Raw genomic sequence first — 57,671 nt, forward strand, 5'->3', positions numbered from 1 at the left:
GAAGCTGATGGCGGCGCTGGCGCTCGTCGTGGGCGCGCTGCGAAACCTCGAGGCGGTCCTGCGAAACCTCGAGGCGGTCACGCCGACGCTGAAGACACTCGCCGTCAAGCACACGCGTTACGGTGTCCGCGACGAACACTATGCCACCGTGGGCGTCGCTCTTCTCGAAACCCTGTCGCTGTTCTTCGGCGAGCGTTTCACGCCCGCATTGCGAAGCGCCTGGACAGGCGCCTACGCCACGGTCAGCGCAGTGATGATCGAGGCTGCCAATAAACAGCAGGAACTCAGCCCTTTGCCGACTGCGCCCTGACGAAATTGCTCAGCCTCCGCTGACATTCCCAGATCTACAAGCGGGCGCCGATAGGCGCGCCTGCCTTATCCGACACCACACCTGTGCGCCGGGAATCCGAGCCACCCATCAAGGAACCAACCAATGACGAACGTCTATACCGGCACCTCCTTAAACGACGTTTACGTCGGCAAAGAAAACGAACAAAACCAAATACATGGACTAGGCGGTAACGATTACCTGTACGGCGGCGATTTGTCTGACTCGATCAACGGCGGCGACGGCAATGATACGCTTGCAGGCAACGGTGGTGACGACGATATATCTGGCGGCGCGGGAGCCGACGTCCTGGACGGCGGCGCCGGAGCGGACATCCTTTACAGCGGATCGGGAAACGACGGTGTCTATGGTGGGGCGGGCGACGATATGATTTATCTCCACCAAGGGGTCGATGGTGACGTGAAAACGGCTAAAGGCGGGACTGGCGAGGATGGGTTCGTTCCCGGTGCTGGCACCGACGCCATTGATGGAGGATCGGGCCAGGACGTTGTCTACTATCAACAGATCGCCACATCCGAAATGACCATTAACCTGCAGAGCGGCCACGGGTTCGGTGGCATGGCGGAGGGCGATACCTACCGTTCGATCGAGGACGTATGGGGCGGCAAATTCAACGACACTTTGATCGGCAACGGCAACTACAACGAGCTCTTTGGCTGGGATGGGAACGACACGATTAGTGGTGGCGCGGGTGGTGATTATCTGGATGGAATGGACGGTATCGATACGCTCGACTATGGCACATCGGACGCTGGCGTAAAGGTCAATCTCGCCACCGGCAGCACCTTCGGTGGCGATGCGCAAGGTGACCAGTTCCTCAATTTCGAGAACCTCAAGGGCAGTGTTTATGCTGATACCCTGACTGGCGACAGCGGCAATAACACACTGTGGAGTAGTTCGGGTAACGATCTGATGCAGGGCGGTGCGGGTGCTGACGTTCTTGACGGCGGAGATGGCTCGGACACGGCCAGCTACAGCGCATCGGCTTCAGGTGTGCAGGTCGCTCTGGCATTAAATGTGGCCGGCACCGGAACCGGAGGTGACGCGGCGGGGGATATGCTCTACTCCGTCGAGAACCTGACCGGCTCCGCCTTTGGAGACAAGCTGACCGGCCATGCCGGTGCCAACGTACTTTCGGGCGGCGCGGGCAACGATATGCTCTCCGGCGGGGCGGGTGCCGACAAGCTTGATGGTGGGACGGGAGCCGATACCGCCTCCTATGCCGGTGCGACAGCGGGCGTGATCGCCAACCTTGCCAGTACATCCGCCAACACGGGTGATGCCAAAGGCGACGTCTATGTCTCGATCGAGAAGTTTTCGGGTTCCAGCTTCGCAGACACGCTGACCGGCGACAGCGGCGGCAACACCATTTTCGGTGATTCGGGCAACGATCTGATCCAGGGCGGTGCGGGTGCTGACATTCTTGACGGCGGAGATGGTTCGGACACGGCCAGCTACAGCGCATCGGCCTCAGGCGTGCAGGTCGCTCTTTCGTTAAACCTCTTCGGCACCGGAATTGGAGGTGACGCGGAGGGCGATTTGCTCCTCTCCATCGAGAACGTGACCGGCTCCGCCTTCGCCGACACGCTGACCGGCGACGCCGGCGTCAACGCACTTTCGGGCGGTGCGGGCAACGATCTGCTCTCTGGCGCAGCGGGTGCCGACACCCTGAAGGGCGGGACGGGCACCGACACAGCCTCCTATGCCGGTGCGACGGCGGGTGTAGCCGCCAACCTCACCAATGCCTCGACAAATACCGGCGACGCCAAGGGCGACAGCTATTCGTCGATCGAGAACCTGACGGGCACCAGCTTCGCCGATACGCTGACCGGAAACACCGGCGTCAATGTCCTGAACGGCGGCTTGGGCAAGGACATGCTGGCAGGCGGCCTGGGTGCGGACGATCTTTATGGCGGAACGGGCGCCGACACGTTCATCTTCAAGACGCTCTCGGACTCGACTGTCTCGTCGACCGGACGGGACACGATTTTCGATTTCAGCCATGCGCAGGGCGACAAGATCAGCCTGTCAGCCATCGACGCCAACACGGCGACAACCGGCGACCAGAGCTTCCTCTTCAAGGGAACGGCGGCCTTMAGCGGCGCTAAGGGCGAACTGCGCTACGACAAGCAGGCAAGCGACACCTACGTTTACGGCGATGTCAACGGCGACAAGAAAGCCGACTTCGCCATTCATCTCGACGATGCGGTGACTTTCGTGGCGAGCGACTTCCTGCTGTAGCAATTCGTCCATCAACCTGACGGCGATCCGACTATGCAAGGTCCATTTTGAATGGACCGGACGCTGTCTGCCCCGAACAAACGGTAGATCGCCCGTCTACGGCACGTCGAACGCCGGCTTGCACGGATGGCACCGGGATTTCGGTGTGCGATTGCCAAGCGCGCGATCGCCACCCGGGTCGGCACTCAGTGGCAGTGGGTGTAATCCCCTGCGTTCTCAACAAGGTTCGCGGCCCGCCCATAGGGTCGGGTCGCTTTCCTTGGTGCAGGCATGACTGTCAGAGAAGTGACGAAAATACTGCCCCGCGACGGTCCTCACTCTGACGGCTGCCCAACGCTTGTTTCCGACCATGCAACGTTTTTGGTCCGGAGCGGGAAAACCGTCGAATTCTTCCATAGACTGAGGGTGACTTTTCATCATGTCGAGGGCGACGTTGCCCGCGTCACCCATGATGACGTCTCGATGGGCCGGAGCGATTAAGCAATATATCCGGAAAGCGAGAGTGTGGACTATGGATTGATTTCGAACTACATATTCCATCTACTTCCGTTTTGGAGGCGATATTTCAAATATTGAAGTATATTGTGTCGATGATTGTTTGGTGGGTGGGCCGCATGTTCGTATATTCAGATGAGAACTTGGAGGTGATTCATCGCGCAGGGTCATCTCCCTATCTTCTCATCACCTTTAATGAGATGGAAATGAAGGCGAACGGCAGCCGCTTCTGGGGGCAGCGGTTCTGCGAAAAAGCTGACATTTCGGCGCTTGGCTTCATCAGCCGACGGCCAAACTGGTTTCCGGCGGCGAGCGTCGTCAAGGCTGTCGAGGCGGCCGCGCCCATTCTTCGCACAGCACCGGAGCGGATCCTCTACGGGCACTCGCAAGGCGGCTACGCGGCGTTGCGCTACCGCAGGCGCTTCAACGCTACCGTTGCCATCGCCTTTTGCCCGCAAGTCTCGATAGATCCAAAGGCCGTTCCTTTCGACAGAAGGTTCGCACGCCATTTCTCGCCCGACCTCCACGCCGGCATGGGGATCGCGCCCGATCACGCCGCTGGCCGTGCCTATCTCTTCTTCGATCCGTTCCACGCCGTCGACCACCGGCACGCTGTGCAAATAGCGACGCTGCAGGAGAGGACACATCTTGTGCCGGTCCACATGACCGGCCATGGCACGGTTCGGGCTTTCGCTGGGACGGCGCGCGCGCTGTCGTTGATCGAAGCCTGCCGCGGGGACGATCTTGCGGGTCTGCGCGCTTTGACCCGCGCAGCGCGCGTGACGGCACCGATGCGCCCCTATCAGATTGCTGTGACGGCGAGCGCCCGCCATCCTGCCTGGGCCGATCGATTTGATGCGCGCTTCGGCTCGGCTTTCTCTGCGGTCGAGAAAGCAAACTTCCTCTACCATCGGGCCAACCGCCACATTCGCGACGGTGAGCTCGTGACGGCGCGGACCATGCTTGCCGATGCCATGACGATTCAGCCTGAAAATGCCGGTTTCGCCCGCCGGATAGCGGAACTGGACGGCCGTATCGCGCGCAGCCGCAGCGCGGTTGGCGTGACGCTTTCGTGATCCGAATGCTGCCGAGCCTACTCGACAAGATACCTTCCTGAAGAGGGCAGGCCCGCCTCGGGTCGATGCGGTTCTCCCGAAGCCAGGCATTGGTTGTGAGGAAAAGACAAGCAAAACAAATGCAAAGGCCTGAAGCAGATCCCCTCCAGCGATCTGCTTCAGATGCATTGCTCAGGCGACCGCGCGCCGTGCGGCGACGAGGGTTTCGATCTCCATGGTGACGTGGGCGCCGAGGTCGGCGCGGGCCATTGCCATGTGCAAGTTGGCACTCACGAAGCCCGCGGGCGAGCCGCAATCGAAGGTGCGGCCGCGGAACTCGAACGGCCTGATCGTCTGCCTGTCCATAAGCGCGATCATGGCGTCGGTCAGCTGAATTTCGCCGCCGGCGCCGGGAGACTGGTTCTCCAGCAAATCGAAGATCTCTGGCCGCAGGATGTATCGTCCGGAAATGAACAGGTTGCTCGGCGCCGTGCCCGGCGCCGGCTTTTCCACGAGACCCGTCACAAGCGGACCGTCACCCGTCGGCTTCAGGGACACGATGCCGAATTTGTGGGCCTCCTCGGGCGCGCATCTTTCCACGGCGACAATGTTACCGCCGTGACGGTCATGAAGGTCCATCATAGATTTGAGGCACGGTTCCTCGTCGACCATCAGCATGTCGGGGAGCAGGACGGCAAAGGGTTCGTCTCCGATGATCTGACGCGCCGTCGATACCGCGTGCCCCAGGCCGCGCGCCTGTTGCTGGCGCACGAAGGAAATGCTTCCGGTCGCCGGCGTGTGCCGCGCCATCTGGTCGGCCAGGCCGTGCTTGCCGGCGTTGCGCAGGCAGACATCGATTTCGAAAGCGTGGTCGAAGTAGTCTTCGATCGCACCCTTCATGCGCCCGGTGACGATGACGACGTGCTCTATGCCAGAGGCGAAGGCCTCCGCGACGATGTAGTCGATGATTGGCCGATCGACGACGGGCAGCAATTCCTTGGGAACGCTTTTGGTTGCCGGCAGCATCCGTGTTCCAAAACCGGCGGCGGGGATGATGGCCTTGCGGACTTTCTTGTGCATTGTAGGTAGCCTCCAGTTCATACGACCTTGCGAACGGTCTTTCTCAAGGGTTTGGTTGCATCGATCGTCGCTTGGTCGAAGCCGTTTCAGCGTTCTTCAAGACGAGCGTCGTCAAAGCGAGTGCGAAAGAAGCACAGGGCTCTCGGCCATGGCGGCATCGAGTTTCCGCCGCAGCAGTGCGCGGTAGAGCTTGACGTGTTCGCGTGCGCTGCCGAGGTGGTCGGCGGGTTGTCGCATGGAAGCGCGCAGCCGATCCCAGATGTGGCTATCGCCCAATGCCTCGACGATACGGTCGGCGAGATCCTGGCTGCTGCCTGCGCGGAAGTGCAGGCCGTCCTTGCCCTCACGCACCTTCTCAGCCATCCCGCCAATATCGGAGCAGATCATCGGCCTGCCATGGAGCAGGGCCTCCTGGATTACGACGGGCGAATTTTCCCACCAGACGGACGGCAGAACCACCCAGTCGACCGAACGCATCAGGCGCGGCACGTCCGCGTTCTGGTATGCGCCGTAGAAGCGGACGCGGGGGCCGGCGTCTGCGATGAGCTTCTTCATCCGCTCCTGGAATTCGACCGGCTGTCGCTCGAGGTTGCCGCCGAAGATCATCAGGCAGGAGTCTTCGCCCCATATCTCCTTCGGGATGCGCGAAACGGCGTCGATCAGGACGTCGACCCCCTTGAACGGCGTCATCTGCCMGAAATAGGCAAAGCGGTTGCGGCGGGGGTTGGCGCCTTGCAACGCGCGCGCGGGGGCAGCCGCTTCCACGGCGATCCCGTTTTCGATCACGCAGAGCTTGCTCTTTTCGATGCCCCATGCGGCGTAGCGCTCCGCCAGAAACCGGCTGGGGGAGACGAATGCGTCGGCAAGGCCCAGCATCCCGCGCGCAAGCAGCTCCCGCTTCAAGAAGCGGGAGACGGGGATGTCGGGAAAGCAGCCGTGGCAGGCGACAGGGGATGCTGTTTCGCAGAGCTGGCCGGAAGGCCGTTTCACCATCTGCCCGTGGTTGTGGCAGATCGACAGGTATTCGTGGAACGTGACGAGTATGGCCGCGTGCGGAAATGCTTCTCTCAGGGCGTAGAGCGCTTCGAGACCGATGCCGAGAACATGGTGGAAATGCACGACATGAGGCCTGAGATCGCGTGCGAAACGCAACAGGTCCCGGCTGATCGCCTGCGTATCGCCGTTGGACAAAAAGAAATGATCGTAGTCGTCCGTGTGGAACAGTAGTTCATCTTCGGCAAGGCGAAGGCTCATCAGCGCGGACGCGGCGTGCCGCGGGACTGGATGGCCGACCCGAGCCAGGTAAACCGATTCCACGTTCGGCAATGCCTTCAGGCCGCGATGCAGGTTGTGAGATGCGATTTCAGCCCCGCCGAGGGAGATTGTCGGGTGCGCATGCGAGACGACAAGGACGCGAAGCTTCTCGTTCATGCGAGCCTCTTTTCCAGCTGTTTTTCAACGGCGAGGACCGGCGACCATTGGCTCTTGAAGATCTTTCGATCGATCTTTTCCACCAGAGCGGCGATTGCCGGGCTATCGCCGTCGCGTGTGTCGTCGCAGCCCCACATCTGCACCGATGGCAGCAAATAGGAATCGATGCCGGACCGGTTGAGACGGAGGCCGAGATCCAGGCCTTTTTCATGGGCGCCCAGATAGCCGCCGGAAAAGCCACCCACGCGTGCCAGAGCGTCGCGGGGCATGATGCAGCACTCGAGCGAGGCGGCCGCGATACGGGTCAGCTGCATGTCGATGACCGCTTTGAGCGGATATCCGGCATAGCGGCCGACAACGGGTTGGTCGCCGTTGTCGTCATCGATCCAGCTTCCCGCCCAGCGAACGGAATGGTCCTCGTAAACTTGGACGGGCGAGACGATGCTTCCTTTCAGGGTCGCGGTTGTGGCCACGAGTTTGCCGTACCAGCCTGTGCCGTGCGGGATCAGCGAGGCGGAGAGCGACACGACCGTTTCACAGGAGAGTGCTTGCGTGCCGGCTTCAAGCAAGTCGTAGACGTCGCCTGTTCCCTTAGCCGATACCAGCCTGACCGAAAGGCGATAGAACCGCGCGAGTTCGCCCAGGCGGGTGGCCTGCCTGCGAAAGCGCTCCGCAGGCATGGCGATCACGATCGGCACGCGCCGGGTTTCCGGGTCAAGCGCGAGCAAGGCCATGAGCGGGGCGATGTCCTCCTCGCTTTCTCCGGCGCCGATGACGATCGGCGGGCTGTTTTCCTCATCGAAAGATCCGGCATCCAGGACGGTGTCGATGATCGGCGCCGACCTTCCTGATCGTCTGAGAAACGGGATAAGTTGTGTGTCGACGATTGCCGGCAGCGCACAGTTTGCGGGATCGATGGAGCCGATCTGGCGCAATGTCGCCGAACGCGCCGAAGCCCGCGTTGGTTTCACCGGCAAAAACGCACGGCGCAAATCGCGCAGCGTCAGCTCGAAGTAGAGGGGCGCATCAGGATCTTCACTCGGCAATTGGGCCTGGGCGATGAAGCCATGCGTATGTTGTTCGCCCCGAAGGCCCGGGGTGAAGGGCTGCTGCTCGTTGAAGCTGTCAGTGACATCGGGGCGATCGAAACGCGTCCAGCATTCGTCGAGGCGAGTCGCGGCATTGCCTCGGCGCAATCTCACCGTGGCGACGTGGCCGTCGGGGTCGTAAAGCCAACCGGAGGCGAGGAGATTTCCTCTATCGGCCTCGAATGTGTTGTCTATTCCCATCCGGACGGGATACGGCAGGCTGGAGACGGTTTCCTTGCCCTCAAAGCTGTTGGCGGCTGCTCGCAGGGACAGGAGCACGTCCGGAGAGCCTTGGGTCCGCAACAGGATCGAGCGGATATGTTCGGGCGTTTCCAGCGGGCCGGCGATGCGCTTTCGGGGGTGGACCGCAATGTGCCGCCAACCGGCGCGCGCCCGAAAGACCAGACCTTCGATGTCGAGAGCGCGGGCAGCCTGATTGACTTCGAGAAGGCCGACAAAACCGGRGGCGCTGTCGGGAGCGTCCGGGCGAGGAAAGACTGCGATGCCACACTCCGCGACCACCGGTGTCGTGTTCCCGATCGCGCACATCCGGCAAGGCCCAGGCGCCATGCCGCGGCTCCAGCCTTGCAGGAACGTCACGCCATCATGGCTTTCACCGATCAACTCGACGAAACCATCGCTTGCCTGGGTTGCTTGTAAGAGAGCGATGATGGTCACAAGTCTGTGGCGGCTGAGATTGCCGGCCATCAGACTGTCCACGAGCCGGTCGATAACGGCGGCCGACTGAGATCCAGCGGATTCGAGCACAAGCGCTGCTGCTTCCTCAGCGGAGGCAGGCCGGGGCGCGAAGACAAAGTGCGCGCCCGTCTCCTCTTCTCCGAACCGGATCGTGGCCATGGCCAGGTCCGTGTCCTCCGTTACCAGGAGGGCGGCAAAGCCGTGCCTCGCCCGTGGTGAGGGTGCGGCCAGCCGCCATTCCGAGACAAACACGCTTCGGGTGACTGTTTGATCGTCGCCGACCGTAACGGCTACGTTGCCGGCCGGGACACGGCCGAGGCCGATGATCAGCAAGGTTGTCTCATCGACGCGGCAGCCGATAACCCTTCCGGAGCGCATTGCCCTGCTCGCCGCATGCTTGCCTGGCGTGGGGCTCGTAACCGCCGGGGATCGTTCTTTAACCAGCACGCCTTACCCTCCCTGGATCAGATCTTGGCCATCAGCGCAAGGCTGGCGCCTGTGACAAATCCCACAAGAACGAACAGCAGCAGCAGCAGGGGCTTCAACTCGCCGTTCGCACGCTTGCGCAACGTATTCAGGTTCTTCTCCATTCCTGCCACGACCCCATCCATCCGCATAAGGTGGACATCGAGATCATTCAGCCGCTGGCTGATATCCACCCTGAGGCTTTCGACGGCGTGGCTGATATCGGATAGGCCGGTGGTTTCGGCCTTGTCGGAATCGATTTCCGATGGCCGCTGCAATGAGCGCTGGGAGACCTGCAACTGTCGCTGTGCCGCCATCAGCACGTCGAGCTTATCGAGCACTTTGGCCAGCGGCGCGGCGATAAGGGCTTCGGCCGCTTGCTCGTCTGGCTGGGGCACGCGCAAGGCCTGCTCTGAACCGCTTTCATTTCGCGCCACGACGACGATATCGTTCGTTCGCGAGTGGATGGGGTCGGGTAGTGCGATTTCAAATGCGTGCTTGCCGTCGCCGATGCCGTTGCGTCGAAGGTCGGGACGATTGCGATCGGCAACGGCCTCCGCAATCACCTTGCCATCGAGCAGGACGCGGATGGTCAGCCGTTGATCCGGCGCCATCGGGTCGAATGCCCAGCCGAAAATCCTGCCCATATCGATGGCATCCACCCGGCCGTTCATCGGCTTGGCGTTGTCCTGTTCGGATGCGGCATCCGGTCGTTCAGCGGGATTGGCCATGGGGTCTCCTATGCCTGAACCTGCGTCGTTTCGATCCGCTTGAGGTAGCGGCGGGCGGTCGTGTCGATGTCGTCGGGCTTGCGCGCGTTTTCGGAGAACCGGCGTAGCAGGTTCGGTTCTTCCAATATGTTCCGCATCGTCGCGGCGAGTGCTCGGGCATCGTTGGGTGGAACGGTCAGGCCGTTGACGCCGTGCTCGATCATTTCGGCCATGCCCCCGATGTTGCTGGCGATGACCGGACGGCCCTGAGCCTGGGCTTCCTGAATGACCAAGGGTGCGTTCTCCCACCAGACGGACGGAACGATGGTGCAATCGACCGCGGCCACCAGATCGCCGATGTCTTCGCGTCGATAGGGGCCTCGGGACTGCACCGATGCCGACGTTTCGGCAAAGCGCCGATCGATCTCGTCGACGAAGGCGCTACTCTGGAAGGGCGCGCCGCCATGGACGCGGAGTTCGAAATCAAGACCGTCGGCCAGAAGCTGTCGCGCGGCGTCGAGCAACACGGTTATCCCTTTCCAGGGGTTGAGATTTCCGAAATATCCGAAGACCGGCCGCCCGCCCTCGAGCAGCTCTCTTCGAACGCCGGTATTTCGGGTGGGGATGCCATTGGGAATGACGCTGATCTTATCCGCATCCAGTCCCCACTGCACGAAACGCTCCCGTAAGAAAGCGCTTGGCGAGACGAAGTGGTCGACCGTGCTCAGCAGGGCCTTCAGGTGAACTTCGCGCAAGGCAAATCGATCGAGCGGAATGTCCTTGAAGCAGCCATGGCAGCGGTCCGGGCTGGCCTGGTGACAAAGTTCCTTGCTGCCGGTGCGCACCATCAGGCCGTCATGATGGCAGATCGGGTAGTAGTCATGCAGTGTCATGACAATCTGGCAGTGGGGCAGGGTGCGCCGGACAATGTGCGGGAACTCGGCGCCGAGCAGCAGGAGATGGTGGAGGTGAACCACATCCGGCCGGAAATCGCGCAGCAGTTCCGTTATATCAGGCACGATGCCATAGAGGTCGATCTGGCTCATGAAGAAGCGGTCGAAGTGTCCGGACCACAGCAGGACTTCGTCTCCCGCCGGGCCGATGCTCTGAAAGCTGGTGCCCGGCCTCGCCTCGCGATGGATCTGGTTCGTGGCACCGAGAAACAGGGCTTCGTGCCCCTCGCGCTGGTAGGCGCGAAACAGGTCGTGAGCGAATATCTCCGTCCCACCCGGATGAAGGGACGGATGGTTATGGGCGGCCACCAGAATGCGCTTGCTCATCGACCGCTTCCCCGGCGCTTCGCCACGATGAAGTCCTGATGGTGACTGGCTTTGGTGCCGCGCCAATGGCCAAGCGATTTCAGGGAGACGGAGAGGCCGGCGCGTTCGAGCGCCCTCTCCAGAAAGCCGTCTTCGAAGCCGATTGCGGCAAGCCGTGGCTGGTTGGGGACGAACCAGCATGGGCTTTCGCCATAGCGTTGGAAAGCGAGACGCGGATCGCGCCGCCCGTTCTCGTTGGCCGCCGCGATCCGGTCCACCACGAACGCGGTCATGAAGAGGCGTCCGCCGGGTGACAGGACCCTGCGGACTTCAGCGAGGTAGGCAAGGACTTCCACGGGCGGCAGATGGGTGACCACGGACGTCATGATGACGAAGTCGAAGTGATGGTCCGGAAAGGGCAGCGCCAAGGCCTTGCCGCTGATCTTGCCGCCCGGATTGTACAGCTCGTGTGCGATGTCCAGTCGTTGGAAGGCGAAATTGGGGTAGACAGGCGTGATCGCATGCTGGCACCAGCCAATGCCGTCCTCGACCGGATCGATGCCATCGTAGCGGCTCGTTTGCGGATCGAGATACTGGGTGAGCGGCACGGCCATCCGGCCGATACCGCAACCGATGTCAAGCACGCGGCTGTCTTCGCGCAGGCCGCCGATGCGGATGAAATAGCCGAGAAACTCCGCTCCTATCGCGCGGAAATCTCCGTCTCCCACAAAGACGTTGGTGCTCTCCGGTTGCGGCAGAAAACGATTGCCCCGGACGGATTCGATGAGCCAACGAACACGGTCCTCGTCGATCAGCCGGGCCGGCGCGGAGGGTTGCAGAAGTGCTGCTTGCATCACGCTGCGCTTCTTTCCCGGATTCCCGCGCCGGTGGAGCGATGCGGGTCTTGGCCGGATTGGTTCGCCATCAGTTCGCTGATATCGTCCTCCCAGCGCTGCGTGTGCAGCCATGAATTGTACTGGCTGGCAACGCCGCGCATGTAGTCCTGGCTGCGGCGGATCGACCGGCGTTCGAAGTGATAAAGGCATGCCGCCGGTTCATAGGCTATCTGCAGCCCGAGGCGGCGGATCTTGAGACAGAGATCGCTGTCTTCGTAGTCGCCGATCACGTAATCGTCGGTGAAGCCGCCAACGCGCTCGTAGGTCTCTCTGCGAGCCACCAGGCAGGCGCCGGTGACGCCAGGTACATCGCGGGTATGCTGCGCCGGCCTGTAGTCGCCGGGCATGCCCTTGTGGAAATGATGGTTCAGCCAGATCCCGCGCTGGTCGCGGCCGAAGTACAGCCCGGCATGCTGCAGCGATCCGTCTTCGAAGATCAGTTTCGGGCCGATGGCGCCCAGGGTACTGTTTTCCAGCAGCGCGCCCGACAGGACTTGAAGCCAGCCGGGCGTGCAGGGCACGACATCCGAATTGAGCATCACAAGGATAGAGCCGCGTGCAAAACGTGCGCCGGCATTGCAGGCACGCGCATAGCCGCCGTTGCGGTTCATAACCACCAACTTCATCGGCAGCCCGTGCAGAAGATGCAGGCCGCCCAGCAGGTGCTCCGTCTCATCCTGGATTTCCGGTGAATCAAGGACGTAGATGATCTCCGCGTTGGCCGCGAGCCACGGGTCCGTGGCCATCCCCGACAATTGGAAACGCAGGAAATCGAGCACCTTGTAGAGGGGCACGACAATCGAAACGAGCGGCGCGCTTTCGGTCAGGCTGTAATCCTTTGTGCAGTCGACCTCTATCGTCTTGCCCAATCTCCGCTCGATGTCCTGCAGGGCGGGGGCAAGGATCGTGCGGAAGGCGCCGTCGACCGCATGCTGCGGCGGCACGGCGCGCAGGACATGGTTTCGTTGGGTTGCGGGCTCGAAAGGCTGCGGCTTCGGTATCAGCGGCCTGACCGCTCCCGAGGCGAGGCGCATCTGAAATCGCGGTTGCAGCAGCGGTCCGGGGGATTCCGTTAGCGGAATCCAGGCAATAAAACCGGTCACATCGGTCTTGCTCTTCTCGTCCTTGCCTTGCGCCCATGCCGGAAATTCGTAGCTGTTCCCGTCGAGCGGCACCGCTGTGCCGTCCTCTTTGACGTAGTCGATGCCGGCGAACCCGGACGACGGCGCATGGAACCAGCCGCCGGCCAGCAGACCGCCGTCGAGCGCCAGAGCGAGATCGATCTCCCCGGACGGGTGCATCGACGACTTGGCGATCCGGCTTGCCGCCAGCGGGGCGCGCGTTTGAAGATCGATCGCCATGGCGGCGCCGCCGTCCGGCAAGGTGGCGAGCCGACGGACAATCATTTCGCGCAGCTCCACAGCCTCGCTGTTCTTGCCCCACCAATTCTGGAGGCTGGCATGGCGAGGCTTGCTATCGGCAAGCTGGCGAATGGCGACGCCATTCCTGCTGAGGAGGACGATGAGAAACGGAGGGGAGGGCGCCTCCGCGATGAAATGGCAGGATTGCAAGCCGTTTTTCGCGCTTCGCCCGAGGATGTGGCTTACGGCCATGCGCGTGATCGACGTTGCACCGATCGCATAGATCGCCGTGATGTCGCCCAGATCGGGATTGATCGCTGTCTCGATGAGATGGCGCCCCTGCGCGATCTGGCAGACGATGCTGGCGGCTTGCGGTTCGGGCACGAGCGCATGAAGGGCGTCTTCGACCACCATGTTGAAAAGATGGTCGCCGGCGATGCGGAAGGCGCTTCGCCATACGGTCAGCAGGTTGTTGATGAACTTGATGCGGGCATCCGGTGCAAGATCCGCGAAAAGGGCCTCGACATCGAGGGGGGCAAGCATGCGCGCCGGCTGCATGACGACGGTTTCGGCGGTGCCGCCGTGTTCCGTGCAGATATCGATGGTCACGGGCTGTTTTTCGGGCCTCATCGCCCAGAACATGCGTTGCCCTCCGTCGCCAAGCGGCAGCATCATGCTGACGAGCGGTATCGGCGACTGCTCCATAGACAACAGGCACCGTGTGCTGGCGGGAAGGGTTGGGGGAAGATCCCAGATGAGAACGGCCAGCTCCTTGCCGAGCCGAAAGATCTTTGCGTTCCTGAAAACGCTGGTGGCGCCTATCTTTTCGTCGAACGTCACACGCGGCCCCTCTGGATCGGAAGAGCACGCCCCACGGGAGGAAGCAGGGCGCGCAAAGCTCAGGTTCAGTGAACGGTGAAGTAGTTTTCGGGATTGGCATGGATGTCGTCGGCATCGACGTTGACCAAGGTGAGCGTATCGCCATGGCCGAGATCCACGACGACATTGCCGCCGACCTGCGTGATGCGCGAGGCCAGGTCTTCGGGCGAAGACACATCCAGGCCATTGATATGCTTGGAAATCTGCAAAAGATCCTCGCCTGCGGCAAAGTCAAGAATGACGTCATTCCCGCCGCCGCCATTGAAGACGAAGATGTCATGGCCGGCGCCGCCCGCCAGGACGTCGTTGCCAGCACCACCGTCGATGATGTCTCCACCGTCGCCGCCGTACAGTATGTCGCTGCCCTTGCCGCCCGACAGGAGGTCGCTTCCGTGTCCGCCGAACAGGATGTCATTGCCCTTGTCGCCGTACAGGAGGTCATCACCCCAGCCGCCGTTGAGGGTGTCGTCACCGTTTTCACCATTCAGCAAGTCGCTGCCCTCGCCGCCGAACAGGGCATCGTTTCCCTTTCCGCCGAACAGCAGGTCGTCACCGTCATCACCGAACACGACGTCGTGCCCGTTGCCGCCGCTCACGAAATCATCGCCCCCATGGGCACGAATGAAGTCGTTGAAGCGGGAGCCGAACAGCGCGTCGTCGTATGCTCCACCTTCTAATGTGGCCATCTGCCTCTCCTCTTTGGATTGATATGTTCGCGTTGTCGGCGCTGCGTGCGACGATTTCGCGCTTGGAATGTGCATTGCAATATAAAACAACGCAAGTATCTAAATGAGATAAAATGCTCAATATTGAGAAATAAATTTCCCCATTTGAGTCTTAATGGTACATTATTTCGGCAATGGCAGCTTTTATGAAGTAAAATTCACCTATTTTACTTTGAAATAACTTCAAAAATTGAAACAATTTACACGCGGATTTTCTCTATTTCGTTTCCGCGTGCTAGTCTTCCCTGAAGGCGCGATTGAAACTCTCGACGGCGGGAGAGGTAAGGTATTCGATCGCAAGGCGTGACTTGTGGACAATCAGCACCTCCGCGGGCATGCCGGGATAGAGGCTGACATCGGGGTTTGCCTTGAGCGAGGCCGCGTCGATTTTGGCGCGCGCGACGAAGAACGCGGCGTTTGACTTTTCATCGACCGACTGGTCTGCGGCGACATAGGTGATGGCGCCTTCCATTGGCAGGCGGGAACGCTGATTGTAGGCCGTCAACCGAATCTGTGTCTGGGAGCCCACGGCGATGCTGTCGATGTCACGAGGATTGACGCGCATCTCGATCAGCAGGGGCTCATTTTCCGGAACGATCTCGAGCAGCGCCTGGCCGGGCGTGACCGCGCTGCCAGGGGTGCGCAGCCAGATGTTGCTGATGATACCGTCCTGCGGGGAGCGGATCTCAAGGCGCCGCAGCACATCCTTGGAGGCGGTGATCTGCTCTTCGACATCGGCGAGCTCGACGCGTGTCGTCGTGATCTCGCCGGCAATCGTCGACTGAAACTCGCTTTCGATACCGATCAGTCCGAGTTTCGCGCCCGCTCCGGCTTTTTCTGCCCGGGCCTTGTCGCCGACGAGTTCGCTCCGTTCCCGCGCATGCCCGCTGAGCCGGGACTCAATCTCGATGAGTTGGGTTCGCGATAGGGCACCTTTTTTTACCAACATTGCGATCGCCGTGCGCTGCTCGTCGATAAGGTCGATTTGCTGGTCCGTCGCCTGGATCTGGATGGCGAGTGACTTCGCTTGTTCGAGGTACTCCTCGATGGTTTTTTTCTGGACCTCGTTGCGCCCCGCCTGGGTCTCGCGCCGCTTTTCGAAAAACATCGTCTCCGCCGTGACGGCGTCGTCGATCGCGGCGTCCCGGGCGTTGTCGAAATCGGGTGGAAAGCTGATCCGGGGCGCGTCGGTCTGCTCGGCCTTCAGTCGCGCCAGTTTCGCGATTAGCCCAATGCGCCGGATTTGGAGCGACCGCAGGCTGGAACGGGCTCGCGTATCCTCCAGCTCGATCAGGGGCTGCCCGGCAGAAACCTTGTCGCCCTCCTGAACGAGCAGCCGGCTCATCACACCACCTTCAAAATGGCTGATGGTCTTTCTCTTCGAATCGACAATGACCGTGCCGCTGGCGACCGTCGCGCTGCTGAGTTCGGTTGAAAACGCCCAGGCAAAAAATCCACCGAAGGACACCAGGATCGTGGCGACGCCGGCGATGACAAGGCGGCGGAGCGGCGAGCGGCTATCAAGGTGTTCGAATTCCAAGTCCGGGGGGCTGACATTCAGCGACACCGGCCGAAGCAATGGCAGGCGACGCTCGGAAAGGTCGGGGCGGACCGCAAGAGGCTTCTTCTCCGTCATATCGCGGCCACCTCGCGGCGTGCTTCGCCCGGCTTTGTGGCCGGAATCACGTCCGCTCGCGGCCCGAACTGTGTGACGCGGCCGTTTTCGAGCACGAGCAGCTTGTCGGCGACCTGCATGATGGCTGGCCTGTGAGCGATTATGATGACGATGGCGCCGTCGCTGCGCGCGTGCTGGATCGCGCGGATGAGGGCCTGCTCGCCAATCGCGTCCAGGTTTGCGTTCGGCTCGTCGAGCACGATGAGACGAGGGCTGTTGTAGAGGCAGCGCGCCAACGCTATGCGCTGCCGCTGACCTCCGGAAAGGGTCAGGTGTCCGTCGCCGACGGGCGTGTCGTAGCCGAGTTGCAGGCGTCCGATCATGTCGTGGATGTCGGCCAGTCGCGCCGCCTCCAGCACTTTGTATGGATCGCATTCGGCCATTCGCCCAATGTTTTCTCGAATCGTGCCTTCCAAAAGCGATACGGATTGCGGCAGATACCCGACCACTTGGCCGAACGAGCTGCGCTCCCAGAGATAGGTGTTGTTGCCGTCGAGGAAGACGCCGCCGGACGTGGGCCGCAAGATTCCGACCAGCAGGCGCGCGAGGGTCGATTTGCCTGCCGCGGAGGGACCGACCACGCCCAGAACCTCGCCCGGAGAGAGGGAGAAAGAAATGCCCTTGATGATCGGCACATCCAGTCCCGGGGCTGCGTAGACCAGCTTGTCGACCACGATGTCGCCCGAGGAATGCGGCGTGGGCATCGTTTGGCGGATCGCAAGGTCCGCCTTGAGAGTGGCCTCAAGGCGACGCCAGCCCGCGATCGCCAGAACCCACTGCCGCCAATTGTCGATGATCGAATCGAAGGGTATCAGGAGGCGTCCGACAAGAATGCTCGATGCCATCATCGCGCCGGGCGTGATTGCCTGCTCCAGCACGAGAAATGCTCCGGCTGCCAGGGTGACGATCTGGATGGAATAGCGCAGGCTACGGGTGATGGACGACATCGCCTTGCTCCTGCTCCCACTCGTTTCAAAGCCGTTGAGGGCCTGCATTTGCAGGGCCCGCCAACGATTCGCCAGGGCCGGCAGCATACCCATCGCCTCGATAGCCTCGGCATGGCGCAGCGATGCGCCAATCTTGGACACGGCCTCGATATTTGTCTGGTTCGCTTCCTTGGTGAGTTGGCGTGTCAACATGTCCGTAACCAGGCCGCCGCAAAGAAGCAGCGCTGCGGAGACCGCTCCAATGACGCCGAAAAGCGGATGCAGGACGAAAAGGGCGCCGAGGAAGATCGGTGACCAGGCCGCGTCGAGGGGGGCGGTCACCGCTGACGAGGTCAGGAAGCTTCGCAATTCTGCGATGTCGCGAAGCGACTGGGTCGCGCGCGACAGGCCCTGGTCGACCGAGGCCTGAACGGCGGCGGCCAGGACCGGCATGTTTAAACGGCGCACGAGCGCGCCACCGATGGCTTGGAAAGACAGGGCGCGGATGAATTCCAGAACTCCGAGCACCATAAGGGCGCCGATCGCCAAAATGGTGAGCATGACGAGCGTGTCCATGCTCTGACTATTGAGCACCCTGTCATGAACTTGCAGCATAAACAGAGGCATCGTGAGCTGTAGCAAATTGAGACAAACGCTAAGCGCCGCCGCAAATAGCAACCCGGACAAAAATACACGCTTCGCTTGCGATATCAGCAATCCCGGGTTGTTTTGATCCTTGCCTCCCAAAATTTGACTCTTGCTTCTTGTCTCATTTTGAACAGTATCACGCATGGCTATTTGCCTTGAGTTAACGTTATAGCCATCTTCTGGAGGACGGAATTGGTTATAACGGGGCGGAAGTGTAGTATTGCTTTTGCCAATCTGGCACAGAAGGGAGGGCTTGTGCAAGCTCAGGTTAATTCGAGGTGACGGGCATATTTGAAGATTACTTCAATTTTTGAAGTACTTTTCCGAAATGGAGAGTGAAGTGAAAGAAGATAATGTGCTCATTCTGTCCGAGCTGAGTGAAGATCTGGGAATTCGAAATAAGGGGCAGGCAGCACAAACCGACCCTGGGTATCCTCAGGACGCCGAGTTTGGTGACCTCCGGCAGATTACCTATTTCGAGCTTGCTCGCCTCATGGAACGGGCAAGCCGACGGTTTTCGGGCCTCATTCGGGCGGAGCTGACCAAGCTTCGTGTCGATGACGTCGGGCCGGCACAGGCGATGATTCTACTGGCAATCGGCGACTCGGAACTCTCGGTCGCCGAGCTTCTGGACCGTGGGCATTATGTGGGCTCCAATGTTTCCTACTATCTGAAGCAGCTTGCCGACGGCGACTACATTGATCGCGTTGCCTCCCAGCGCGACAAGCGGTCCGCACGCATCAAGTTGACAGAGAAGGGGCGGCAACTGAGGGCAAATCTCCGTGACGCGGCCATGTCCTACGAGCGCGCGGTGAATCGTGGCGATCAGGACCAGCGGATGCTTGAGACGGCTTTCCAGACGCTGCACCAGCTCGAACTGGCGTGGGGCACCGCTTCACGGTACGGCGTCTAAGTGGTGCGTGATGCCGTGGGCCCGGCAATGGCGGACTAGGCGCGATGCACGTGGCATTTGTTCATCGGCGGGGCTTCGGCCAGTTCGCTGCCTTGGCCGCCCAGCTCGCGCAGGCGGGCAATGAGGTCAGCCTCATCACCGAAACCATAGATCAGAAGATCCCATCCGTTCGCGTCGTTCGCCATCGAGCGGAATCGGGCCCGCGCGCAAATCCACACATGGCCCGGCACATGGGTACTCCCGATCATCACGCGCGAATCGGCCATCGCGTCGCCGAAACGCTCGACGCCATGGCGCGGCAGGGGCTGGTGCCCGATGTTGTCGTCGGCCATATCGGCTGGGGCAGCATGATGTTCTTGAAGGACGTGCTGCCGCGGGTGCCCGCATTGGGATATTGCGAGTTCTTCTACCGGTCGGAAGGGGCGGACATAGGGTTCTCCCCCGACGACCGGCCCGATCTGGAGACGCGAAAGAGGCTGCGGCTGCGCAACATCGCGCAGCTCTTGTCGCTTGAGGCCATTGAGGCCGGCATCAGCCCCACCCATTGGCAGAGAAGTCTGTACCCCGCCGACGCCCAGGGGCGCATTTCGGTGTGTCACGAGGGCATCGATACGGCGCGGTTTCGACCGGACCCGACAGCTTCGGTCAGGCTTCCGGACGGACGTGTGCTCACGGCTGGTGGTCCCCCCATTGTCACCTTTGTCGCGCGCGACCTTGAGCCGTATCGCGGATTTCCACAGGTTTTGGAAGCTGCCGCGAAGGTTGTGCGGCAACGTCCCGATGCGCTGTTTGTTTTTGTCGGCGGAGATGGCACCAGCTATGGCGTTCCCCCGCCCGGCGGCGGGGCGTGGAAGGACCACCTGTTGGAATCGCTGGACATACCGCCGGAAAATATCCTGTTTCCCGGCGTGGTGCCGCATTCGGTTTTGCGGCAGCTTTTCCAGATCTCGGCCGCGCATCTCTACCTGACCTATCCGTTCGTTTTGTCCTGGTCGGTGTTGGAGGCAATGGCGTGCGGCGCTCTGGTCATTGGATCGGATACCGCGCCTGTCCGGGAGGTCATACGCGCCGGCCGGAACGGCCTGTTGGTGCCATTCTTCGACGCGGACGCACTCGCGGAGGCCATTCTCGGCGCCCTGAAAAATCCGGAACACCACATCGGGATGCGTGCCGCCGCGCGCCGGACGATCGAGAGGCGTTTCCGATTGGCGGACTGCCTTGATCGTCAACAGGATATTCTTGAGAAATTGATCGGAAAATCCCTAGTCCGCGGCTGATGTACAAAATAACAAAGTATTACTTTGATTTTTTAATTATATCAGAAATATTTTTATTTGAAGTTGTTGAATTTTAGCATTGTGCACCGCAATGTTAGTTGTTAGGCTTATTGTCAACGGCGCCGGATTGTCTGATTAAGCATCTGATTATTCGCGCTCTTTGTTTTTTCTCGACATAATTCTTCAGGGGTCATGCGTGCAAGGGTTGATGTCTTCCGGCATTGGGAAACAATTGGTGGCGAGAAAGCTAATAGCGGCATCCGACCGGGACCGATCATGCTTCGAGGGGAGCGATATCGAGCATCTGGTCGTTTACCTCGAGGCGAATAACCGTCCTCCGGCGACATTGCAGAATACGTTTCCATTGATCGCCGTCGCCTTTTCCGACGAAGGCGAGGCGGATCTGCAGCAGTGCCTGGCGCTGTTTGGCTCGCTGGGAACGATCCCGCCGATTCCCGTCCAGCGGCTTGATCCCGCCAACGTTTCGGACAGTTTGCCGCTTCTGCGGGCGCTGACCGAGGGCGGCGTTGGCCGGCTCGCCCGGTACAGCGCTTCAATCACCTCGGAGCTTGCGATCCTGCGCCGGGAGCGCGAAACGCTGCTGGAAAACTATCGGGCGCTCGAAGATGCATTCCAGGCGCGAAACTGGGAGCCGGTTTCCGAGATTTTCTCCCACGATCCCCATGCCGATCCAAAGGACGAGGGGATCGGACAGTTGCTTGCCACCGCTTTTGTCGAGCAACTGCTGCCGGTATCAAGCCTTGGCGTGGCAGGGTTTGCTCTTCACCTGCACTCGCTGCCCAAAATCAGCGGAGAGCTTGTCGTCGCATTGAGTTATCTTGAGAGCGGCGAAGGTGTGGCCGAGTGGATCGTGCCTTATGCGCAACTCGTGGCGAACTGGAATTTCTTCTCGCTGCCCCGGGCTTGCGGAGGAGGCGCGCGTACCCTTCGGCTGCGGGTCTCCGCGACCGGTCCAGAGATCGTCGGGCTTTCGCTCGGCTATCCGATCGCCGGCGAGCGCTATTCGGCGCGGTCGGAACTTCCGCATCCGGATCTCGATTTGCGCCCGCTGGCGTTCAAGGTGTTCACGGGGCTGCCAGGGGTGAAGCCTGCCAGCACACCCAACATGATTGGACCGAGCGCCCTGCTCGAAGGTCAATACACTGTCGACTATCGCCTGGCGGTGGATACGTTGAGCCAGGTCGCGGATGTTTCGGTCACGCCCATGGTTCCGGAATTCCAGACGGTGCGCTTTCTCGAGCATGAGCATTCCATCGTCTGCCATCCGTTGCCGAGCGGCATATCGGCAGGCGCGGTCAGTCGCGCTATCGAGCCGGGGACGATATCCTTTTCGGCGAATGCCATTATCGATCACCCGGAAGGACAGCCTGCAGCGGTCAGCTTCCTGCTTGCGCCGGCGCATTCGAATGCACGCTCCGAAGTGGCAGAGGTTGCGCGAAAGGGCACGGCCAAACCGTCGGCATTCTTCAGCGGATGGCGCGAAGTCACTTCCAGTCATGTCGTCAATATCAACATCCAGCTGGACGAACCGGTACGCGGCCCGATGGATCTGATGATCCTCAGCCGCGCCGTCACGGATTCGGTCGATTTCTCCTGGCTCAAGGTGTCCGGCTTCAGACTGGTCAAGCAATCGACGGAGGCTGCCGATGTCCGGTAACCGGGAGTTGACAGACCTGATCGCCGTGGCCATGCCACTCTATGGTCACGCGGCGCTTGCCCTGGAGGCGATCGAGTCGGTGCTTGCCTCGAATCTCAGCCACTGCCGGATCGTCATCGTCGTCTCGGTCGACGGCGATCCACGGCATGAGACGTTCGATCAACTGTTGCTCTACGCCGCAGCCCATCCTTTCATCCACGTCATGTTCGGCCAGAACGCCGGTCCGGGCGGCGCCCGCAATCGCGCCATCGACTTCGTCCTCGAACACTTTCCCGAGGCGAAAGCTGTCTATTTCCTCGACGCCGACAATCGCATTCTTCCCGGCACCATCGAGACGCTTTATCGGCAGCTCCGCTCCAGCGGCTGCGGCTGGGTCTACACGAATATCGACACATTTTCGGTAAGTTGGCGCGCCCACTACGGCAACCGCTATTCGCGGCTGGTCCACTGCATCACCGACAATATCTGCGACACGGGATCGATGATCTCGATCGATGTCTTCCAGGAGGGCGTCCGCTTCAACGATGACAGGCAGAACGGTTTCGAGGATTGGGAATTTTGGCTGTCGTGCATCGAGCATGGTTTCGTCGGCACGCCCTGCCACGACACTGTCTTCGAATACAGGCTGAGGGCGGAGAGCCGCTTCAAGGAAGCCAACCGGGACCGCGCCACGTCGGTAAGCTTTCTGCGCAAGCGCCACATGCCGTTGTTCCAGCGCCCGATGCTGGTGGATTTCGAGCATGAGGATTGCCCGCGCTATCTGTTTGCACGAACGGAAGACACGGCGATCTCATTCTTCACCGATCCCACCAAGCCACCGGCGATGCTTCGCCTCGACGATATCATCCCGGCTTTCTGGGGGAATATCGGCGAGCCCGACAATGAACATTTCCCGCCTTTCCTGGTGGCGGGAAGCGGCGCGGCGCTCGACCTTCTGCGGCGTTCACGCATGCTGCCAAACGTGCTTGCCCATCTCGAGCGCCTGAGCGAGACCAACAACGTCGTCTTCGTCCAGCTCGCCAACGATGCCGCCCAGCGCAAAATCGAGCCGGTCGTTCATGGGCCGGGCGCACAAAAAATCGGTCCTGCCGATCTCGTCTTCCTGTCGACCCGGCTCGTCCAGGACGTGGTCCAGAACAATGCCGTGGACTGGTTCGCCTCGATCGCAAGTCAGCAGGTATGGCCGACATCGGCCGTTCTGAAAGTGCGTTTCCCTTTTCCAAGAAGCCTCCCGCGCCGCTCTCTCATCACGCCTCAGCAGGTACTGATCAATTGTCTCAATGCGATTGCCTCCAGCCCCCTGCGCGAGACGGCTGGCAGGCGCTGGACCTGGCGTCCCGCGCGGCTCGTAGGCTACACCGATCTCCACAAGGCGCTGCGCAAGGAGGTCGGAGGATCGCCGGTCCTGCCGCTCGGGCATAGCGAGGGCAAGCGGACGGTGGCGTTACTCGTACCAAACGCTTCGTTCGGCGGTGCCGAGAAGGTCGTTTATGCCGCCGCCCGGGAATTGAAAGCGGCGGGTTACGAAACCCATCTCTTCGTGCTCGGCACGTCCCGCATGGACGTCATCGATGAATTCGATTCCAGCTTCGACTACATTCACTTTTGGGACGCTGGAATTCCGGCCTGGGGAGCGTCGGGCTCCTTCCTGGGACAGGACTTTATCGCCGAGGGGCATGCGGTCGACTGGGAGGCGCTCAAGGGCCAGCTTTCCGGCTTCGACTTGGTCATCAACAACCACGTGATGGCCGTCCATCCCCTCATCGCGCGGCTGCGCTCCGAAGGCACGCGCACCGCCTGCTATCTTCACGTCGTGGACAACACAATCTTCAAGCGGCCCGCCGGCCAGCCCTTCGCTGCGATTGCCCACGAGCATTGCTATGATGCCTTCCTGACCTGCTCTGAACAGCTCAAGATCTATCTGCACAGCTACGGCGTCCCGCACGAGAAAGTCTTCGCCGTTGCGAACGGAGCAAGCTTCTCGGTGCCGCCCAAGGCCCTGGCGGAGGTTCTTGCCGTCAGGCGGATCGAGCGCAAGGATGACCGGTTGCGCCTTCTTTACATGGGCCGGCTCGATCAGCAGAAGGGTATCGACCGGCTGGCGGCGGCGCTCGCGATACTGCGCGCCTCCAACGTCCCCTTCGACGCCCGGGCCATCGGAGGGGAAATACTCGCCGATTCCAAGGGCTCCTGGGGCGAACGGCTGAAGGATCTGGGTGTCGATGTGCGCCCGCCCGTCTTCGCCAGCAAGGATCTGATCAAGGCGCTGGGCTGGGCCGACGTTCTCGTCATGCCGTCGCGGTGGGAGGGTGCACCGCTGATGATTGCCGAGGCGCAGCAGCTCGGCTGCGTACCCATCGCGACCGCGGTTGGCGCCGTGGACGAGCTTATTTCCGATGGCGAGGACGGCATACTGATCGACGCGTCCTCCGATCCTCAGGTGGTGAGGGAGATGGCGCGGATCATTGAGGAGGTTGCGCGCAATCGCGAGAGGCTCGCGCCGCTCATGGAGGGCTGCATCCGGACCGCCGCACGCCGCTCATGGGCTTCCTCCTTCTCGGATTTCATCTCGTGGAGCGATCGCTCCGTGAAGAATTCATCATTGTCCCGCGCCGCGGTCTTTCGCGAGCAAGCGGCGGCAAATCCCGCGGTCGCGGCAGTTGGCTGATTGCCGGGCCGCTTCTCTGAAACAGAAAGGTTAGTCGAATGCGCCCACGAATTCTCGTGACGGGTATTCCTGGTCACTACACGCGCCTTGCCAATGGCGCCCAAGGCTTGTCAGTCTCCTATGCAGAGCGGCAGAAGCAGCCGGAAATGAAAGAGGAGTTTCTGCAGGAGCTGCGCAACATCAGCAACACCGGGAACTATCTCATCGGTGAGGGCGCCCTGCGGGCGCTCGCGCCGCATGCCAAGCAAGTTCCCTTCTGGCATCTCTACAATTTGAGCAAGAGCGGCAATGGATTCGACGAGTTCAATGCCAACTTCGACATCTGCGTGTTCACCTGCGCGAATCTCCTGCGCAAAGGGCTCTCCGCGGACGCCGAGGCGGATGTGCTCAGCCGGCTCAACATGCCGATCGTCATGCTGGGCATCGGCCTGCAAAACCGCAGGGACCTGGAGAACAATCTTCCGGAGGGAACGAAGCGGCTCCTGGCCGTCTTGAAAGAGCGTGAGCACTATTTCCTGACGCGCGGCTACGAGTCGGCGGGCTTCCTGAAGGACCAGGGCTTCAATTTCGTGCGCCCGACCGGTTGCCCTTCCGTCTATTTCATGCCGGACAACATGCGCCGATCGATGAAGAAGCTGTCGAGCGTGAAGATCGGCAAGGCGCGGACGATCTTTTCAGGGTACCTCGGCGGCAACCAGGATGCGATCCTCGACGCGAATGCGCTGGCCCCGCAGGACACTGTGCCGCAATACGTAGTGCAGGACGAGTTCCTCCACTTCGACATGAAGGTGGAGCCCAAAAATGAGGGGCGCGTCTATGATTCCGCATCGGGCCTGATGATCGGCGATCTGGCCTATCCCGGCACGGAGCGGGAGAAGCAGCGGTTTGAGGTTCGCACCTTCTTCGACACCAACCAGTGGCGCGCCTGGGCTTCTTCGATGGACTTCAACCTCGGCCGACGTTTCCACGGATCGATCATTGCCATGCAGGCGGCCGTGCCGAGCTTGATGGTGGCTGTGGACGACCGCATGCGCGAGATGCTCGGCTTCACCGGCCTGCCCGCCGTCGACATCGCCGAGATCGACAAAGCGGAGAACCGCGCCGAGTTCGTGGCCGATCATCTGGCAAAGCTCAACACGACCGAACTTGTCGACCAGTATTCCGACCGCGAGCGCGCCTTCCGCACGACGCTTCGTGAAATCGGCATCGCGAATTAATGGCCCGAAGGCCACCATTTATCGGTTCAGAGGATAGTTATGCGTATTTTGCTAACGGGAATTCCGTCTTATCTGCAGAGAACGATTGCTCAGGTTTCGGGCACGACTGTGGTCCACCGGCCCTATTTTGACCAGACCAGCACCAAGAAGGACCTCATTTCCCAGGTCAGGCGGATCGCCAATACCGGCAACTACCTGATCGGCGAGGGCGCGGCCGAAAGCTTGCGCGGTCATGACGTCACATACCTTCCCTTCTGGCACCTCGCCAACAACCGGGGATCGGATGACCTTTACGAGAGCGTCAACCGCGAGTTCGATATTTGCGTTTTCGCCTCCGCCAACCTCTTGCGACCCGGCTACTCCGCGGACCTGGAAGCTGAAGTCTTCGCCAAGCTGAACATGCCGATCGTGGTGATGGGCATCGGTATCCAGCGCAAGGAGGGTCTCAAGGAACTGCTGCCGGCCGGCACGCTCCAGTTCCTTGATGTCTTGAGGAAAAAGGAGAGCTTCTTCCTTACCCGCGGCTATTTCACTGCCGAGTTTCTCAGGGAGCAGGGCATGAAGTTCGTCAAGCCGACCGGCTGCCCGTCGCTCTATTTCTCTCCCAATGACATGAAGCGCTCGCTTTCGGCCCTTGCCAATCCGGGACTGGCAGAAGCCCAGAAGATCGTCTTCGGCGGCTATCTCGGCAGTGTTGCCGATACGATCGTCGACGCACATGCGTTGCTCAAGCCCGACAGCGTCGCAAGCTATGTGGTCCAGGACGAGGTGGTTGCCTACAACCTCTCCCTGACCGGCGACGACAACGACATCGTCTATGACCGGGCGAGCGGGCGCATCACTGGCGCGACCGAATATAAGCATTCGGAAAAATGGCAGCGGAAATCCGAGCTGCTGGTCTATTTCGACACGAACCAGTGGCGGGGCGCGATGTCCTCGCGCGATCTCTGCTTCGGCCGCCGTTTCCACGGCTGCATCATCGGTATGCAAGCCGGCACACCCGCCCTCATGATCGCGGTCGACGACCGCATGCGGGAAATGCTGGAGTTCATCGGCTTTCCCTACATAGAGGCCGCGACCTGGAACCGGGAAGCGGACAAGCGCGCATATCTGTCGAGTTTCCTCGCCAAGATAGACACGCAGGCCGTGATCGACCGCTATTCCGCTTGCGAGGCGAATTTCCGAAATGCTCTGGGGCAGATTGGGCTTTGAGAGGATGAAAGCGGTGGCTCGACCGCTTCTCGTTTGCGCGCTGGCGACGTTCTGGGCCTTTGCCCCGGCGCCGCTGGCGGACGCGGGCGATGCGTTGCCCGATCGCATCGGTATCAACCGGGTCAACCTCGCCTGGCTTTCCCGCGCCGATCAGGAGCGCGTGCTGCGGGAGATCGCGGCGAGTGGCATCAGCCATGTCCGGCTTTCGCTGTCGCGGCCGGTGGAGAAGAGCATCGAAGCGCTGGAAATGGCAGACCGACTGGATCTGAAAATCCTTGTCGAGATCCAGCTCGGCAACAAGGACTACTATCCGGCGGAGGTGCGCCCTCGCACCGGTTTCGGCCGCATCTGGGACGTCCAACGGCTTTCCGATCTCGACCTCGATCTTTACCGCGCGCAGCTGCGCGCAGCGCTTCGCCGCATTGATGGCATGGGCATTCGCATCGACGCCGTCGAGCCCGGAAACGAAATCAACTACAGCGCCTACAATGGCGACCTCGTCGTCTACGAAAAACCTGGGCGGCAGACACCGCGCAGCGTTTCGGAAGTCGCAAATCGCCCGGCCTTCGAGCGCGGGCTCGACGCATATGTCGGCGCCGTCCGGATCACCCGAGAGGAGTTGCGGGCGACGGTGCATAGCCGCGGCGCGCTTCTGATTTCCGCCGGACTTTCCGATATCGGCGCGGACGAGGCGGACTATCGCGGGATGGAACGGCTCGATCCCGGCGCGTTTGTCTCACTCCTGCGGGAACGGGGGATCGACGCGTTGATCGATGGTTATGGCATTCATGTCTATCCGGGGCGCAAAGGTGACGCGGCGCTTGTGCGGTATGTGACGACGCTCCTCGACTTTTGCCAGCCTGAAGGGGAGGGCAAGCCATGCTGGGTGACCGAATGGGGCATTGCCAACACCGCGGTTTCTTGCCCGATCGACGACCGGGAGCGCGAAGGGGCGATCCGCGCCATGCGTCGCGTCTTCGCTCAAGGCATGGCGGCGCGAACGCTGGAAGCGGCCTTCTACTATGACTGGGATACCCAGCCGGTCTACAGCGTCTGGCGTTGCGGCGCCTTGAGCCCGGCCGGCGTGGCGGCCACCGAACCGGATACCGGTGAAGGATCGGTGAGATGACCAATGTGATCTGTCCCCTTCTGTATTCCCGGTCCGAGCGTGACCGCGGCGGGTGGCGCGTGGAAATGGCAACGGGAGAAACGGCATGAAAGGGATCATTCTGGCAGGCGGTAGCGGAACGCGGCTCTACCCGGTGACCATAGCGGTTTCGAAGCAACTGCTGCCCGTCCACGACAAACCGATGATCTACTATCCGCTGGGCACGCTGATGCTGGCGGGAATCCGCGAGATACTGGTGATCACGGTACCGCGCGACAGGCCGCTTTTCGAGGGGCTTCTCGGTGACGGAAGCGCGCTCGGCCTCTCGATTTCCTATGCGGAGCAGGCGCAGCCGAACGGACTGGCCGAGGCCTTCGTCATCGGCCGAGAATTTGTCGGAGACAGTCCGGTCGCTCTCATTCTGGGAGACAACATCTTCTACGGAGCGGGACTTGCGGAAATCTGCCGGGACGCGGCCGCCAAGCAGGCCGGCGCCACCATCTTCGCCTATCATGTCGACGATCCGGCTCGATACGGCGTGGTCAGCTTCAACACAACGACCGGCAAGGCCGACGCGATCGAAGAAAAGCCTGCGAGCCCCAAGTCGAACTGGGCGGTCACGGGTCTCTATTTCTACGACAACGACGTGCTTGACATCGCGGCCTCCGTGCGCCCCTCGGGCCGGGGGGAACTGGAGATCACCGACGTCAACCGTGCCTATCTCGATCGCGGCAATCTCCACGTTCGCCGGCTTGGCCGGGGCTATGCCTGGCTTGACACCGGAACCCATGAGAGCCTGCACGACGCTTCATCCTTCGTGCGCACCATCGAATACCGTCAGGGTGTGAAGATCATGTGCCCGGAAGAGATCGCCTTCGAGCTTGGCTATCTTTCGGCGGACCAGGTTCTGGCGCGGGCCGCAATGCTGGGACAGACCGACTATGCCGTCTATCTGCGGCGCCGGATCCGGGAGCTTGCCGATGCCTGAGTTTCGCTCCCTCGGCCTCGACGGCGTGCTGGAGCTGGCGCCGCGCAGATATGAAGACGAGCGCGGCTTCTTCACCGAAACCTACAACGCAGCCGCCTTCGCTGCGAAGGGGATCGATACGACCTTCGTGCAGGACAATCATTCCTATTCGGCCAAAGCCGGCACCCTGCGGGGACTCCACTATCAGCTCCCGCCGCGCGCGCAGGCAAAGCTCGTCCGGGTCGTCCGGGGGCGCGTTTTCGACGTCGCAGTCGATCTTCGCCGCGGCTCGCCGACCTTTGCCAAATGGGTCGGTATCGAACTCTCGGCCGAGAAGGGCAATCAGATCCTGGTGCCGGCGGGCTTTGCGCACGGCTTCGTCACGATGGAGCCGGATACGGAGATTCTCTACAAGGTGAGTGATTTCTATTCTCCGGATCACGACCGGGCGATCCGTTTCGATGATCCGGAGATCGGGATCGACTGGCCAGTGGATGCCCGCGACCTGCTGCTGTCGGCGAAGGATCGCGGCGCGCCGCTTCTGGCCGAGGCGACGGTTTTCGGGGAGGTGGCCTGATGGCGGCGGCAACACGGATTCTCGTGACCGGCGGCGCGGGCTTCATAGGTTCCGCGGTTTGCCGCCAACTGGTGGCGGGCGGCGCGGAGCGCGTTGTCAATGTCGATAAGCTGACCTATGCGGGCAATCTCGACTCCTTGCGGACGATCGAGGGGAAGACGAACTACGTTCACTATCGCGCCGACATCGGCAACGAGCGGGGTATGCTCGAGATTATGCGCCGCGAGAAGATCGACGCGGTGATGCACCTCGCAGCCGAAAGCCATGTTGATCGCTCGATCGACGGGCCGGACATATTCATCGAGACCAACATCGTCGGTACCGTTCGCCTGCTTAATGCCGCGCTTGCCTATTGGAGCGAGCTCGCGACAGACGCGCGCGAACGCTTCCGGTTCCATCACGTTTCCACAGATGAAGTGTTTGGAGACCTCCCGTTCGATGGGAGCGTGTTCACCGAAAAGACGGCTTATGCCCCGTCCTCGCCTTACGCGGCCTCGAAGGCTGCCTCAGATCATCTCGTGCGCGCATGGGCTCACACCTACGGGTTACCCGTCGTGTCGTCCAACTGCTCCAACAACTTTGGACCCTATCACTTTCCCGAGAAGCTGATCCCGCTCGCCATCATCAACGCCATCGAAGAGAAGCCACTGCCGGTCTACGGCACGGGGATCAATGTGCGGGACTGGCTGCATGTGGAGGACCATGCCCGCGCGCTGGAGCTGGTGGTGCGGCAAGGAAGGCCCGGCGAAAGCTACAACATCGGCGCACGCGCCGAGCGCAGCAATCTCGCCGTTGTCGAGCGTATCTGCGATCTCCTCGACATCAGGCGACCGCGCGAGCTGCGCAGAAGTTATCGGGATCTCATCGCGTTCGTCCCCGACCGGCCGGGTCATGACCGCCGCTATGCCATCGATCCCTCCAAGATCGAGCGAGAGCTTGGATGGAAGCCGCAGTTGGGGTTCGACGAAGGGCTAAGCATGACGGTGGACTGGTACCTGGCCAACCGGTGGTGGTGGGAGCCGATCCGGCACCGGCGCTATTCTGGTACGCGTCTGGGCGAACGTCAGCGACGCCTGGCATGAGGATTGCCGTAACCGGGACCACGGGCCAAGTCGCCCTGGCTTTGGTCGAGCGGGCGCGAGCGCTGCCCCATGTCGAGGTGTTCGCCCTCGGGCGCCCCGAATTCGATCTGGCCCGGCCCGAGACCATCTGGCCAGCGCTTTCGTCCTTGCGCCCCCAGCTTGTCGTTTCAGCCGCAGCCTATACGGCCGTCGATCGGGCTGAGCGTGAGCCGGAACTGGCCTATCGGATCAACGCGACCGGCGCCGGGGCAGTCGCCGAGGCGGCGACCCGTCTCGGAGTGCCGATCATCCATCTCTCGACCGACTACGTCTTTGACGGAAAGAAGCAGGGCGGCTACCGCGAGACGGATGCGCCGGCGCCCCTGAATGTCTACGGCGCTTCCAAGCTCGCGGGCGAAATCGCCGTGGCGGCGGCGAGCCCCCGCCATCTCATCTTGCGGACAAGCTGGGTCTACAGTCCGTTCGGGACGAACTTCGTACTAACGATGCTGCGGCTGGCGCGTGAGCGCAACGAAATCTCGGTTGTCGCTGACCAGCGCGGCAATCCCTCGTCGGCGCTCGACATCGCCGACGCGATCTTAAACGCCGCCGTTGCGATGGGTGAGGGCGGGGCATACGGGACCTATCACCTCGCGGGAAGCGGCACGACCTCATGGGCCGATTTCGCGCGTCATGTGTTCTCCTTAAGCCGCGCTCGTGGGGGGCCGTGGGCGCAGGTTCGTGACATAACCGCCGCCGAATTTGCCGCGTCGGCACCGCGCCCATTGAACACGCAACTGTCCACCACCAAGTTCGCCTCGGCCTTCGGCTGGACCATGCCGCATTGGTCGCGGTCGCTTGACGAGGCGGTGGGACGGATCGTTAAGGACGCCGCGGGTTAGCACATGCCCACAACTCAGCGGCGCCGCATTCAGATGACGGGCAACGGCGTCCGTGGCCGCCGCGCCGATACCTCAGGTTCGATTGCCCGACAGGGGAAGCGTTGCAGAGGCGGCCACAACTGTTCGCATTCCGCGGCCCGAAAGCCTCCCTGTCACGAAAACAGCTCCCGGAACAGGGGGGGGCCAGCCTCTTCCTCCGCAACGGCGGCGTGGTTCGCTGCCTCGCGGAGCGCCTGAAAGTTGGCCTGGTCCCCGACCCTTGTACCGCCAAGCCGCACCGTCACCGGTATATGGCGCTCTTGCCCTGCAGTGAAGGTGGTCTCGTCTATCCGCGCGCGGATGCGCTCGCAGATGTCTCTGGCATTTTCCGTTGTTGCGCCTGGCAGATAGATCCCGAGTTCGTCGGAGGCAAGGCGGGCGACGAGATCACCATAGCGCACGGAAGAATGGACGATCCGAGCAATCGATTGAAGCAGCGTATCTGCCCATTGCGGGCCATAGCGACGACCGATCTCATCGAAATTGCCGACCCTGAGAACGAGCATCACGCCATCCTGGCTTTCAGCCGTACTCAGGCGCCTGCGGTCTATCGCATGCTCGACCGACGTCGCAAATGCGTTGGCGCGCAGTGTACCCGTGACGGGATCATGGCAGAGTGCGTGCTGAAGTTCTTTTTGGGTCTCGCGAAGTGCTTCGTGGCGTCGACAAAGCGCATAGTGAAGCGGAAATGTAACAGCTGCCGTTATCGCCGCCACTGCGGTCAATTCCGCCCAAAACGGATGGTCGGGAATAAGCAGGCTTATTACGCAAACGGCTGCGATCGCCCCAAAGGCACAGGCAAGCGCGCCGAGCGTTGCTATCTTGATATGCGGGATGTTTACGGCTTGGCGAAATTGCTGAGTCATCGGTAAACGGGGCTTTTGCAGGGGACGCTATCTTGGGGGATTCGGTGGAAATATCAGGTGAATAAATCTGATGGCATTTTAGGAGTCCACGCAAAACTTGACCTTCGCGCCAACCAGATGGCGGGCCTGTGAAGCCCAGGGCGATGCGCTCGTTTAAAAAAATCCATTCGCACGCTTATGCGTCGGCACCTTGAGTATCTGCTACTAACACAGAAAACGCAGAAGGCCCGCAGTCCGATTCCCATCAACACGAGAAATCACCAGTCTCTGGCTTTGCGCAGAGCCGAAATATCCTGCTGCGAACATTTGCGACCCGCGCCGAATCTACTTGCGCAAATTGCGGAAAGGCCTCTAATTCACGACAGAGCAATATGTGGATGTCGTCTTGTGGCGTCCTCGGTCAAAATACAGAATTCTAAAGCGCCAGTGGACAGTTAACTCTTCGAAGATAGGTCGCAGCAATGGCACAATCGGTCCACCCAGCAGCTATCGAGCACCTGCCTGCGTTTATCACCGCACCGGGACAAACGGACTACCTTTTTAACGGGGTCGTCATTTTCCTGATCGTGATCATTCTGGTCATAGGCAATCTCTATTTTCAATTGCACGCCGTGCCGGAGCGCATGGCGCATCGAACCAGCAAGGTTCAGATGGAGATCGTCGCCGTTCTGGCGCTGATCTCCCTTTTCACTCACAACCATCTTTTCTGGATCGCAGGCCTGCTGCTCGCCTTCGTGAACGTTCCGGACTTTTCAACCCCGCTTTATTCGATCGCCGACTCTCTTGCGAAGCTTTCAGGCCGGCCCCCGATCGACAGTGAGATAGAGTCTCTCCGGCCTGCCGAGCATCCGGAGCCTGGAAATCAGCCAGAATCCGAAACCCGAGCGGATACGAACGGCGGAGGTATTTGACGATGTTTGAGTTGATTTTATGCTCCATGCTCACGATCTTTCCCGATTATCTCTTCCGCAGATACGGCCAAGGCAAACGGATCGGGGTCGATATCACCCTCTACACCATGTGGTATGAGCTGAGATGGGGGATCAGCGCCTGTCTCATACTGACGTTATCCTTGATCACTCTCATTTTCTATTTCCACCCTTCGACCAAGATTGTCACGGCAATATTTCGCACGGTCTCGATCCTGCCAGAATCAGTCGGCCGTGTGGACGAGGTCTATGTCGGACTGAACCAGAAGGTGGCCGCCGGCGACCCGCTTTTCCGGCTCGATGATGCCGAACAGAAGGCTGCGATCGAAACAGCACGCCGTCAGATTGCGGAGGTCGATGCCGAGATGAGCGTCGCTCATACCGAGCTTGCTGCGGCGGATGGCCAGATCCAGCAAGCTGAAGGCGACTATCAGATCGCGGTGGACGAATATGAAATGAAGGCCCAGCTTCTAAAGAGTGACGCTGTTGCCAGACGCGAGGTCGAACGTCTCGAAAGCACTATCGAAAGCCGTAAGGGTACCGTTATCGCGATCACTGCTAATAAGCGAACCCTGGAAACGAAGATTTCAACGCTGTTGCCGGCGCAGAAGGCAAGTGCCGAAGCTGCTTTAGCCCAGGCGCAGGTGGCTCTGGACAAGACGGTGGTGCGGGCCGGCATTGCCGGGACAGTCCAGCAATTCACGCTGCGTGTCGGCGACGTGGTCAACACGATGATACGCCCGGCCGGTGTTCTGGTCCCGGAACAGGCCGGCCGCGGCACGCTAATCGCTGGCTTCGGGCAGATCGAAGCGCAGATAATGAAGCCGGGCATGATCGCCGAGGCAACCTGTATCGGCAAACCCTTCACCATTATCCCGCTTGTCGTGACCGAGGTCCAAGAGGTGATCGCGGCAGGACAGCTACGACAGACGGATCAATTGGTTGATGTACAGCAGATGGCGCAGCCGGGAACGCTCACCGTCTTTCTGCAACCCCTTTACCCCGGCGCACTGGACGGTGTTCCTCCAGGCAGCAGCTGCATCGCCAATGCCTATACCAACAACCACGACGCCCTTGCGGACCCCAATATCGGGACTGTGAAGTGGTTGTATCTGCATGTTGTCGATGCGGTCGCGCTGGTGCATGCGATGATCCTGCGGATTCAGGCTGTGCTACTTCCTGTGCAGACGCTGGTTCTCACCGGACACTAGAGCGCTTCAAAGCGGTTCTGTTGGCTGAAAACGGCCGCCCACTGTGTCGGATGGCTTGACCGATGGGGTCGGCATCGCTCGGCGCCATCCTACGCGTGGAACGGCCGTTTTCGACCAACCCGAAGGGCCGGATGAATTTCGGCCATGATCGGCGGCTGCCGTCTCGACCGCAGCTTCTGCTGCGCCTTTCGCCAACCGGGAGAAATCCCATTCAGATTAGAATTGAACAAGGGCGCCATCGATGCGTCATGCTTGCGGCTTCGGCAAAAGCCGATGGTTTGTGGCCGCTGAATTTCCGGCCAGCGACGGATCGAAAAGGCCTTGATATCGCTCAGGAAGCGACGCGCACGATCAGCTTGCCGAAATTCTTTCCATCGAGAAGGCCGATAAAGGCGCCCGGGGCGTTTTCCAGCCCGTCAACGATGTCCTCCCTGTATTTCAGCCGACCTTGCGAAATCCAGGTTCCGGCCTCGCGATAGAAATCGGGGCGCTGGTCTGCGAATTCGTGCTGGATGAAGCCTCTGATGGACAGGCTCTTGCGCAGTATCGCCCGCATGACGGCCGGCAGCTGGTCGGGTCTGTCCGCAGCAGAAAGATTTTCGTTGTAATGCGCGATCAGTCCGCAAACCGGGATGCGCGCGAAAGGGTTGAGGAGGGGAAACACCGCGCTCCAGACGTGGCCGCCGACGTTTTCGAAATAGACGTCGATGCCATTCGGGCAGGCGGCTGCGAGTTCGGTGGCGAAACTGCCCGAACGATGGTCGATTGCCGCGTCAAAACCAAGTTCGCCCCGCACATAGTCGCATTTTTCAGTCCCACCGGCGATGCCGACGGCGCGGGCGCCGAAAATCCGGGCGATCTGGCCAACCGCCGAGCCGACCGCACCGCTGGCTGCGGCAACCACAACGGTTTCTCCGGCTTTCGGTTTTCCGATGTTGCGCAGACCGGCGTAGGCGGTGAAGCCCGGCATGCCGAGAATGCCGAGTGCCGTTGTCAGCGGCGCCTGCTTCGGGTCGAGTCTTCGCAAGTCGCTGCCGTTCGAGATTGCATGGCTCCGCCAGCCGGAATGGGACAGGACGATATCGCCCGGATTGAAAGCGGCGTTGCGCGTGCGCAAAACCCTTGCCACCGTTCCTCCTTCCATGACGTCATCGATTTCGACCGGTTTGGCATAGGATTTGGCGTCGTCCATACGCCCGCGCATGTAAGGGTCAAGGGAGAGATAGAGGATTTGAAGGAGAACTTCGCCCTCGGCGAGATCGCGGATGACCTCTTTCTCGAGCCGGAAATTTCCCACTACCGCCTTACCGGATGGACGCGACGCAAGGACAATTCGGGTCGAGATGGGCTGGTCGGACATTGGACGATCCTCATTTTTAGATGCCGGCAGTTTGTTTTCAAGCGGTTAGCGATTTCCGATCGTATCGCATCCGGCTTCGGAGGCGAGGTGACTTTTTCTCCATACCTCTCCTCAAAGAGAATGCCGTTTCTTATAAATCATTTTGTCTACTGATTTTATAGACTAAGTTTTACAACCTTAGTAATGGATCGGTGGTTCATGCCCTACCTCCTCAGTCTTCTGGACAAAAGCCCTGTCGAAGAGGGCGGCACCGCTGCAGATGCTCTGCGTGCAACGGTCAGGCTCGCCCAAAAGGCCGAAGAGCTTGGTTACCACCGTTTCTGGGTCGCCGAGCATCATAGCATGGCAAACCTGGCAAGTTCAGCACCGGAAACGCTGATTGCGTATCTTTTGGCCAAGACGGCGACAATCCGTGTTGGCTCCGGCGGCGTCATGCTTCAGCACTACAGTGCCTACAAGGTCGCCGAGACTTTCAATCTTCTGGCGTCGCTCGCGCCCGGCCGTGTCGATCTCGGCGTCGGTAAGGCGCCGGGCGGCTTTCCGCTCTCGACCCGTGCGCTCCAGGTGGGTGCCGATCCAGCCAGAAAGCCGGACTTTGCGCAGCAGCTGTTCGACATCAATACGTTCCTCGCCGCGGATCCCGCGCACGAAGGTCCGCATGCCACCCCGTTTCCTTCGGCGCCGCCGGAGCGCTTCCTGCTTGGCGTCAGCGTCGAAAGCGCCGAACTTGCTGCAGCCAAGGGTTGGCGGCTCGTCTTTGCCGGTCAGCTGAACGGCGATCCTGAAAATCTGAGCAGGACCTTCGACGCCTATGCGCGGGCAAGCGGCGGCAAGACCCCCATTCTGGCGCTTGCGGCCTATGCCGCCGAAGACGCTGATGTGGCGCGCAAAGCTGTTGCCGATCTTCGCATCGTCAAGGTTTTTCTCACCGACGGCAGAAGCGTCAACGTCGGCACCGAGGAGCAGGCCGCCGAATATGCGCGCCAAGCCGGTGTGGCCATCGATCGGCTCGAATCCAAGGCGCCCAGCGTGCTGCACGGAACGGCAGCCGACGTTCGGGGGCAGCTCGATGACCTGCACAGCCGCTACGGCATCGCCGAATTCATCATCGAAACGCCGGCACTTGCCGCTGCCGAGCGCCTTGCCTCCATCGAACGTCTCGCCAAGGAACAGCTGTCGCTCGCCGCCTGATATCTAGCAAAAGGAATTTTTCGATGGCTCACAAACACATTCCGTTCGGTATCATGCTGCAAGGTCCCGGTGGCCATATGAACGCCTGGAAGCATCCGAGCGGGCCTGCCAATGCCAGCGTCAATTTCGAGTTCTTCGTCAATACGGCGCGCAGGGCCGAAGCGGCGGGGATCGCCTTCGCCTTCGTCGCCGATGGGCTCTACATCAACGCGCAGTCGATCCCGCATTTCCTCAACCGGTTCGAACCGATCTCCATCCTCTCGGCTCTTGCGGCATCGACCGCGAAGATCGGCCTCGTCGGCACGGTTTCCACGTCCTATAGCGACCCGTTCACCGTCGCCCGCCAGTTTGCCACGATCGACCTCATCAGCGGTGGCAGGGCAGGCTGGAACGCCGTGACGACGCCGCTCGAAGGGTCGGGCCGCAACTACAGCCGCGAGCATCCTGAGCACGAGCTGCGCTACGAGATCGCCGACGAATATCTCGATGTGATCAAGGGGTTGTGGGATTCCTGGGATGACGACGCCTTCGTCCGCAACCGGGAAACGGGGGTGTATGCCGACAAGTCGAAGCTGCACACGCTTGGCCACAAGGGTCGCTTCTTCCGCGTCGAAGGCCCGCTGAACATTGGCCGTTCGAAGCAGGGCCAGCCCGTTATCTTCCAGGCAGGGGCGTCCGATTCCGGTATCAAGCTCGCCGGCAAGCATGCCGATGCGGTCTTCACCAATGGCGGCCCGATCGAGGATGCGAAGGTCTTCTACAAGCAGGTCAAGCAGAGTGTCATTGGGCAAGGGCGCCGCGCGGCCGACATCGGCATCTATCCGGGCATCGGGCCGGTGGTCGGTGCAACCGCGGATGAGGCGGAGGAGAAATATCAGGCGATCCGCAACCTCGTCACCATCGAGGAAGCGCTGCTTTATCTCGGCCGCTTTTTCGACCATCACGATTTCAGCGTTTATCCGCTGGATGACGTCTTCCCGGATATCGGTGATATCGGCAAGAACAGTTTTCGCGCCACCACCGACCGCATCAAGAAGACCGCACGCGAAAAGAACCTCACCTTGCGCGAAATCGCGCTTGATGCCGCAACGCCGCGGACGGCCTTCATCGGCACGGCAGACCATATCGCCGGCGAAATCATCCGCTGGGTCGAGGAGGGGGCAGCCGACGGCTTCATTCTTGGTTTCCCGGTGATTGCCGAAGGGCTCGACGACTTTGCGGCACATGTCCTGCCGATCCTGGAGGCGCGCGGCTATTTCAATCCTGTGCTTGAGGGTGAAACGCTGCGGGATCATCTGGGGCTTGATTACCGGCAAAGCCGCTATGCCGAGCCCGCTGAAACCGTCGAACGCGGAAAGGCGGTCGGCGCTTGAGGCGCCGGGAAACGGCCATGAACATCATTGCACGGACAGAGCACGTGAACGATCCGGTGGAGCGCGGCATCGCTGCCTATCTCGACGAGATCACGGCACTTCGCCACGACCTGCACCAGTATCCGGAGCTTGCCTTCCAGGAGCGGCGCACCAGCAAGCTGATAGCATCCCATCTCTCCTCCTGGGGTTTTGAGGTCGCCAGCGGTATTGCCCAAACAGGTCTCGTCGCCACGCTGAAGCGCGGCAGCGGCGAGCGCCGGATCGGCATCCGCGCCGATATGGATGCACTGCCGATCGAGGAGGCAACCGGGCTTGCCTATGCCAGCAACAATCCGGGCGTCATGCATGCCTGCGGCCACGATGGCCACACCGCAATCCTGCTGGCCGCCGCCCGCTATCTCGCTGAAAGCTCTGCCTTCAATGGCACGCTTCACCTGATCTTCCAGCCGGCCGAGGAAATCGGTGCCGGTGCCCGCAAGATGATCTCGGACGGCCTGTTCGAGCGCTTTCCGGTCGATGCGGTCTTCGGGCTGCACAATTGGCCTTGTGTACCAGCCGGCCAGTTCGGCTTCGTTGCCGGCCCGGCAATGGCCTCGGTCGATCAGGCGAAGATCCGCATCGTCGGCAAGGGCGGCCATGGGGCCGAGCCGCATCGCGCCGTCGATCCGGTGCTGGCCTCCGCATCCTTCATCACCGCGCTGCAGAGCGTGGTCTCGCGCAATGTCGATCCGCAGGAAATGGCGGTGGCGACGGTCGGCTCAATCCACGCAGGCTCGGCCTCCAACGTCATCCCGGAAAGCGTCGAGCTGAAGCTCACCATGCGCGCCTTCACCGAGACCGTTCGCCAACAGCTGCAGGAGCGCATTCCGGCGCTGGCACGGGCGCAGGCGGAAAGTTTCGGTGCCGTGGCCGAAGTGGACTATCGGCTGGGCTTCCCAGCGTTGATCAATCATCGCGAAGAGACCGATTTCGCGCGCCGCGTGGCGCTCGACACGTTCGGCCCGGCAAGGGTCGAGGAGGGGTTCAAACCGCGCACGGCGAGCGAGGATTTTGCCTTCATGCTGCAGGCGAAGCCCGGCAGCTATCTCTTCGTCGGCAATGGCGACACGGCGCCACTGCACAGCGCCCATTACGATTTCAACGACGCGATCATCGCGCCCGCCGCCCGCTACTGGGTCCGGCTGGCGGAGGCTTTTCTCAACTGAAGACATCGACAGGCCCAACACATCAACAGGAATGGCGAAAATGAGCGATACGTTTGTCTACACCACGCCCCTCGATCCCCGGGCAAAACCGCTGATCGACGAACTCACCTTCGAATATGACAAGCGGTATGGATCCTATTTCAGTGCGGCGGGTGCTGCCGAAGAGATGAACCGCTATCCGGCGGAAGCCTTTGCGCCGCCGCATGGCAATTTCCTGCTTTTACAGCGTAACGGCGAGACGATCGGCGGCGGCGCCTTCAAGTCCTATGACGAACGTACCGCCGAGTTCAAACGGATCTGGACGCGGTCCGATCTGCGCCGTCAGGGGCTTGCCGTCAAAGTTCTGATCGAGCTTGAGGTGCAGGCGGCCCGCCAGGGCTATTCCCGCGTCTACCTGACCACCGGTTTCCGCCAGCCGGAGGCCGTCGGCCTCTATCTGAAATACGGCTACACCGCGCTGTTCGACCTCGACGCCGACCCCGAGTTCTACAAATCGCTGCCTTTTGAAAAAGAGATCGGCCACCTCGCGACCGTCGGACTGCCGGGGGCCTTGCCTGCGGACCAGCCGTTCCAGCTCGCAGCCGGACATCGTTGACCGGTCAAAACTTCATCGTTTACCAGGGGGCAAATATGGCGCTCACGACAGATTTTGCAGGCATCGAGCCAAGCCGCAGGGCGGCCGAGCACAGTCAGGACTATTCGCGCTACCGGATCATCCCGGCGCGCCATCCCGCCCGGTTGGTCGGCACGGTATTCGCGGGCGTCGTCATCGCTGCGATCATCTATTCGACCTTCACCAACCCGCGCTGGGGCTGGAATGTCTTTGCCGAATGGTTCTTCGCCGAACCGGTTCTGGCCGGTCTTGGTCGGACACTGCTACTGACGGCGCTGGCGACCGTATCGGGTTCGGTGCTGGGGACAGCGCTGGCGCTGGCACGGGTATCGAAATCGCCGCTGCTGTCCGGTCTGTCCTGGGGATACGTCTGGCTGCTGCGCTCCATCCCGCTGATTGTGCTGCTCCTGGTGCTCAACAATCTCGGCTATCTCTACGAGACGATCAAAATCGCCGTGCCGTTCACCGATACGGTTCTGCTCGACTACCCGACGGTGCAGTTGCTCACGCCGTTTGCCGCCGCGTTCCTCGGTTTGACGCTCAACCAGTCCGCCTTCTTCTCGGAAATCGTCCGTGGCGGCATCCTGTCGGTCGATCAGGGGCAGCTCGAAGCCGCAGCCGCCCTTGGCCTGCCGCGCCGCCGCCAGGTGTTCCGTATCGTCCTGCCGCAGGCCATGCGTTCGATCCTGCCGACCGGCTTCAACGAGATCATCGGTCTGGCGAAAAGCACGTCGATGGTCTACGTGCTCGCCCTGCCGGAACTGTTCTACACGGTCCAGGTCATCTATCGCCGCAACCTTGAAGTCATCCCGCTGCTGATGGTGGCGACGGCCTGGTATCTGGTGATCATGACGGTTCTGTCGATCGCCCAGCACTATATCGAGCGCTACTTCTCAAGGGGCGCCGTGCGCAACCCGGTGCCTTTGCCTTTCCAGTCCTTCTTCGCCCGCTTCCGCCGGCCGCTGCCGCGACAGGCGGCCGGCACAAGCAGCCAGGCCGTGCGCAGGACCGGTTTTCGTGATGCGCCGCTGGTGCGCGCTGGTGGCGCGGTGCGCATTCACGGCATTTCCAAGAGTTTCGGTGCCTTGAAAGTGTTGGATACCGTCGATCTCACTCTACCGGCGGGCAGCGTMACCGCCATTCTTGGCCCGTCCGGTTCCGGCAAGTCGACCCTGCTGCGTGCCATCAATCATCTCGAGCGCGTCGATAGCGGCTTCATCTCCGTCGATGGTGATCTCGTCGGCTACCGCCAGAACGGCGAGACGCTCTACGAACTGAAGGAAAAGGATATTCTGAAACGCCGCGCTGATATCGGTATGGTCTTCCAGAACTTCAATCTCTTTCCGCATCTGACGGTGCTGGAAAATCTCATCGAAGCACCGATTGAGGTGCGGGGCACGGATCGCGCCGAGGCCGTCGAACTGGCGCGGGAACTTCTCGCCCGCGTCGGCCTGACGGACAAGATCGACGCCTATCCCCGCCAGCTTTCCGGCGGCCAGCAGCAGCGCGTCGCCATCGCTCGGGCCCTGGCACTGAAGCCGAAGGTGCTTTTGTTCGACGAGCCGACCTCGGCCCTCGATCCCGAGCTCGTCGGCGAAGTCCTCGATGTCATCAAGGAACTGGCGCGCACCGGCACGACGCTGGTCATCGTTACCCACGAGGTCGGGTTTGCCCGCGAAGTGGCCGATACGGTCGTGTTCATGGAAGGCGGCCACATTCTGGAGATGGGTCCACCCGCCCGCATCTTCAGTCAGCCGAGCCACCCGCGCACCCGCGAATTCCTCGCAAAAGTTCTCTAGCAAATTCCCGGTCGCTGGAGCGGACGGGATGGGACCAACAGCAACTACAACCCTAAGATGAAAATGGAGACGGGAAACATGACATTCTTACACCGTGCTAAACTTCTGATGGCAGGCGCCGTTGCTATCGCGGCCCTTGGATTGGGCTCCGCGCAGGCGGCGGAGAAATTTGACTTGAGCCCCGATATTTCCAACCGGGTTCGCGCCGAAAAGGACGATGCGGCGATCAAGGCGATCTCGAGCGACTTCAAGTTCGTGACGCCGGGCAAATTCACCGTTGCCATCCATGCCTGGGATCCACCGATCGCAACCTATGCTTCGGATGCGAAAACGGTCGTCGGCGCCGATCCCGATCTCGCTTCTCTTTTGGCGGATTCGCTGGGGCTCGAGCTGGAACTGGTCTCCGTGGCCTGGGCAGACTGGCCGCTGGGCGTTGCATCCGGCAAATACGACGCCGTCATCAGCAACGTCACGGTGACCGAAGAGCGCAAGGAGAAATTCGATTTCTCCACCTATCGCAAGGATGTGCTCGGTTTCTACGTCAAGGCCGACAGCAAGACCAGCCAGATCAAGGAACCGAAGGACGTCGCCGGGCTGAAGGTCATCACCGGGGCGGGCACCAACCAGGAGAAGATCATTCTCGAATGGGACCGGCAGAACGTTGCCGCCGGCTTGGCGCCGATCGAGGTGCAATATTATGACGACCGCGCCGCAAGCGATCTGGCGCTGCAGTCCGGCCGCGCCGATGTCGAGTTCAACCCGAACGCAACGCAGGCCTACAGCGCCTCGATCAAGAACCAGACCAAGCTCGTCGGCATCGTCAGCGGCGGCTGGCCGCTGGCGGCCGACATCGCGGTCACGACCCGCAAGGGCGCCGGTCTTGCCGACGCGGTTACCGTGGCGATCAACGACCTGATCAAGAGCGGCAAGTATGGTGAGGTGCTGAAGCGTTGGAGCCTGGAAGCCGAAGGCGTCGATCAGTCCCAGACCAACCCTGCCGGTTTGCCGAAGAGCGGTTCCTGAGGCGGCACGAGGCGGCCCGGCGCCGGTTTGCGGCGCCGGGCCGGATATTCCCACGGAGATGATGACAATGACCGGCAGACCGGCTTTTCGAAATTTTCTGCTTACCGTACTTGCCTCGACGCTGACCTTTTTCGGGACGGCTCAAGCGGACGAGGCATTCGACCTCCGCCCCGAGCAACCGGCCCGCATCCGGGCGGAGAAAAATGACGCGGCCATTGCCGCGATCTCGAAGGATTTCACCTTCGTGTCGCCGGGTAAATTCACGGTCGCGGTCAGCCCGGGCGGGCCGCCGCTTGCGACCTATGCGACGGATGCAAAGACCGTCGTTGGTGCCGATCCGGATTATGCGTCCGCCATTGCCGATAGCCTGGGGCTTGAACTGGAACTCGTACCGGTCGCCTGGATCGACTGGCCGCTCGGCCTGACATCAGGCAAATATGATGCGGTCATCTCCAATGTCGGCGTCACCGAACAGCGCAAGGAGAAATTCGATTTTTCCACCAATCGTCAGGGTCTGCACGGCTTCTTCGTCAAGTCCGGCAGCGCCATCAGCTCGATTAGGGAGCCGAAGGACGCAGCCGGCCTGCGTATCATCGTCGGTGCCGGCACCAACCAGGAGCGTATCCTGCTCAGATGGAATGACGAAAACGTCGCGGCCGGGCTGAAACCGCTGGAACTGCAGTATTACGACGACGAGGCGGCGAGCCTCCTGGCGCTGTCTTCGGGCCGGGCCGAGGTCATTGTCCAGCCGCATGCGCAGCTCGTCTACATCGCCGCGCGCGATCACAACATCAAACGCGTCGGCACGTTGAGCGCCGGCTGGCCCGATCGCTCCGACGTCGCCATCACCACGAAAAAGGGCAGCGGTCTTGCAGACGCGCTGACCTTGGCCACCAACGGGCTGATCAAGAGCGGCGTCTACGCCAGGATCCTCGACCATTGGCACCTCGCCGAGGAAGCTCTGCCGAAATCAGAAACCAATCCGCCCGGCCTGCCGAAATCCTGAAGGGAAGAACGCACGATGAGCAGCATCGCCATCAACCATATCGGCTTTCTCACGCCGGGCAATTATCCCGCCGGCGATCCGCTGTCAGGGTTGGAAAAGACATTGAAGCTCCTCGAATATGGCGAGGAGATCGGCTTCCAAAGTGCCTGGGCACGCCAGCGGCATCTGGAGCCGGGCATCTCGTCGGCGACGGCTTTTTTGGCGGCGGCAACCCAGCGCACCAGCCGCATCCAGCTCGGCACGGCGGTTATCCCGATCGGCTATGAAAGCCCCTATCGGCTTGCCGAGGACCTTTCGACGGTCGATGTCCTGTCGCGCGGGCGGCTGAACGTCGGCTTGAGCGCCGGCCGTCCGCTGCATGCCGATCTGGTCGCTCCGCTGGTCTTCGATGGCGATTGGGAGAGTTACGATTTCTCGCACCAGCGTGTCCTGCGCTTCGTCGACAATCTGAAGAGCAACCCCTTGGGTGACGAAACGACGGTCATCAAGACGCCTTTCGGCCCGCAAAGGCCACGGCTGCAACCCCATGCCAAGGGGCTGACGGAGCGTATCTGGTACGGCGGCGGGTCGCTGCGGTCGGCCGGCTGGGCAGGACGAAACGGTTTCAACCTGTTGATCGGCAATGTCACGACCGGCGAGGAGACTGACGACTTCTTCGTTGCCCAGTCGCGGCAATTGACGGCCTACCGCGACGCCGGCGGCGCGGGCAGGCGGGTGGCTCTCGGCCGTGTCATCGTGCCCACCGACAGCGCCGATGCGCAGACCCGCAAGCGCTATCTCGACTACGCGGCAGGACGTCATGACCGTACACTGACGCCGCAGGGCGAGCGCCGCACGCTCTATGCCCGCGATATCGTCGGCACGTCCGGGGAAATCCTGGAACGTCTGTTTGCCGACCCGATCCTGCCGCATGTCAGCGAACTTAGGCTGGAACTTCCCTATGAATTCGAAGACGCGGAATATCGCCAGATCATCCACGACTTCGCCACCCTTGTTGCGCCCCGGCTCGGCTGGATCAACGGCGCGGGCAGGCAAAAGCGGACCGCGTAACCAAGGTGTCCGGCGCTCCACCCTCTATATCCATGGGAATGACAGGCATTGACCAAAATCATCGACTACTTCTTCTCCGTAGGCTCGCCGTGGTCCTACATCGGCTTTGACGCATTCATCGACCTTGCGGCGAAGAACGATGTCGAGATCAAACCCTATCTGACAACCGTCGTTGAAGAGAATGGCGGGATATTTTCCCGCAATCGCCCGGAAGTCCGGCGCGGCTACTGGACGCGGGATCTGAAGCGCTGGGCGCGGGTGCGGGAAAAGGCGCTTATCCTCGAAAACCGTCCGGAACTGAGCGATCCGGCACCCGCTTCGCTGATCATCATTGCGGCCTATCTCGACGGCAAGGACTGGATCGGCCTGACCCGCGCCTTGCAGCAGGCCTTCTGGGGCGAGGCAAGGGATATCGGTCAGCCGCATGTCCGCGCAGCGATTGCAGATGCGGCAGGGTTTGACGGCCCCGGCCTCCTTAAACGGCAGGCGGACGAAGACGTGCGGGCCAAATGGGCAGCCGACCGGGAACATGCCCTGAAGAGCGGCGTCTTCGGTTTCCCGACCTTCCTTTATGACAGCGAGATTTACTGGGGGCAGGACAATTTGCCTTTCCTGGAACGCCATGTCGCGGGCGACAGGCCCTAGCCTGGCGACCATCCAGGGCGGCCGCTTCCTGGTTGTCAATGAGGGGGCGATCGGCAAAGATGGCAGCCACCGCGAGCGCCTGACAGGAACGGCCGCGATAGCCGCCTCGGCCCGTTGCAGGCTGGGCAAGGCGGCTCCCTGAGGGAACCTTGGTTGAGATCGGGCGTTTTGTACCGAGAGTTCAATCAAGGAGAAGAACATGCGGTGGATATCAAAGCCCTTGCTCGCGGCTGCGATGCTTCTGACGGGGGCCGGCTTCGCTGCGGCTGATATTCTGGCGACAACGGCGACGGATCTGACGGTTTATTCCGGACCGGGAGCAGAGTATCCCTCCGTCGGTATCGCTACGCGCGGCAGTGCTGCGGTGCTGGACGGTTGCCTTGAAGGTGAACGCTGGTGCCGTATTGATGTCAACGGCCTGCGCGGCTGGGTTTATGCCAAGGAATTGCTGGTGGACTACGATGGCGCGCCTGTCATCGTGCAGGAACGCCGGGCCGACCTCGGCATTCCCGTGGTCACTTACGAGCAGTCCGCAGCCGTAACCGGCCCCGCTGAGCCGGCGCCTGGCGATGAGCTGATCGGTACCGTCGATGCCAACGGTGTCGTCGTGCCGCCGCCGGAAGTGCGCACCTATATCGATCGTACTCCGCTAGACGCAGTTCCCTATGATGGCGACGTCGTGGTYGGCGCGACGCTCCCCGGTGACGTGGTGATCTCCGAGGTGCCGAACTATGGGTACCGCTATGTGCGGATCAATGACCGGCCCGTGCTCGTCGATCCGCAGAGCCGCCGGATCGTCTATATCTACGAATAACCCGAAAGCAGGACGGGCTGCGTCAAGGGCGGCCCGTCTTTCCGGCAAGGTCTATAACGGGCTTTGGGCGGAAATCCCGACGCGGAGCTAACCATGACCTCTCGCACACTTATGGTCACTATGATCGGCTTCCTCGTCGGCTCGATCCTCAGCATCCTCGTCGTCCAGTATTTCTCGCCGGACAAAAGTGCAAAAAGCACAGTACCGCCGGACCCGCTGGTGGTTACGCCGGACAATGCGGTCGCGGAAACGAAATAGAAGCCCGACTTCCGTTCGCGGTTTCAATCACCCGTCATGCACCGATTGCCAGGTCCTGCGGCAATGCTGCCTCACATACTCTGGCCAAAGCTTCAGGGTCCCGTTCGCMACTCTGGTAGAGCCGGACAAGCGCGGCGGCGCAAATCTGCATGTCTGCATCCGTGCCCTTGGCCTGGTGCGCCTCGCAAAACTGGTCGAAAACACGCCGCAGCGCATTGATATCCTCAGAGCAGAGGGCATCGGCCTGCGGATTGAAATACGCCATTGTCTTCCTCCCTCGAGGATGAAAATTCGGTCTGAGCGCCGTCGATGCTTAAAGAGCGGTCGTGGTCAGGCTGCAGTTTCAGGATAATCGACAATGACGGCACAATTCCGGCCGATAATGCCTTCGATGTCCCGGATTTGATGCCGGCCATCCGCCAGGCATAAGTCGTGCATGCCGAAATGGCGCTCGAAGGCTTGCCGGAGAACCCGGTCAAAGCCCTGGAAATAGAGGTGCAGAATGCCGAACCAGTTGTCGGGGTGAAGCTGGAGTTACAGACGCTGTGGTTTACCGCGCGACCAGAGCGGCGCCCGCCTTTCTTGCTTCAATTGTCTCGACCGCTTTCAATATCGCCGGAACAACCAATCGCGCGCCTGCATCCGACAGGTGATCGTCATCGAAATAAAACACCGTCTCGGCGTTCAGGCTGTTGATGCAGCGATCCTTGAGAAAGCTGTTGCAGAAGTATTCGGCGGGGCGGACGCGGAAGAGGTTGGGATGGGAGATCGCGTCGAAGGCGGCGATAACAGCGCCGTTTCGCTGCTGGTAGCGTTCATAGCTGGTGCTGAATTCGAGATTCTGGATACCGGACATCGCGCTTTTGGCAACGAGCTCCGGAACGTTCCATCCTGCTTCGGGGATGGGGTAGACGAGGACGACGTCGCGGCCGGTCGCGAGATAGGCCTTTATATCATCAACATATTGCTTCAGCACACGGGCCTTGCGGGCCGGATCATCCTGCTTTGCCTGTTCGCCGAGCCGATCGAACAGATCGGCATAGGTGGGCTGCAGCGGTTCGATGCCGCCTTCGCCATTGTCGAAAGGCGTTCCGTCGATATAGAGGCTCCAGCGGCTCGCCATGATGATGGTCTCCATGCCGCTCTTGCGAATATAGTCCTCGATGCCGGTGAAAAACGGGTTGCAGCGCAGCTTGTATTTTGGATTGGACACGTAAAAGCCGGAAAAGCCGACACAGGCCGAATGCGTCATCACGTAGAGATCGACATTGTCCGCATCAAAGCTGCGAAGTGCTTCGCCGGCAATGGCTGCGGCGTGCGAATCGCCGATCAGGATCGTCTTGCTGCCTGTTGAGTGTTTTGTCAGGCAATCTCGAACGGGATGAGGCAGGGATGCCTCGCCCTTGTCGAACAGGCAGGTTTCCATGATCGGGTCGTGATGTTCCTGTTCGGCAAGGGCTGTCAGTGCTGCCGGCGGCAAGCGGAACCGCAGGCCGTTGTCCGAGACCCCGTAGAAACCGATGCCGATAAAAAGCAGAGCTGCAATGCCGCCGGCGCTAAGGATGCGGGCAGGGGTCGGCAAGAGCTGCGCCGCACTGGTCTTGCGAAACGGCGTCTCGATGAACCGCCAGGACAGATAGGCAAGGCCTGTGGAGGCAAGGGCGAGCATGCTCATCAGCACCAGCGACGGTTCCGTGAGGCTGCGGATCCGCGCGAAGGCAAAGACCGGCTGGTGCCAGAGATAAAGGCTGTAGCTGATCAACCCGATGCCCACCATCGGGCGCGTCGAGAGGAGTTTGGCCGTGAGTGTGCCTTGCGCGCCGAAGAGGATGATCAGCACCGCGCCGAGAACCGGCACGAGCGCATAGAGGGATGGGAAAGGCGTCGTCTGATCATAATTGAAGATTGAGACGACGATGATGGCCAATCCGGCGAGCGACAGGAGGTTGCTTTTATACTCCTTGCCGCCGGTGAGCAGGAAAGCGCAGAGTGAACCCGCCAGCAGTTCCCAGGCGCGCGTGTTCGGCAGGTAGAAATTCGCCGTCGCGAAATTGACCGAGCCGTATTGCGCAAGCAGCAGGCTGGCGAGTGCCACCGCGGCAATAGCGCCGATCAGAACCCGCCGGCCGAACCGCCATACCAGCATGATGAACAGCGGAAACAGCATGTAATACTGCTCCTCGACGGCGAGGCTCCACGTATGCAGCAGCGGCTGCTCTTCCGACGCTGCCGCGAAGTAGCCGCCGCTTTCATGCCAGAAGAGAAAATTGGAGCCGAACAGGCAGACCGCGATGATGCTGCGGGCAAAGCTTGCCATCTGCTCCGGCAGCATCCAGGCCCAGGCAAACGGCAGGCAGCACAACAGCACGAAAAAGAGCACAGGCAGGATGCGGCGCGCCCGGCGCTCGTAGAATTTCAGCAGCGAGAAATGGCCCTTGCCGCGTTCAGTGATGATGATCGAGGTGATCAGGTATCCGCTGATGACGAAGAAGATATCGACGCCGACAAAACCGCCGCTGAACGGATGGAACCCGGCGTGAAACAGCACCACCGGAATGACGGCAACGGATCGGAGGCCGTCGATTTCGCGGCGATAATTCATGGCAGGCCCGCAGGTTCAGATACTGGATGGCTCTGCAGGATGCGACGGCTTACCGGCGCGGATCAAGCCTGTCTTCTGAAAAGAATGAAAAACCAAGAGCATATGTTGCCGGCAGATGCTTTTGCCACGGTTGCGGCGGGCCTTGCTGCTGCAAGCCCCGCCGGATTCGTGTTCTTTAATCCCGGAACAGCTTCCAGCGAGTCGGACGGAAGGCGACGCGGGAATGGTCGGACGTGACCTTTTCCGGCGGCAGCTCGATCTCGACTCGGCTGTTGACGGCATCGATCGCGAGTTCGACATGGCGCGTTCCGGCGACGCGGCGGGTGACGGTGACGAGGCCGGCAATGCAGCCGCCGGGTCCGTCGAGCAATTCGATGTCGTGCGGGCGGAAATAGAGCTGAGCGGGGCCGTCGGCCTCGCCCAATGCGCTGACGCCGATTGAGCGGCCCTCGATACAGAGCTGGCCGTTCTCGACGCGCACGGGCAGGATGTTCGACTGGCCGATGAAGCCGAAGACGAAGGGTGAATTCGGCGCGTCGTAGATTTCGTCGGGGGTACCGATCTGCTCGATCTTGCCCTTGCTCATCACGACGACACGGTCGGCGAGCTCAAGCGCCTCGTCCTGGTCGTGAGTGACGAAAACGGTGGTATGGCCGGTGCGGTCGTGGATTTCACGCAGCCAGCGGCGCAGTTCCTTGCGCACTTGCGCGTCGAGTGCGCCGAACGGCTCGTCGAGCAGCAGCACGTTCGGTTCCACCGCCATGGCGCGGGCCAGCGCTACACGCTGGCGCTGGCCGCCGGAGAGCTGCGCCGGGTAGCGTTTTTCAAGTCCGCTCAGCTGGACGAGATCAAGCAGCTCAAGCGCGCGATTGCGGATTTCAGCCTTGGCTGGCCTGCGCCCGGCCGGACGGATCGTCAGGCCGAAGGAGACGTTGTCGAGCACGGTCATGTGGCGGAACAGGGCGTAGTGCTGGAACACGAAGCCGATATTGCGCTGCTGCACGGTCTTGCGGGAGGCATCCTCATTGCCGAAATAGACGGTGCCCTCCGTCGGGCTTTCCAGGCCTGCGATCAGGCGCAGCAACGTCGTCTTGCCGGAGCCGGAAGGGCCGAGCAAGGCGATCAGCTCGCCCGAACGAATGTCGAGCGACACGTCGTTCAGCGCCGGAAAGCGGCTGAATTCCTTGCGGATGTTTTGAACGCGAACTTCCATGTAGACTTAACCTTTCAGTGCCGGCGGCTGGCGGCGATCTGTTCGCTGTACTTCATTTCAAGCAGCGATTTCAGAACGAGGGTGACGAGAGCCAGCAGGGCGAGAAGCGTTGCGACGGCGAAGGCGGCAACGAAATTATATTCATTGTAGAGGATTTCCACCTGCAGCGGCATGGTGTTCGTCAGTCCGCGGATGTGCCCGGAGACGACGGAGACTGCGCCAAATTCGCCCATGGCGCGGGCATTGCAGAGCAGGACGCCGTAGAGCAGGCCCCATTTGATGTTGGGCAGCGTGACATGCCAGAAGGTCTGCCAGCCGCTCGCTCCCAGCGAGAGCGCCGCTTCCTCGTCGCTGGTACCCTGTTCCTGCATCAGCGGGATCAGTTCGCGGGCAACGAAGGGAAATGTGACGAAGACCGTGGCAAGGACGATGCCTGGAACCGCAAACAGGATCTGGATGCCGTGATGCTGCAGCCATGGTCCAAGCAGGCTGTGGGAGCCGAACAAAAGGACGAAGACCAGACCTGAAATGACCGGCGACACCGAGAAGGGCAGGTCGATCAGGGTGGTGAGGAACGCCTTGCCCTTGAACTCGAACTTGGCGATCGCCCAGGCGGCGGCGATGCCGAAAACCAGGTTGAGCGGCACGGCGATCACCGCGACGAGAAGCGTCAATTCGATGGCCGAAAAGGTCTCCGGGTCGGTCAGGGCGACGAAGAACTCGCCCGGGCCGTTGCGCAGCGCTTCCGTGAAGACAGCCGCCAGAGGCAGGACCAGAAAGAGCGCCACGAAACAGAGGGCAAGGCCGATCAGCCCATAGCGCGCCAACCGGTGCTCCGATGTGGCGACCCGGACCAATTCGGTGTTACCGGTGCCGGAGGTTGTCCCATCATGCGCCATAGCCGTACCTCCTTCTGCTCCAGGCTTGTATCGTGTTGATGATCAACAGCATGGCAAAAGAGATCACCAGCATGACGGCGGCGATTGCGGTTGCGGCCGGATAGTTGAATTCCTCCAGGCGGATGACGATCAGCAGAGGTGCTATTTCCGAGATATAGGGAAGGTTGCCGGCGATGAAGATGACGGAACCGTATTCGCCGACGCCGCGGGCAAAGGCCAGTGCAAAACCGGTGAGGACCGCAGGTGCAAGTCCCGGCAGAAGTACGCGGCTGATGGTCTGGAACCGGTTGGCACCCAGCGTCGCTGCGGCCTCTTCCACCTCCTTGTCGATCTCTTCCATGATCGGCTGCACGGTCCTGACAACGAAGGGCAGGCCGACGAAGACCAGCGCAAAGACAATACCGAGGGGCGTGAAGGCGATCTTGATGCCGAGCGGGGTCAAAAGACTGCCGATCCAGCCATTCGGCGCGTAGAGCGTCGTCAGGGCAATGCCGGCAACGGCCGTCGGCAAGGCGAAGGGCAAATCGACCATGGCGTCGATGATGCGCTTGCCTGGAAAACGGTAGCGGACCAGTACCCAGGCGAGGATGACGCCGAAGACGACGTTTATGAGCGCCGCCACGAAGGCGGTTCCGAAACTGATGCGCAGTGCGTTAACGGTTCTCTGGTCGGTGGCGAGTTGCCAAAACGTGCTCCAGCCCAATGCGCTCGAGCGCCAGGCGAGGCCGGACAGAGGAATGAGAATGATGAGTATGAGCCATGACAAAGTAACGCCGAGCGCCAATCCGAATCCCGGAATGACGCTCGGCTGTCTGAATTGCCACAGCGAAGCTGTGCGTGTCGTCATAAAGTTTTATTGCCCCGGCTTGTAGATCTGGTCAAAGAGCCCACCATCTCCAAAATATTTTGGCTGAGCTTCCTTCCATCCGCCGAATTCGTCAATAGTCACGAGCTTCACATCGCCAAATCGCTTGATATCATTTGGATCGGCGACTTCCGGCTTGAAGGGGCGATAGTAGTGTTTGGCCGCAATTTTTTGGCCGACATCCGAATAGAGATACTTCAGATAGGCTTCCGCGACCTTGCGTGTGCCCTTGGTATCGACATTGCCATCGACCAGCGCCACCGGCGGTTCAGCCTTGATGGAGATGGACGGGGTGACGATGTCAAAATTGTCCGGGCCAAGTTCCTCGAGCGAAAGATAGGCCTCGTTTTCCCAGGCGAGCAGAACGTCGCCAAGGCCACGCTGCACGAATGTCGTGGTCGCACCGCGTGCGCCTGTGTCGAGAACCGGAACATGCTTGAACAGCTCGGTGACGTATTCCTGCGCCTTGGTATCGTCACCGCCATTGGCAGCGCGTGCCCAGGCCCAGGCAGCCAGGAAATTCCAGCGGGCGCCGCCAGAGGTCTTCGGGTTCGGCGTGATGACCTGAACGCCGTCCTTCACCAGGTCGCCCCAGTCCTTGATGCCCTTGGGATTGCCCTTGCGCACCAAAAACACGATGGTCGAGGTGTAGGGCGCGCTATTGTTATCGAATTTCGTCTTCCAGTCTGCCGGAATCTTGCCGGTTTCCTTGGCAATCGCATCGATATCGGCTTCAAGCGCCAGCGTCACGACATCGGCGTCCAGCCCGTCGATTACCGCACGGGCCTGCTTGCCAGATCCCCCATGTGACGCCTGAATCGTCACCGTCTCGCCCGTATCCGCCTTCCACTTTTCAGCGAAGGCCGCATTGAAGTCCTTGTAGAGCTCGCGCGTCGGATCATAGGAGACATTGAGAATCGTCGTATCGGCAAATGCAACACCCATTGCGCCGACCTGGCTGCCGATCTGGATGCTCGAGGCGAGAAGCGCCACCGTAAAGAATCTCGTGAGTTGTTTCGCTCGCATGTCTACCTCCGTTGTTAGCAGGTATACTCTATTCATTAGGTGGAATATTATAACGCAGAACTTTCCTTTTCCGGGATCGGCCGGAGAAAGTCCTGCCATCGACAGGGCCAATGCCGAAATCATTTGCCTCAAATTGGCCACGATAGGCAGTTCCCCCCAGCCGACGTTACCACGCCATCGCTAATGTAGGAACGTCAATCAAAGGGGAAACCGACGAAGCCGCGGCGGCGGGCGACCAGCTTGAGCGACCGGTCGGGCATGACCATGTATGTTTCCTCGATGCGTTCGCCGTAGGGGCCGTAGAAATTATTGTGAAGGGTGCTGCCGACCGGCGCCTTTCTGAGCTTGGTGCGGGGCTGGCCGCCATAGGTAATGCTGCCGGGGATGGGCTCCGGGCCGCGATAGGATCCGCCGTAGGACTGCGTCTCGACGCAGGACGTCAAAAACAGGGCGGCAAGGGCCGCAACGATCGCTTTTTTCATTGTCGAACTCCCAACCGGGATCACCGGACCCCTTACCTTGTTTGACATACCGTTTCCGGGATAATTTTCCAGCCCGCCGTTTGATGCGGTACCGGCTTGTTTCGCCGCAGGGTGGGCTCTCACGAAATATGCGCGCGAAAGTGTCATTTGCCGTGGTAAGGCCGAAATTGCATGTGAAACAGGCCGCCGGCAATACGGCCCGGGCGGCGGCGATTCGCCAGTCATTGCCGGGCTTGCTGGACATGCGGTTGGTGTTTCCTATGTCTTTGAGGGCCCAGAGGCGTCGCCGTGGCGGGCGAATAGAAGAGGAAAGAGGCTATGGCGGGTACCGCCGGCATATGTACACCGGACGATGTTCTGTCGTTCTGGTTCGACGAGTTGCAACCGCAGGATTGGTTCAAGCCGCATCCGGCGCTTGACAGCCAGTGCGAGCAGCGTTTCAGGACGACCCATCTGGAGTTGGCGCGTGCTGTTCCGCCGGAATGGCGCGCTACGGCGAAAAGCCGGCTTGCCACTGTCGTTCTTTTCGACCAGATGCCGCGCAATATGTATCGAGGATCGCCGCTTGCATTCGCGACCGACGGTCTCGCCTTGCGTGAGGCGACCCTCGCACTCGAAGCCGGGGCGGATATCGGCCTTTCGGTCGATCAGCGCGTTTTCCTTTATCTTCCGTTCGAACACTCCGAAAATCTTGTCGACCAGGCGAAATCGGTGGCGCTTTTCACGGATCTGGGCGATGGCTATTATCTGGACTATGCCATCCGTCACTGCGAGGTCATTCGGCAGTTTGGCCGGTTCCCGCATCGCAATGCGATCTTGGGGCGCGTTTCCACGCCGGCGGAGGTTGCGTTTCTCTCCCAGCCCGGGTCGGGATTTTGACCTGTCCGGCCATCGACGGATGGCGGGAAACCGCAAGACCGATTTTGCATCTGGCTGCCGCCCGGCCTATGGAACGCCGATTGTCTGCGCTGCGCCCCGATTCTGTTCTGGATCGCGGCCTGCCGGAAAAGGGATATGTGATTACCGATGATGTCTAAATTCTTTGCCGCTTTCCTGTGCTTGTGGATGTTTGCCGCATCGCTGCCCGCCATGGCGCAGCAGCCGGCCTTCAAAGCAGCTCCACAACCTGTTGCGGAAGTGGCGAGCCCGCAGGCGCAGGCCGCCGAGCAACTGGAAGCGGCAAACAAGAACCTTGCACGGCTGACCGATCAGACAAAGAACGCCAAGGATGACGACGGCCGTCTCGCCGAACTGAAGGTCGAGGTCGATGCGATCGCCAAGCAGATCATCGCCACATCGGTCGCCACCCGGCCGCGGCTGGATGAAATCAAGGCGCGTCTGGCCGAGCTCGGAGACCCGCCGGCGGAAGGCGCGCCGCCTGAGGCGGATGTCGTTGCGCAGGAACGCAAGCGCCTTGTTGCCGAGCGCAGCGAAATCAACGCCCTGACGGGGACGGCCGAGGACTTGTCGATCAAGGCAACCAAGCTGTCCAACGGCATCACCGCCACGCGGCGCGCGCTCTTCAGCAACACGCTTCTCAAACACACCGATATCAACGGTTCGATGGTGATGGAGGCCGTGGGCGCCCTGACGCTCGAACTGCGGGCCTCTACACGCACGGTCGGTAGCTGGTTGACGTTTGCGTGGAACTTCAAGCGTTTGCAGCTATTGTCGGCCTTGTTCCTGTCGCTGTGCGCGGCGCTCGTCCTGCTCGCCGGCACGCGAAGGCTATTTTTTCCGTTGATCCATCGCGAGCTGCTGAGCGAGGAACCGGGCTATATCACCCGCCTGTCGGTGGCGTTCTGGTCAACGATGGTTCCGACGGCGGCCATGGCGGCGTTTGCGGTCACGAGCTATTTTTTCCTTCAGGCTTTCAAGGTGCTGCGGCCCGATATCGCGCCACTGATTTCGATCACTTTGGCAGTCTGCGTCGCGCTGCTGTTCGTTTCAACCTTGTCGAATGCCGTTCTTGCTCCGAGGCAAAGCGTCTGGCGGCTTGTGCGTGTCTCCGATCATGGTGCGCGCCTTTTGGCGCTGTCGATCTTTGCCATGGCCGTTGTCAATGGCCTTGACTATCTCGCCGGCACTGTCAGCGAGGTCATGGGCTCGCCGGTAGTCTTGACGGTTGTCAAAAGCCTGATCGCCACCATCATCACCGGCATCATCCTGATGGCGATGTCTCTGATCAAGCCGATCGTCCCGGCCGGCGATACGCTGGATGGTCAGGGCAAGCCCTGGCCCCGGGCCGTTTCCTTGCTGTTCGTTTTCAGCGGCATAGTGCTAATCCTTGCCGCGTTGTCGGGCTATGTCGGTCTCGCGCGCTTCATCGCCACGCAAATCGTCATGACCGGTGCCATTCTGGTGACGATGTATATCGGTATGCTGACCGGCAAGGCGGTTGCCAAGCAGAACGCGCTCGCCGACACGATCGTCGGGCGCTATCTCGAAAAACGATTCGGGCTGGAGCAGGTTGCGCTGGACCAGACCGGCTTGGCCGCAGGCCTTGGAATCTACGTGCTGGTGGTCCTGTTCTTCATTCCGCTGATCCTGCTGCAATGGGGTTTCCAGATCGCCGATATCGAGGCCTGGGCTTACCGCATTTTCACCGACATCAATATCGGCAGCATCAAGATCTCGATCGTCGGCATCCTGGCCGGGATTTTGCTGTTTGCCGGCGGATATGTGGTGACGCGCTGGTTCCAGCGCTGGCTCGACGGCAATGTGATGGCGCGCAGCCGCGTCGATACGGGCGTGCGAAACTCCGTCAAGACCGGCATCGGCTATCTCGGCATCGGTCTTGCCGGCCTCATCGGTATTTCTGCGGCCGGATTTGATCTGTCGAACCTTGCGCTTGTGGCCGGCGCCCTGTCCCTCGGCGTCGGTTTCGGTCTGCAGAATATCGTCTCCAACTTTGTCTCAGGCCTCATTCTTCTGGTCGAGCGACCGTTCAAGGTGGGAGACTGGGTGGTCACGGGCACGACCGAAGGTTTCGTCAAGCGCATCTCCGTTCGCGCAACCGAGATCGAGACATTCCAGCGCCAGACGATCATGGTGCCGAATTCGCTGTTCATCAACGCCTCCGTCGGTAACTGGACGCACAAGAACAAGCTCGGCCGGTCGGACATTCCCGTGACCGTCAGCTATGACAGCGCGCCGCGACAGGTGATGGACACGCTTTTGCAAATTGCCGCTGCCCATCCGCTGGTGTTGARAAATCCGGAACCACAGGCTGTCTTCGCCGCCTTCGGCGAAGCGACCATGACCTTCGAATTGCGGGTCTACCTGGCCGATATCGTCAATGGCAACGGCGTGCGCAACGATCTTCGGCTGGCGATCTACGAGCGGTTCAAGGACGACGGGCTCGGCGCTCCGTTTCCCAAGGAAGTGCTGGAACCGGAGCCCCTGCCTCCAGGCCCGCAAGCCGATGCCCTGGCGCAACAGGTAGAGGCGGCCCGCCCGGGCGGGGTGGCGCCGCCCGCCGAGGAAGCCTTCAAGCGCAGTGGAACGCAGCGGCGGCCCCGGCGAGTCACCGTCGATGCGGTGGGCGACAAGGATTGATGGCTCGCGGTTAAACGATGGGAGTGGCGGTTGGCCGGCGCGACGATCGCCGCTGTTTTCGGTTTCTGGCGTTTTGTCGCCG

At 61.0% G+C, this 57,671-nt stretch carries 48 protein-coding genes and 1 pseudogene; 30 read left to right on the forward strand and 19 right to left on the reverse strand.

From position 1 onward, the window contains the following. From AC1D17_RS10055 to AC1D17_RS10065, 3 genes are all read left to right on the forward strand, one after another. Nucleotides 1-310: globin domain-containing protein (locus tag AC1D17_RS10055; RefSeq protein ID WP_477565269.1), on the forward strand; the 310-nt coding region annotated here is incomplete at its 5' end. A gap of 123 nt (nucleotides 311-433) precedes the next feature. Continuing rightward, nucleotides 434-2,590 (forward strand): hypothetical protein, encoded by a 2,157-nt coding sequence (locus AC1D17_RS10060; protein WP_477565270.1) that lies wholly within the window; start codon nucleotides 434-436, stop codon nucleotides 2,588-2,590. A 614-nt stretch (nucleotides 2,591-3,204) separates the two neighbouring features. Beyond that, a complete protein-coding gene (locus AC1D17_RS10065; RefSeq protein ID WP_477565461.1) occupies nucleotides 3,205-4,161 on the forward strand; it encodes a hypothetical protein in 957 nt (318 codons plus the stop codon). 171 nt (nucleotides 4,162-4,332) lie between these two features. Here AC1D17_RS10065 and AC1D17_RS10070 read toward each other — a convergent pair whose 3' ends face one another. The 10 genes from AC1D17_RS10070 to AC1D17_RS10115 all read right to left on the reverse strand — a co-directional run bounded on the left by AC1D17_RS10070 (nucleotide 4,333) and on the right by AC1D17_RS10115 (nucleotide 18,126). After that, entirely contained in the window at nucleotides 4,333-5,220 is an 888-nt protein-coding gene (locus tag AC1D17_RS10070) for a UTP--glucose-1-phosphate uridylyltransferase (protein WP_477565271.1), read from the reverse strand. A 111-nt stretch (nucleotides 5,221-5,331) separates the two neighbouring features. After that, the gene (locus tag AC1D17_RS10075) at nucleotides 5,332-6,651 is read right to left on the reverse strand and encodes a glycosyltransferase family 4 protein (protein ID WP_477565272.1); all 1,320 of its coding nucleotides are present in this window, start codon (nucleotides 6,649-6,651) and stop codon (nucleotides 5,332-5,334) included. After that, entirely contained in the window at nucleotides 6,648-8,816 is a 2,169-nt protein-coding gene (locus AC1D17_RS10080) for a glycosyltransferase family 2 protein (RefSeq protein ID WP_477565273.1), read from the reverse strand. Before AC1D17_RS10080 ends, AC1D17_RS10075 begins: the two co-directional genes overlap by 4 nt. An 86-nt stretch (nucleotides 8,817-8,902) precedes the next feature. Further along, nucleotides 8,903-9,634 carry a hypothetical protein gene (locus tag AC1D17_RS10085; protein ID WP_477565274.1) on the reverse strand — a complete coding sequence of 244 codons (732 nt, stop codon included), beginning with the start codon at nucleotides 9,632-9,634 and terminating at the stop codon, nucleotides 8,903-8,905. A gap of 8 nt (nucleotides 9,635-9,642) precedes the next feature. Further along, nucleotides 9,643-10,893 carry a glycosyltransferase family 4 protein gene (locus AC1D17_RS10090; RefSeq protein WP_477565275.1) on the reverse strand — a complete coding sequence of 417 codons (1,251 nt, stop codon included), beginning with the start codon at nucleotides 10,891-10,893 and terminating at the stop codon, nucleotides 9,643-9,645. Then, on the reverse strand, nucleotides 10,890-11,729 hold the full coding sequence (locus AC1D17_RS10095) for a class I SAM-dependent methyltransferase (RefSeq protein ID WP_477565276.1): 840 nt from the start codon (nucleotides 11,727-11,729) through the stop codon (nucleotides 10,890-10,892). The genes AC1D17_RS10090 and AC1D17_RS10095 overlap by 4 nt, the downstream gene beginning before the upstream one ends. Then, nucleotides 11,726-13,969, reverse strand: a complete 2,244-nt coding sequence (locus AC1D17_RS10100; protein WP_477565277.1) for a glycosyltransferase family 2 protein — start codon at nucleotides 13,967-13,969, stop codon at nucleotides 11,726-11,728. Before AC1D17_RS10100 ends, AC1D17_RS10095 begins: the two co-directional genes overlap by 4 nt. A gap of 65 nt (nucleotides 13,970-14,034) precedes the next feature. Beyond that, nucleotides 14,035-14,694: a calcium-binding protein gene (locus tag AC1D17_RS10105; RefSeq protein WP_477565278.1), complete on the reverse strand. Its 660-nt coding sequence runs from the start codon at nucleotides 14,692-14,694 to the stop codon at nucleotides 14,035-14,037. Between the two features lie 274 nt (nucleotides 14,695-14,968). Continuing rightward, complete coding sequence (locus AC1D17_RS10110; RefSeq protein ID WP_477565279.1) at nucleotides 14,969-16,369, reverse strand: HlyD family type I secretion periplasmic adaptor subunit; 1,401 nt, start codon at nucleotides 16,367-16,369, stop codon at nucleotides 14,969-14,971. Further along, complete coding sequence (locus tag AC1D17_RS10115) at nucleotides 16,366-18,126, reverse strand: type I secretion system permease/ATPase (RefSeq protein ID WP_477565280.1); 1,761 nt, start codon at nucleotides 18,124-18,126, stop codon at nucleotides 16,366-16,368. The genes AC1D17_RS10110 and AC1D17_RS10115 overlap by 4 nt, the downstream gene beginning before the upstream one ends. Nucleotides 18,127-18,322: 196 nt before the next feature. On the opposite strand from AC1D17_RS10115, the gene AC1D17_RS10120 reads away from it, so the two are divergent. The 11 genes from AC1D17_RS10120 (at nucleotide 18,323) to rfbD (ending at nucleotide 31,562) form a co-directional block, all read left to right on the forward strand. Continuing rightward, on the forward strand, nucleotides 18,323-18,895 hold the full coding sequence (locus tag AC1D17_RS10120) for a MarR family winged helix-turn-helix transcriptional regulator (RefSeq protein WP_477565281.1): 573 nt from the start codon (nucleotides 18,323-18,325) through the stop codon (nucleotides 18,893-18,895). A 44-nt stretch (nucleotides 18,896-18,939) separates the two neighbouring features. Then, nucleotides 18,940-20,172: a glycosyltransferase family 4 protein gene (locus AC1D17_RS10125; protein ID WP_477565282.1), complete on the forward strand. Its 1,233-nt coding sequence runs from the start codon at nucleotides 18,940-18,942 to the stop codon at nucleotides 20,170-20,172. A 208-nt stretch (nucleotides 20,173-20,380) separates the two neighbouring features. Beyond that, nucleotides 20,381-21,850 (forward strand): DUF6212 domain-containing protein, encoded by a 1,470-nt coding sequence (locus AC1D17_RS10130; RefSeq protein WP_477565283.1) that lies wholly within the window; start codon nucleotides 20,381-20,383, stop codon nucleotides 21,848-21,850. After that, entirely contained in the window at nucleotides 21,840-24,518 is a 2,679-nt protein-coding gene (locus tag AC1D17_RS10135; RefSeq protein ID WP_477565284.1) for a glycosyltransferase, read from the forward strand. The genes AC1D17_RS10130 and AC1D17_RS10135 overlap by 11 nt, the downstream gene beginning before the upstream one ends. 38 nt (nucleotides 24,519-24,556) lie before the next feature. Next, nucleotides 24,557-25,735 carry a polysaccharide pyruvyl transferase family protein gene (locus AC1D17_RS10140; RefSeq protein WP_477565285.1) on the forward strand — a complete coding sequence of 393 codons (1,179 nt, stop codon included), beginning with the start codon at nucleotides 24,557-24,559 and terminating at the stop codon, nucleotides 25,733-25,735. A gap of 39 nt (nucleotides 25,736-25,774) precedes the next feature. Then, nucleotides 25,775-26,947, forward strand: a complete 1,173-nt coding sequence (locus AC1D17_RS10145) for a polysaccharide pyruvyl transferase family protein (RefSeq protein WP_477565286.1) — start codon at nucleotides 25,775-25,777, stop codon at nucleotides 26,945-26,947. 4 nt (nucleotides 26,948-26,951) lie between these two features. Further along, nucleotides 26,952-28,076 carry a glycoside hydrolase gene (locus AC1D17_RS10150; protein WP_477565287.1) on the forward strand — a complete coding sequence of 375 codons (1,125 nt, stop codon included), beginning with the start codon at nucleotides 26,952-26,954 and terminating at the stop codon, nucleotides 28,074-28,076. A gap of 85 nt (nucleotides 28,077-28,161) precedes the next feature. Further along, entirely contained in the window at nucleotides 28,162-29,043 is an 882-nt protein-coding gene (gene rfbA, locus AC1D17_RS10155; RefSeq protein WP_477565288.1) for a glucose-1-phosphate thymidylyltransferase RfbA, read from the forward strand. Further along, a complete protein-coding gene (rfbC, locus tag AC1D17_RS10160) occupies nucleotides 29,036-29,599 on the forward strand; it encodes a dTDP-4-dehydrorhamnose 3,5-epimerase (RefSeq protein WP_477565289.1) in 564 nt (187 codons plus the stop codon). Before rfbA ends, rfbC begins: the two co-directional genes overlap by 8 nt. Beyond that, entirely contained in the window at nucleotides 29,599-30,681 is a 1,083-nt protein-coding gene (gene rfbB, locus AC1D17_RS10165) for a dTDP-glucose 4,6-dehydratase (RefSeq protein ID WP_477565290.1), read from the forward strand. Before rfbC ends, rfbB begins: the two co-directional genes overlap by 1 nt. Further along, nucleotides 30,678-31,562 (forward strand): dTDP-4-dehydrorhamnose reductase, encoded by an 885-nt coding sequence (gene rfbD, locus AC1D17_RS10170; RefSeq protein ID WP_477565291.1) that lies wholly within the window; start codon nucleotides 30,678-30,680, stop codon nucleotides 31,560-31,562. Before rfbB ends, rfbD begins: the two co-directional genes overlap by 4 nt. Before the next feature lie 152 nt (nucleotides 31,563-31,714). Here the strand turns inward: rfbD and AC1D17_RS10175 are convergent, their stop codons facing one another. Continuing rightward, on the reverse strand, nucleotides 31,715-32,467 hold the full coding sequence (locus AC1D17_RS10175; RefSeq protein ID WP_477565292.1) for a GGDEF domain-containing protein: 753 nt from the start codon (nucleotides 32,465-32,467) through the stop codon (nucleotides 31,715-31,717). 461 nt (nucleotides 32,468-32,928) lie between these two features. Between AC1D17_RS10175 and AC1D17_RS10180 the strand changes: the two genes are divergently transcribed. Beyond that, nucleotides 32,929-33,378: a hypothetical protein gene (locus tag AC1D17_RS10180; RefSeq protein WP_477565293.1), complete on the forward strand. Its 450-nt coding sequence runs from the start codon at nucleotides 32,929-32,931 to the stop codon at nucleotides 33,376-33,378. Between the two features lie 2 nt (nucleotides 33,379-33,380). Next, nucleotides 33,381-34,607 (forward strand): HlyD family secretion protein, encoded by a 1,227-nt coding sequence (locus AC1D17_RS10185; protein WP_477565294.1) that lies wholly within the window; start codon nucleotides 33,381-33,383, stop codon nucleotides 34,605-34,607. A gap of 331 nt (nucleotides 34,608-34,938) precedes the next feature. Here the strand turns inward: AC1D17_RS10185 and AC1D17_RS10190 are convergent, their stop codons facing one another. Further along, a complete protein-coding gene (locus tag AC1D17_RS10190) occupies nucleotides 34,939-35,967 on the reverse strand; it encodes an NADP-dependent oxidoreductase (protein ID WP_477565295.1) in 1,029 nt (342 codons plus the stop codon). A 198-nt stretch (nucleotides 35,968-36,165) separates the two neighbouring features. On the opposite strand from AC1D17_RS10190, the gene AC1D17_RS10195 reads away from it, so the two are divergent. From AC1D17_RS10195 to AC1D17_RS10250, 12 genes and pseudogenes are all read left to right on the forward strand, one after another. Next, a complete protein-coding gene (locus tag AC1D17_RS10195) occupies nucleotides 36,166-37,158 on the forward strand; it encodes an MsnO8 family LLM class oxidoreductase (protein WP_477565296.1) in 993 nt (330 codons plus the stop codon). A 23-nt stretch (nucleotides 37,159-37,181) separates the two neighbouring features. After that, nucleotides 37,182-38,531: an LLM class flavin-dependent oxidoreductase gene (locus AC1D17_RS10200; protein WP_477565297.1), complete on the forward strand. Its 1,350-nt coding sequence runs from the start codon at nucleotides 37,182-37,184 to the stop codon at nucleotides 38,529-38,531. A gap of 17 nt (nucleotides 38,532-38,548) precedes the next feature. Continuing rightward, nucleotides 38,549-39,736 (forward strand): M20 aminoacylase family protein, encoded by a 1,188-nt coding sequence (locus tag AC1D17_RS10205; RefSeq protein WP_477565298.1) that lies wholly within the window; start codon nucleotides 38,549-38,551, stop codon nucleotides 39,734-39,736. A 40-nt stretch (nucleotides 39,737-39,776) separates the two neighbouring features. Next, nucleotides 39,777-40,331: a GNAT family N-acetyltransferase gene (locus AC1D17_RS10210; RefSeq protein ID WP_477565299.1), complete on the forward strand. Its 555-nt coding sequence runs from the start codon at nucleotides 39,777-39,779 to the stop codon at nucleotides 40,329-40,331. A 35-nt stretch (nucleotides 40,332-40,366) separates the two neighbouring features. After that, nucleotides 40,367-41,224: pseudogene (locus AC1D17_RS10215) on the forward strand (amino acid ABC transporter permease); the annotation flags it as partial. Then, the gene (locus AC1D17_RS10220) at nucleotides 41,198-42,148 is read left to right on the forward strand and encodes an amino acid ABC transporter ATP-binding protein (RefSeq protein ID WP_477565462.1); all 951 of its coding nucleotides are present in this window, start codon (nucleotides 41,198-41,200) and stop codon (nucleotides 42,146-42,148) included. The pseudogene AC1D17_RS10215 and the gene AC1D17_RS10220, both read left to right, overlap by 27 nt. Before the next feature lie 78 nt (nucleotides 42,149-42,226). After that, on the forward strand, nucleotides 42,227-43,171 hold the full coding sequence (locus tag AC1D17_RS10225; RefSeq protein WP_477565300.1) for an ABC transporter substrate-binding protein: 945 nt from the start codon (nucleotides 42,227-42,229) through the stop codon (nucleotides 43,169-43,171). Nucleotides 43,172-43,232: 61 nt separating this feature from the next. Beyond that, nucleotides 43,233-44,177 (forward strand): ABC transporter substrate-binding protein, encoded by a 945-nt coding sequence (locus AC1D17_RS10230; protein WP_477565463.1) that lies wholly within the window; start codon nucleotides 43,233-43,235, stop codon nucleotides 44,175-44,177. Nucleotides 44,178-44,192: 15 nt separating this feature from the next. Beyond that, nucleotides 44,193-45,227, forward strand: coding sequence for an LLM class flavin-dependent oxidoreductase (locus tag AC1D17_RS10235; RefSeq protein WP_477565301.1), 1,035 nt, complete (start codon nucleotides 44,193-44,195; stop codon nucleotides 45,225-45,227). Between the two features lie 48 nt (nucleotides 45,228-45,275). Further along, nucleotides 45,276-45,872, forward strand: coding sequence for a DsbA family protein (locus AC1D17_RS10240; RefSeq protein WP_477565302.1), 597 nt, complete (start codon nucleotides 45,276-45,278; stop codon nucleotides 45,870-45,872). Nucleotides 45,873-46,071: 199 nt separating this feature from the next. Beyond that, nucleotides 46,072-46,686: a DUF1236 domain-containing protein gene (locus AC1D17_RS10245; RefSeq protein WP_477565303.1), complete on the forward strand. Its 615-nt coding sequence runs from the start codon at nucleotides 46,072-46,074 to the stop codon at nucleotides 46,684-46,686. Nucleotides 46,687-46,779: 93 nt separating this feature from the next. Next, complete coding sequence (locus AC1D17_RS10250; protein WP_477565304.1) at nucleotides 46,780-46,944, forward strand: hypothetical protein; 165 nt, start codon at nucleotides 46,780-46,782, stop codon at nucleotides 46,942-46,944. Nucleotides 46,945-46,978: 34 nt separating this feature from the next. On the opposite strand, the gene AC1D17_RS10255 is transcribed toward AC1D17_RS10250, so the two are convergent. The 7 genes from AC1D17_RS10255 to AC1D17_RS10285 all read right to left on the reverse strand — a co-directional run bounded on the left by AC1D17_RS10255 (nucleotide 46,979) and on the right by AC1D17_RS10285 (nucleotide 54,031). Next, entirely contained in the window at nucleotides 46,979-47,209 is a 231-nt protein-coding gene (locus AC1D17_RS10255; RefSeq protein ID WP_477565305.1) for a hypothetical protein, read from the reverse strand. A gap of 285 nt (nucleotides 47,210-47,494) precedes the next feature. Further along, nucleotides 47,495-49,546, reverse strand: a complete 2,052-nt coding sequence (locus AC1D17_RS10260) for an acyltransferase family protein (protein WP_477565306.1) — start codon at nucleotides 49,544-49,546, stop codon at nucleotides 47,495-47,497. Nucleotides 49,547-49,721: 175 nt separating this feature from the next. Then, nucleotides 49,722-50,759, reverse strand: a complete 1,038-nt coding sequence (locus AC1D17_RS10265; protein ID WP_477565307.1) for a sulfate/molybdate ABC transporter ATP-binding protein — start codon at nucleotides 50,757-50,759, stop codon at nucleotides 49,722-49,724. 14 nt (nucleotides 50,760-50,773) lie between these two features. Next, on the reverse strand, nucleotides 50,774-51,658 hold the full coding sequence (cysW, locus tag AC1D17_RS10270) for a sulfate ABC transporter permease subunit CysW (protein ID WP_477565308.1): 885 nt from the start codon (nucleotides 51,656-51,658) through the stop codon (nucleotides 50,774-50,776). After that, a complete protein-coding gene (cysT, locus tag AC1D17_RS10275) occupies nucleotides 51,648-52,505 on the reverse strand; it encodes a sulfate ABC transporter permease subunit CysT (protein WP_477565309.1) in 858 nt (285 codons plus the stop codon). The genes cysW and cysT overlap by 11 nt, the downstream gene beginning before the upstream one ends. A gap of 6 nt (nucleotides 52,506-52,511) precedes the next feature. Then, on the reverse strand, nucleotides 52,512-53,549 hold the full coding sequence (locus tag AC1D17_RS10280) for a sulfate ABC transporter substrate-binding protein (protein ID WP_477565310.1): 1,038 nt from the start codon (nucleotides 53,547-53,549) through the stop codon (nucleotides 52,512-52,514). Between the two features lie 194 nt (nucleotides 53,550-53,743). Then, a complete protein-coding gene (locus AC1D17_RS10285; RefSeq protein ID WP_477565311.1) occupies nucleotides 53,744-54,031 on the reverse strand; it encodes a hypothetical protein in 288 nt (95 codons plus the stop codon). Nucleotides 54,032-54,349: 318 nt separating this feature from the next. Here AC1D17_RS10285 and AC1D17_RS10290 point away from each other — a divergent pair, with 318 nt between their 5' ends. Both AC1D17_RS10290 and AC1D17_RS10295 read left to right on the forward strand, forming a co-directional pair. Next, entirely contained in the window at nucleotides 54,350-54,910 is a 561-nt protein-coding gene (locus tag AC1D17_RS10290) for a DUF924 family protein (protein ID WP_477565312.1), read from the forward strand. Nucleotides 54,911-55,057: 147 nt separating this feature from the next. After that, on the forward strand, nucleotides 55,058-57,589 hold the full coding sequence (locus tag AC1D17_RS10295) for a mechanosensitive ion channel family protein (protein WP_477565313.1): 2,532 nt from the start codon (nucleotides 55,058-55,060) through the stop codon (nucleotides 57,587-57,589). The last annotated feature ends 82 nt before the right edge of the window (nucleotides 57,590-57,671 follow it).

It is taken from the genome of Pararhizobium sp. P1_E7, assembly GCF_056405855.1.

What these genes read in the sequence shown, in the direction of transcription:
- AC1D17_RS10065 (WP_477565461.1), top strand. Translation starts at nt 3,205, where the DNA reads ATGTTCGTATATTCAGATGAGAACTTGGAGGTGATTCATCGCGCAGGG.
- AC1D17_RS10070 (WP_477565271.1), bottom strand. Translation starts at nt 5,220, where the DNA reads ATGCACAAGAAAGTCCGCAAGGCCATCATCCCCGCCGCCGGTTTTGGA.
- AC1D17_RS10085 (WP_477565274.1), bottom strand. Translation starts at nt 9,634, where the DNA reads ATGGCCAATCCCGCTGAACGACCGGATGCCGCATCCGAACAGGACAAC.
- AC1D17_RS10090 (WP_477565275.1), bottom strand. Translation starts at nt 10,893, where the DNA reads ATGAGCAAGCGCATTCTGGTGGCCGCCCATAACCATCCGTCCCTTCAT.
- AC1D17_RS10105 (WP_477565278.1), bottom strand. Translation starts at nt 14,694, where the DNA reads ATGGCCACATTAGAAGGTGGAGCATACGACGACGCGCTGTTCGGCTCC.
- AC1D17_RS10110 (WP_477565279.1), bottom strand. Translation starts at nt 16,369, where the DNA reads ATGACGGAGAAGAAGCCTCTTGCGGTCCGCCCCGACCTTTCCGAGCGT.
- AC1D17_RS10115 (WP_477565280.1), bottom strand. Translation starts at nt 18,126, where the DNA reads ATGCGTGATACTGTTCAAAATGAGACAAGAAGCAAGAGTCAAATTTTG.
- AC1D17_RS10125 (WP_477565282.1), top strand. Translation starts at nt 18,940, where the DNA reads ATGCACGTGGCATTTGTTCATCGGCGGGGCTTCGGCCAGTTCGCTGCC.
- AC1D17_RS10130 (WP_477565283.1), top strand. Translation starts at nt 20,381, where the DNA reads ATGTCTTCCGGCATTGGGAAACAATTGGTGGCGAGAAAGCTAATAGCG.
- AC1D17_RS10135 (WP_477565284.1), top strand. Translation starts at nt 21,840, where the DNA reads ATGTCCGGTAACCGGGAGTTGACAGACCTGATCGCCGTGGCCATGCCA.
- AC1D17_RS10140 (WP_477565285.1), top strand. Translation starts at nt 24,557, where the DNA reads ATGCGCCCACGAATTCTCGTGACGGGTATTCCTGGTCACTACACGCGC.
- AC1D17_RS10145 (WP_477565286.1), top strand. Translation starts at nt 25,775, where the DNA reads ATGCGTATTTTGCTAACGGGAATTCCGTCTTATCTGCAGAGAACGATT.
- AC1D17_RS10150 (WP_477565287.1), top strand. Translation starts at nt 26,952, where the DNA reads ATGAAAGCGGTGGCTCGACCGCTTCTCGTTTGCGCGCTGGCGACGTTC.
- rfbA (WP_477565288.1), top strand. Translation starts at nt 28,162, where the DNA reads ATGAAAGGGATCATTCTGGCAGGCGGTAGCGGAACGCGGCTCTACCCG.
- rfbC (WP_477565289.1), top strand. Translation starts at nt 29,036, where the DNA reads ATGCCTGAGTTTCGCTCCCTCGGCCTCGACGGCGTGCTGGAGCTGGCG.
- rfbB (WP_477565290.1), top strand. Translation starts at nt 29,599, where the DNA reads ATGGCGGCGGCAACACGGATTCTCGTGACCGGCGGCGCGGGCTTCATA.
- rfbD (WP_477565291.1), top strand. Translation starts at nt 30,678, where the DNA reads ATGAGGATTGCCGTAACCGGGACCACGGGCCAAGTCGCCCTGGCTTTG.
- AC1D17_RS10175 (WP_477565292.1), bottom strand. Translation starts at nt 32,467, where the DNA reads ATGACTCAGCAATTTCGCCAAGCCGTAAACATCCCGCATATCAAGATA.
- AC1D17_RS10180 (WP_477565293.1), top strand. Translation starts at nt 32,929, where the DNA reads ATGGCACAATCGGTCCACCCAGCAGCTATCGAGCACCTGCCTGCGTTT.
- AC1D17_RS10185 (WP_477565294.1), top strand. Translation starts at nt 33,381, where the DNA reads ATGTTTGAGTTGATTTTATGCTCCATGCTCACGATCTTTCCCGATTAT.
- AC1D17_RS10190 (WP_477565295.1), bottom strand. Translation starts at nt 35,967, where the DNA reads ATGTCCGACCAGCCCATCTCGACCCGAATTGTCCTTGCGTCGCGTCCA.
- AC1D17_RS10195 (WP_477565296.1), top strand. Translation starts at nt 36,166, where the DNA reads ATGCCCTACCTCCTCAGTCTTCTGGACAAAAGCCCTGTCGAAGAGGGC.
- AC1D17_RS10200 (WP_477565297.1), top strand. Translation starts at nt 37,182, where the DNA reads ATGGCTCACAAACACATTCCGTTCGGTATCATGCTGCAAGGTCCCGGT.
- AC1D17_RS10205 (WP_477565298.1), top strand. Translation starts at nt 38,549, where the DNA reads ATGAACATCATTGCACGGACAGAGCACGTGAACGATCCGGTGGAGCGC.
- AC1D17_RS10210 (WP_477565299.1), top strand. Translation starts at nt 39,777, where the DNA reads ATGAGCGATACGTTTGTCTACACCACGCCCCTCGATCCCCGGGCAAAA.
- AC1D17_RS10225 (WP_477565300.1), top strand. Translation starts at nt 42,227, where the DNA reads ATGACATTCTTACACCGTGCTAAACTTCTGATGGCAGGCGCCGTTGCT.
- AC1D17_RS10230 (WP_477565463.1), top strand. Translation starts at nt 43,233, where the DNA reads ATGACAATGACCGGCAGACCGGCTTTTCGAAATTTTCTGCTTACCGTA.
- AC1D17_RS10235 (WP_477565301.1), top strand. Translation starts at nt 44,193, where the DNA reads ATGAGCAGCATCGCCATCAACCATATCGGCTTTCTCACGCCGGGCAAT.
- AC1D17_RS10250 (WP_477565304.1), top strand. Translation starts at nt 46,780, where the DNA reads ATGACCTCTCGCACACTTATGGTCACTATGATCGGCTTCCTCGTCGGC.
- AC1D17_RS10260 (WP_477565306.1), bottom strand. Translation starts at nt 49,546, where the DNA reads ATGAATTATCGCCGCGAAATCGACGGCCTCCGATCCGTTGCCGTCATT.
- AC1D17_RS10265 (WP_477565307.1), bottom strand. Translation starts at nt 50,759, where the DNA reads ATGGAAGTTCGCGTTCAAAACATCCGCAAGGAATTCAGCCGCTTTCCG.
- cysW (WP_477565308.1), bottom strand. Translation starts at nt 51,658, where the DNA reads ATGGCGCATGATGGGACAACCTCCGGCACCGGTAACACCGAATTGGTC.
- cysT (WP_477565309.1), bottom strand. Translation starts at nt 52,505, where the DNA reads ATGACGACACGCACAGCTTCGCTGTGGCAATTCAGACAGCCGAGCGTC.
- AC1D17_RS10280 (WP_477565310.1), bottom strand. Translation starts at nt 53,549, where the DNA reads ATGCGAGCGAAACAACTCACGAGATTCTTTACGGTGGCGCTTCTCGCC.
- AC1D17_RS10285 (WP_477565311.1), bottom strand. Translation starts at nt 54,031, where the DNA reads ATGAAAAAAGCGATCGTTGCGGCCCTTGCCGCCCTGTTTTTGACGTCC.
- AC1D17_RS10290 (WP_477565312.1), top strand. Translation starts at nt 54,350, where the DNA reads ATGGCGGGTACCGCCGGCATATGTACACCGGACGATGTTCTGTCGTTC.